Annotated in this window: 65 protein-coding genes and 3 pseudogenes; 51 read left to right on the top strand and 17 right to left on the bottom strand. The window is 32.9% G+C overall.

What is annotated here, in order from left to right; translation table 11 throughout:
- The first annotated feature begins 122 nt into the window (after window positions 1-122).
- From ABH960_RS26895 to ABH960_RS26860, 8 genes are all read left to right on the top strand, one after another.
- On the top strand, window positions 123-827 hold the full coding sequence (locus tag ABH960_RS26895) for an alpha/beta hydrolase (protein ID WP_404449472.1): 705 nt from the start codon (window positions 123-125) through the stop codon (window positions 825-827).
- A 434-nt stretch (window positions 828-1,261) separates the two neighbouring features.
- Window positions 1,262-1,462, top strand: a complete 201-nt coding sequence (locus ABH960_RS26890) for a helix-turn-helix transcriptional regulator (RefSeq protein ID WP_404449470.1) — start codon at window positions 1,262-1,264, stop codon at window positions 1,460-1,462.
- A gap of 5 nt (window positions 1,463-1,467) precedes the next feature.
- Window positions 1,468-1,761 carry a hypothetical protein gene (locus tag ABH960_RS26885; RefSeq protein WP_404449468.1) on the top strand — a complete coding sequence of 98 codons (294 nt, stop codon included), beginning with the start codon at window positions 1,468-1,470 and terminating at the stop codon, window positions 1,759-1,761.
- A gap of 749 nt (window positions 1,762-2,510) precedes the next feature.
- Window positions 2,511-3,380, top strand: coding sequence for an RNA-binding protein (locus tag ABH960_RS26880; protein ID WP_404449466.1), 870 nt, complete (start codon window positions 2,511-2,513; stop codon window positions 3,378-3,380).
- Entirely contained in the window at window positions 3,380-4,351 is a 972-nt protein-coding gene (locus ABH960_RS26875) for a hypothetical protein (protein ID WP_404449464.1), read from the top strand. Before ABH960_RS26880 ends, ABH960_RS26875 begins: the two co-directional genes overlap by 1 nt.
- Window positions 4,352-4,595: 244 nt before the next feature.
- Window positions 4,596-5,249, top strand: coding sequence for a DUF2306 domain-containing protein (locus tag ABH960_RS26870; RefSeq protein WP_404449462.1), 654 nt, complete (start codon window positions 4,596-4,598; stop codon window positions 5,247-5,249).
- A gap of 543 nt (window positions 5,250-5,792) precedes the next feature.
- Window positions 5,793-6,233 (top strand): hypothetical protein, encoded by a 441-nt coding sequence (locus tag ABH960_RS26865; RefSeq protein WP_404449460.1) that lies wholly within the window; start codon window positions 5,793-5,795, stop codon window positions 6,231-6,233.
- Window positions 6,234-6,388: 155 nt separating this feature from the next.
- Entirely contained in the window at window positions 6,389-7,099 is a 711-nt protein-coding gene (locus ABH960_RS26860) for an exonuclease/endonuclease/phosphatase family protein (RefSeq protein ID WP_404449458.1), read from the top strand.
- Window positions 7,100-7,219: 120 nt separating this feature from the next.
- Here ABH960_RS26860 and ABH960_RS26855 read toward each other — a convergent pair whose 3' ends face one another.
- Window positions 7,220-8,119, bottom strand: a complete 900-nt coding sequence (locus ABH960_RS26855) for a GIY-YIG nuclease family protein (RefSeq protein WP_404449456.1) — start codon at window positions 8,117-8,119, stop codon at window positions 7,220-7,222.
- A gap of 481 nt (window positions 8,120-8,600) precedes the next feature.
- Between ABH960_RS26855 and ABH960_RS26850 the strand changes: the two genes are divergently transcribed.
- From ABH960_RS26850 to ABH960_RS26835, 4 genes are all read left to right on the top strand, one after another.
- Window positions 8,601-8,765, top strand: a complete 165-nt coding sequence (locus ABH960_RS26850) for a DUF6094 domain-containing protein (protein WP_404449478.1) — start codon at window positions 8,601-8,603, stop codon at window positions 8,763-8,765.
- Window positions 8,755-8,964 carry a hypothetical protein gene (locus ABH960_RS26845; RefSeq protein WP_341093791.1) on the top strand — a complete coding sequence of 70 codons (210 nt, stop codon included), beginning with the start codon at window positions 8,755-8,757 and terminating at the stop codon, window positions 8,962-8,964. Before ABH960_RS26850 ends, ABH960_RS26845 begins: the two co-directional genes overlap by 11 nt.
- 116 nt (window positions 8,965-9,080) lie before the next feature.
- Window positions 9,081-9,800: a hypothetical protein gene (locus ABH960_RS26840; RefSeq protein ID WP_404449454.1), complete on the top strand. Its 720-nt coding sequence runs from the start codon at window positions 9,081-9,083 to the stop codon at window positions 9,798-9,800.
- A gap of 302 nt (window positions 9,801-10,102) precedes the next feature.
- A complete protein-coding gene (locus ABH960_RS26835; RefSeq protein ID WP_341093795.1) occupies window positions 10,103-10,987 on the top strand; it encodes an Rpn family recombination-promoting nuclease/putative transposase in 885 nt (294 codons plus the stop codon).
- A gap of 160 nt (window positions 10,988-11,147) precedes the next feature.
- Here ABH960_RS26835 and ABH960_RS26830 read toward each other — a convergent pair whose 3' ends face one another.
- On the bottom strand, window positions 11,148-11,276 hold the full coding sequence (locus ABH960_RS26830; protein ID WP_255262163.1) for a hypothetical protein: 129 nt from the start codon (window positions 11,274-11,276) through the stop codon (window positions 11,148-11,150).
- A gap of 457 nt (window positions 11,277-11,733) precedes the next feature.
- Between ABH960_RS26830 and ABH960_RS26825 the strand changes: the two genes are divergently transcribed.
- Complete coding sequence (locus tag ABH960_RS26825; protein WP_003193333.1) at window positions 11,734-12,531, top strand: cell wall hydrolase; 798 nt, start codon at window positions 11,734-11,736, stop codon at window positions 12,529-12,531.
- Between the two features lie 800 nt (window positions 12,532-13,331).
- Here the strand turns inward: ABH960_RS26825 and ABH960_RS26820 are convergent.
- The 3 genes from ABH960_RS26820 to ABH960_RS26810 form a co-directional block, all read right to left on the bottom strand.
- Window positions 13,332-13,673: a YolD-like family protein gene (locus ABH960_RS26820; protein WP_064472538.1), complete on the bottom strand. Its 342-nt coding sequence runs from the start codon at window positions 13,671-13,673 to the stop codon at window positions 13,332-13,334.
- Window positions 13,670-14,935, bottom strand: a complete 1,266-nt coding sequence (locus tag ABH960_RS26815) for a Y-family DNA polymerase (RefSeq protein ID WP_404449451.1) — start codon at window positions 14,933-14,935, stop codon at window positions 13,670-13,672. Before ABH960_RS26815 ends, ABH960_RS26820 begins: the two co-directional genes overlap by 4 nt.
- A 110-nt stretch (window positions 14,936-15,045) precedes the next feature.
- The gene (locus ABH960_RS26810) at window positions 15,046-15,276 is read right to left on the bottom strand and encodes a helix-turn-helix domain-containing protein (RefSeq protein WP_000498616.1); all 231 of its coding nucleotides are present in this window, start codon (window positions 15,274-15,276) and stop codon (window positions 15,046-15,048) included.
- 291 nt (window positions 15,277-15,567) lie between these two features.
- Between ABH960_RS26810 and ABH960_RS26805 the strand changes: the two genes are divergently transcribed.
- From ABH960_RS26805 to ABH960_RS26790, 4 genes are all read left to right on the top strand, one after another.
- A complete protein-coding gene (locus tag ABH960_RS26805) occupies window positions 15,568-15,888 on the top strand; it encodes a hypothetical protein (RefSeq protein WP_404449449.1) in 321 nt (106 codons plus the stop codon).
- A 15-nt stretch (window positions 15,889-15,903) separates the two neighbouring features.
- Complete coding sequence (locus tag ABH960_RS26800) at window positions 15,904-17,070, top strand: FtsK/SpoIIIE domain-containing protein (protein WP_404449447.1); 1,167 nt, start codon at window positions 15,904-15,906, stop codon at window positions 17,068-17,070.
- A gap of 22 nt (window positions 17,071-17,092) precedes the next feature.
- The gene (locus tag ABH960_RS26795; protein ID WP_098079891.1) at window positions 17,093-17,668 is read left to right on the top strand and encodes a replication-relaxation family protein; all 576 of its coding nucleotides are present in this window, start codon (window positions 17,093-17,095) and stop codon (window positions 17,666-17,668) included.
- A gap of 304 nt (window positions 17,669-17,972) precedes the next feature.
- The gene (locus tag ABH960_RS26790) at window positions 17,973-18,329 is read left to right on the top strand and encodes a YxeA family protein (protein ID WP_098500730.1); all 357 of its coding nucleotides are present in this window, start codon (window positions 17,973-17,975) and stop codon (window positions 18,327-18,329) included.
- A 78-nt stretch (window positions 18,330-18,407) separates the two neighbouring features.
- Here ABH960_RS26790 and ABH960_RS26785 read toward each other — a convergent pair.
- Window positions 18,408-18,527 (bottom strand): annotated as a pseudogene (locus ABH960_RS26785) (vancomycin resistance histidine kinase VanS); the annotation flags it as partial.
- 217 nt (window positions 18,528-18,744) lie between these two features.
- Between ABH960_RS26785 and ABH960_RS26780 the strand changes: the two are divergent.
- From ABH960_RS26780 to ABH960_RS26770, 3 genes are all read left to right on the top strand, one after another.
- Window positions 18,745-19,368 (top strand): lysozyme family protein, encoded by a 624-nt coding sequence (locus ABH960_RS26780; protein WP_404449445.1) that lies wholly within the window; start codon window positions 18,745-18,747, stop codon window positions 19,366-19,368.
- A gap of 323 nt (window positions 19,369-19,691) precedes the next feature.
- The gene (locus tag ABH960_RS26775; protein WP_404449443.1) at window positions 19,692-20,198 is read left to right on the top strand and encodes a GNAT family N-acetyltransferase; all 507 of its coding nucleotides are present in this window, start codon (window positions 19,692-19,694) and stop codon (window positions 20,196-20,198) included.
- Window positions 20,199-20,418: 220 nt separating this feature from the next.
- Window positions 20,419-20,766 carry a DUF4260 domain-containing protein gene (locus ABH960_RS26770; protein ID WP_404449441.1) on the top strand — a complete coding sequence of 116 codons (348 nt, stop codon included), beginning with the start codon at window positions 20,419-20,421 and terminating at the stop codon, window positions 20,764-20,766.
- Window positions 20,767-20,884: 118 nt separating this feature from the next.
- Here ABH960_RS26770 and ABH960_RS26765 read toward each other — a convergent pair whose 3' ends face one another.
- The 3 genes from ABH960_RS26765 to ABH960_RS26755 form a co-directional block, all read right to left on the bottom strand.
- Window positions 20,885-21,799, bottom strand: a complete 915-nt coding sequence (locus tag ABH960_RS26765; protein ID WP_404449439.1) for an RNA-guided endonuclease TnpB family protein — start codon at window positions 21,797-21,799, stop codon at window positions 20,885-20,887.
- A gap of 313 nt (window positions 21,800-22,112) precedes the next feature.
- Complete coding sequence (locus tag ABH960_RS26760) at window positions 22,113-22,955, bottom strand: hypothetical protein (RefSeq protein ID WP_404449437.1); 843 nt, start codon at window positions 22,953-22,955, stop codon at window positions 22,113-22,115.
- A 236-nt stretch (window positions 22,956-23,191) separates the two neighbouring features.
- Window positions 23,192-24,460: a helix-turn-helix domain-containing protein gene (locus ABH960_RS26755; RefSeq protein WP_404449435.1), complete on the bottom strand. Its 1,269-nt coding sequence runs from the start codon at window positions 24,458-24,460 to the stop codon at window positions 23,192-23,194.
- A 1,103-nt stretch (window positions 24,461-25,563) separates the two neighbouring features.
- Between ABH960_RS26755 and ABH960_RS26750 the strand changes: the two genes are divergently transcribed.
- The 20 genes from ABH960_RS26750 to accA all read left to right on the top strand — a co-directional run bounded on the left by ABH960_RS26750 (window position 25,564) and on the right by accA (window position 44,351).
- The gene (locus tag ABH960_RS26750) at window positions 25,564-26,280 is read left to right on the top strand and encodes a thioesterase II family protein (RefSeq protein ID WP_404449433.1); all 717 of its coding nucleotides are present in this window, start codon (window positions 25,564-25,566) and stop codon (window positions 26,278-26,280) included.
- A gap of 19 nt (window positions 26,281-26,299) precedes the next feature.
- Window positions 26,300-27,346 (top strand): alpha/beta fold hydrolase, encoded by a 1,047-nt coding sequence (locus ABH960_RS26745; RefSeq protein ID WP_404449431.1) that lies wholly within the window; start codon window positions 26,300-26,302, stop codon window positions 27,344-27,346.
- Between the two features lie 13 nt (window positions 27,347-27,359).
- Window positions 27,360-29,654 carry a beta-ketoacyl synthase N-terminal-like domain-containing protein gene (locus ABH960_RS26740; RefSeq protein WP_404449429.1) on the top strand — a complete coding sequence of 765 codons (2,295 nt, stop codon included), beginning with the start codon at window positions 27,360-27,362 and terminating at the stop codon, window positions 29,652-29,654.
- Window positions 29,655-29,736: 82 nt separating this feature from the next.
- On the top strand, window positions 29,737-30,018 hold the full coding sequence (locus tag ABH960_RS26735; protein WP_083432634.1) for a phosphopantetheine-binding protein: 282 nt from the start codon (window positions 29,737-29,739) through the stop codon (window positions 30,016-30,018).
- A gap of 75 nt (window positions 30,019-30,093) precedes the next feature.
- Entirely contained in the window at window positions 30,094-30,837 is a 744-nt protein-coding gene (locus ABH960_RS26730; RefSeq protein WP_404449426.1) for an SDR family NAD(P)-dependent oxidoreductase, read from the top strand.
- Window positions 30,838-30,849: 12 nt separating this feature from the next.
- Window positions 30,850-31,593 carry an SDR family oxidoreductase gene (locus tag ABH960_RS26725; protein ID WP_404449424.1) on the top strand — a complete coding sequence of 248 codons (744 nt, stop codon included), beginning with the start codon at window positions 30,850-30,852 and terminating at the stop codon, window positions 31,591-31,593.
- 14 nt (window positions 31,594-31,607) lie between these two features.
- Window positions 31,608-32,657: a 3-oxoacyl-[acyl-carrier-protein] synthase III C-terminal domain-containing protein gene (locus ABH960_RS26720; protein ID WP_404449420.1), complete on the top strand. Its 1,050-nt coding sequence runs from the start codon at window positions 31,608-31,610 to the stop codon at window positions 32,655-32,657.
- Window positions 32,658-32,669: 12 nt separating this feature from the next.
- Complete coding sequence (locus tag ABH960_RS26715; RefSeq protein ID WP_404449418.1) at window positions 32,670-34,559, top strand: HAD-IIIC family phosphatase; 1,890 nt, start codon at window positions 32,670-32,672, stop codon at window positions 34,557-34,559.
- The gene (locus ABH960_RS26710) at window positions 34,556-34,795 is read left to right on the top strand and encodes an acyl carrier protein (protein ID WP_404449416.1); all 240 of its coding nucleotides are present in this window, start codon (window positions 34,556-34,558) and stop codon (window positions 34,793-34,795) included. Before ABH960_RS26715 ends, ABH960_RS26710 begins: the two co-directional genes overlap by 4 nt.
- Window positions 34,785-35,549 carry a 2-oxo acid dehydrogenase subunit E2 gene (locus ABH960_RS26705; protein ID WP_404449414.1) on the top strand — a complete coding sequence of 255 codons (765 nt, stop codon included), beginning with the start codon at window positions 34,785-34,787 and terminating at the stop codon, window positions 35,547-35,549. The genes ABH960_RS26710 and ABH960_RS26705 overlap by 11 nt, the downstream gene beginning before the upstream one ends.
- Window position 35,550: 1 nt before the next feature.
- Window positions 35,551-37,047, top strand: a complete 1,497-nt coding sequence (locus tag ABH960_RS26700) for a phytoene desaturase family protein (RefSeq protein ID WP_404449412.1) — start codon at window positions 35,551-35,553, stop codon at window positions 37,045-37,047.
- 10 nt (window positions 37,048-37,057) lie between these two features.
- The gene (locus ABH960_RS26695; protein ID WP_404449410.1) at window positions 37,058-37,840 is read left to right on the top strand and encodes an enoyl-CoA hydratase/isomerase family protein; all 783 of its coding nucleotides are present in this window, start codon (window positions 37,058-37,060) and stop codon (window positions 37,838-37,840) included.
- Between the two features lie 15 nt (window positions 37,841-37,855).
- Window positions 37,856-38,368 carry a 3-hydroxyacyl-ACP dehydratase FabZ family protein gene (locus tag ABH960_RS26690; RefSeq protein WP_404449408.1) on the top strand — a complete coding sequence of 171 codons (513 nt, stop codon included), beginning with the start codon at window positions 37,856-37,858 and terminating at the stop codon, window positions 38,366-38,368.
- The gene (locus ABH960_RS26685; protein ID WP_404449406.1) at window positions 38,358-39,563 is read left to right on the top strand and encodes an FAD-dependent monooxygenase; all 1,206 of its coding nucleotides are present in this window, start codon (window positions 38,358-38,360) and stop codon (window positions 39,561-39,563) included. The genes ABH960_RS26690 and ABH960_RS26685 overlap by 11 nt, the downstream gene beginning before the upstream one ends.
- A 17-nt stretch (window positions 39,564-39,580) precedes the next feature.
- Complete coding sequence (gene acpS / locus ABH960_RS26680; RefSeq protein ID WP_404449404.1) at window positions 39,581-39,964, top strand: holo-ACP synthase; 384 nt, start codon at window positions 39,581-39,583, stop codon at window positions 39,962-39,964.
- A 193-nt stretch (window positions 39,965-40,157) separates the two neighbouring features.
- Window positions 40,158-40,643 (top strand): acetyl-CoA carboxylase biotin carboxyl carrier protein, encoded by a 486-nt coding sequence (gene accB, locus ABH960_RS26675; protein ID WP_404449402.1) that lies wholly within the window; start codon window positions 40,158-40,160, stop codon window positions 40,641-40,643.
- A gap of 12 nt (window positions 40,644-40,655) precedes the next feature.
- Window positions 40,656-42,023 (top strand): acetyl-CoA carboxylase biotin carboxylase subunit, encoded by a 1,368-nt coding sequence (accC, locus tag ABH960_RS26670; RefSeq protein WP_404449400.1) that lies wholly within the window; start codon window positions 40,656-40,658, stop codon window positions 42,021-42,023.
- Between the two features lie 57 nt (window positions 42,024-42,080).
- Window positions 42,081-42,431: a DUF4260 domain-containing protein gene (locus ABH960_RS26665; protein WP_404449398.1), complete on the top strand. Its 351-nt coding sequence runs from the start codon at window positions 42,081-42,083 to the stop codon at window positions 42,429-42,431.
- A gap of 70 nt (window positions 42,432-42,501) precedes the next feature.
- On the top strand, window positions 42,502-43,359 hold the full coding sequence (gene accD / locus ABH960_RS26660) for an acetyl-CoA carboxylase, carboxyltransferase subunit beta (RefSeq protein ID WP_404449396.1): 858 nt from the start codon (window positions 42,502-42,504) through the stop codon (window positions 43,357-43,359).
- Window positions 43,356-44,351, top strand: a complete 996-nt coding sequence (gene accA, locus ABH960_RS26655; RefSeq protein WP_404449393.1) for an acetyl-CoA carboxylase carboxyl transferase subunit alpha — start codon at window positions 43,356-43,358, stop codon at window positions 44,349-44,351. Before accD ends, accA begins: the two co-directional genes overlap by 4 nt.
- A gap of 271 nt (window positions 44,352-44,622) precedes the next feature.
- Here the strand turns inward: accA and ABH960_RS26650 are convergent.
- Window positions 44,623-45,162 (bottom strand): annotated as a pseudogene (locus tag ABH960_RS26650) (immunoglobulin-like domain-containing protein); the annotation flags it as partial.
- Window positions 45,163-45,571: 409 nt separating this feature from the next.
- Here ABH960_RS26650 and mntA point away from each other — a divergent pair.
- The 3 genes from mntA (at window position 45,572) to ABH960_RS26635 (ending at window position 46,835) form a co-directional block, all read left to right on the top strand.
- A complete protein-coding gene (gene mntA, locus ABH960_RS26645) occupies window positions 45,572-45,979 on the top strand; it encodes a type VII toxin-antitoxin system MntA family adenylyltransferase antitoxin (protein ID WP_404449391.1) in 408 nt (135 codons plus the stop codon).
- Window positions 45,969-46,382 (top strand): type VII toxin-antitoxin system HepT family RNase toxin, encoded by a 414-nt coding sequence (gene hepT, locus ABH960_RS26640; RefSeq protein WP_404449389.1) that lies wholly within the window; start codon window positions 45,969-45,971, stop codon window positions 46,380-46,382. Before mntA ends, hepT begins: the two co-directional genes overlap by 11 nt.
- Before the next feature lie 237 nt (window positions 46,383-46,619).
- Window positions 46,620-46,835 (top strand): alpha/beta-type small acid-soluble spore protein, encoded by a 216-nt coding sequence (locus ABH960_RS26635; RefSeq protein WP_400496996.1) that lies wholly within the window; start codon window positions 46,620-46,622, stop codon window positions 46,833-46,835.
- A gap of 72 nt (window positions 46,836-46,907) precedes the next feature.
- Here the strand turns inward: ABH960_RS26635 and ABH960_RS26630 are convergent, their stop codons facing one another.
- Both ABH960_RS26630 and ABH960_RS26625 read right to left on the bottom strand, forming a co-directional pair.
- Window positions 46,908-47,321, bottom strand: a complete 414-nt coding sequence (locus ABH960_RS26630) for a hypothetical protein (RefSeq protein ID WP_328024918.1) — start codon at window positions 47,319-47,321, stop codon at window positions 46,908-46,910.
- Window positions 47,322-48,064: 743 nt separating this feature from the next.
- A complete protein-coding gene (locus ABH960_RS26625) occupies window positions 48,065-48,526 on the bottom strand; it encodes a hypothetical protein (RefSeq protein WP_219303816.1) in 462 nt (153 codons plus the stop codon).
- Window positions 48,527-48,932: 406 nt separating this feature from the next.
- On the opposite strand from ABH960_RS26625, the gene ABH960_RS26620 reads away from it, so the two are divergent.
- The 3 genes from ABH960_RS26620 to ABH960_RS26610 all read left to right on the top strand — a co-directional run bounded on the left by ABH960_RS26620 (window position 48,933) and on the right by ABH960_RS26610 (window position 51,316).
- Window positions 48,933-49,127, top strand: a complete 195-nt coding sequence (locus ABH960_RS26620; protein ID WP_404449480.1) for a hypothetical protein — start codon at window positions 48,933-48,935, stop codon at window positions 49,125-49,127.
- Window positions 49,128-49,536: 409 nt separating this feature from the next.
- The gene (locus ABH960_RS26615) at window positions 49,537-49,863 is read left to right on the top strand and encodes an ArsR/SmtB family transcription factor (protein ID WP_219303817.1); all 327 of its coding nucleotides are present in this window, start codon (window positions 49,537-49,539) and stop codon (window positions 49,861-49,863) included.
- 1,027 nt (window positions 49,864-50,890) lie between these two features.
- The gene (locus ABH960_RS26610) at window positions 50,891-51,316 is read left to right on the top strand and encodes a DUF4879 domain-containing protein (protein WP_002017095.1); all 426 of its coding nucleotides are present in this window, start codon (window positions 50,891-50,893) and stop codon (window positions 51,314-51,316) included.
- Window positions 51,317-51,416: 100 nt separating this feature from the next.
- Here ABH960_RS26610 and ABH960_RS26605 read toward each other — a convergent pair whose 3' ends face one another.
- Window positions 51,417-51,530: a YjcZ family sporulation protein gene (locus tag ABH960_RS26605; RefSeq protein ID WP_113937363.1), complete on the bottom strand. Its 114-nt coding sequence runs from the start codon at window positions 51,528-51,530 to the stop codon at window positions 51,417-51,419.
- Window positions 51,531-52,079: 549 nt separating this feature from the next.
- The gene (locus ABH960_RS26600; protein WP_002069374.1) at window positions 52,080-52,193 is read right to left on the bottom strand and encodes a YjcZ family sporulation protein; all 114 of its coding nucleotides are present in this window, start codon (window positions 52,191-52,193) and stop codon (window positions 52,080-52,082) included.
- 247 nt (window positions 52,194-52,440) lie between these two features.
- Here ABH960_RS26600 and ABH960_RS26595 point away from each other — a divergent pair, with 247 nt between their 5' ends.
- Window positions 52,441-52,575: a hypothetical protein gene (locus ABH960_RS26595; protein ID WP_002016520.1), complete on the top strand. Its 135-nt coding sequence runs from the start codon at window positions 52,441-52,443 to the stop codon at window positions 52,573-52,575.
- Window positions 52,576-52,792: 217 nt separating this feature from the next.
- On the opposite strand, the gene ABH960_RS26590 is transcribed toward ABH960_RS26595, so the two are convergent.
- Together ABH960_RS26590 and ABH960_RS26585 are read right to left on the bottom strand one after the other, a co-directional pair.
- Complete coding sequence (locus ABH960_RS26590) at window positions 52,793-53,257, bottom strand: hypothetical protein (protein WP_016093847.1); 465 nt, start codon at window positions 53,255-53,257, stop codon at window positions 52,793-52,795.
- A gap of 143 nt (window positions 53,258-53,400) precedes the next feature.
- Window positions 53,401-53,964 carry an excalibur calcium-binding domain-containing protein gene (locus ABH960_RS26585; protein WP_078205658.1) on the bottom strand — a complete coding sequence of 188 codons (564 nt, stop codon included), beginning with the start codon at window positions 53,962-53,964 and terminating at the stop codon, window positions 53,401-53,403.
- A gap of 800 nt (window positions 53,965-54,764) precedes the next feature.
- Here ABH960_RS26585 and ABH960_RS26580 point away from each other — a divergent pair.
- From ABH960_RS26580 to ABH960_RS26565, 4 genes and pseudogenes are all read left to right on the top strand, one after another.
- Window positions 54,765-54,923, top strand: a complete 159-nt coding sequence (locus ABH960_RS26580; protein ID WP_181777931.1) for a hypothetical protein — start codon at window positions 54,765-54,767, stop codon at window positions 54,921-54,923.
- Window positions 54,914-55,108: a hypothetical protein gene (locus tag ABH960_RS26575; protein WP_113937361.1), complete on the top strand. Its 195-nt coding sequence runs from the start codon at window positions 54,914-54,916 to the stop codon at window positions 55,106-55,108. Before ABH960_RS26580 ends, ABH960_RS26575 begins: the two co-directional genes overlap by 10 nt.
- Window positions 55,105-55,318, top strand: a pseudogene (locus ABH960_RS26570) (hypothetical protein). Before ABH960_RS26575 ends, ABH960_RS26570 begins: the two are co-directional and overlap by 4 nt.
- Before the next feature lie 308 nt (window positions 55,319-55,626).
- Window positions 55,627-55,962, top strand: a complete 336-nt coding sequence (locus ABH960_RS26565) for a hypothetical protein (protein ID WP_016093844.1) — start codon at window positions 55,627-55,629, stop codon at window positions 55,960-55,962.
- 152 nt (window positions 55,963-56,114) lie between these two features.
- On the opposite strand, the gene ABH960_RS26560 is transcribed toward ABH960_RS26565, so the two are convergent.
- Window positions 56,115-56,330 (bottom strand): spore germination protein, encoded by a 216-nt coding sequence (locus tag ABH960_RS26560; protein WP_078205660.1) that lies wholly within the window; start codon window positions 56,328-56,330, stop codon window positions 56,115-56,117.
- Window positions 56,331-56,999: the final 669 nt, after the last annotated feature.

The following is a 56,999-nucleotide window of genomic DNA, read 5'->3' as shown; positions in this document are numbered from 1 at the left end:
GGAGAGTGAAATTCATTTGTGATAAATTAGTAATAGTTTGATTTGTTTAAAACTGAGTAGAGGATTATAAAGTGTGTGCAGTTTTTGGCCAATTCTTATATGTCTTATTCGACGGAGGAAATATGCTTAAAGATAATTTTAAAATTAGTAATATTCCCACGGTTTTATGGGGAGATAAGAGTGAAAAAATTTTTATTGCAGTACATGGAAATATGTCAAATAAGGAAGATGCAGTTATTCAAATGTTAGCTGAAGAAGCCAATCAAAAAGGTTATCAAGTATTAAGCTTTGATTTACCTGAGCATGGAGAAAGAAAAAATGATAATACTCCTTGCAAAGTACAGTTTTGTATTAGTGAATTATCTATAATTATGAATTACGCAAAAGAACATTGGAAAGAAGTAAGCGTGTTTGCATGTAGTATGGGAGCTTATTTTAGCCTTTTAGCTTATCAAAATGATGTGTTAAAAAAGGCATTATTATTATCACCAGTAGTTAATATGGAACGAATTATCGAAAATATGATGAAATGGTTTAATATAACACCAGAGCTTTTGCAAAAAGAAATGACTATAGAGACACCTATTGGTCAAAAGTTATATTGGGATTATTTATGCTATGTAAAAGAACATCCTATTAATACATGGAATACAGATACATATATTATGTATGGAGCCAAGGATGAACTGTGCGAATTTGAAACTATTAACTATTTTACAAAAAAACATCGTTGTGAATTAGAAGTCATGGAGACAGGTGAACATTACTTTCATACTGAAGAACAGTTAAAGATATTTAAACAGTGGTTAAACAAACATATCGATTAACAAATTACAATTTATCTTGAACTTGTTAGAGAAGAATGGTGAATATATAAACTGATATTATATTTGAGAGATATTATAAATGTGAATGTAATCACTTAAACAAACAGGTGCTTTAGTTCAATTAGAATTAAACAACTTTAAGGATCCTTACCACACACTAGATTGTAGCAAGGCTCTTATATTTTCATAAGAAAATTAAATAACTATATTATCGATTTACAATAGAAAAACCCCTCTTAGCGTAGTTAATAAGAGGGGTTTTTAAGTGTTTACTGTAACTTTGAAATAAAGTCGTACTGTTTTAAAGAAAGTGTGGATTTGCAATAAAGTTTAACCATTTTGAAAGAAGATTAACTGTTTATAAAAAACATTTTGTCAAAAATACTTTACGAATTGTAAGAAATAAATTACAATTATCTTAAGAGGTGTTGCTTTTGTTACATAATAGAATTGTAGTTTGCCGAGCAGAAAAAGGTTGGACGCAAGAAGAACTGGCAAAAAGGGTGGGTGTTAGTCGACAAACTATCGCTACTCTTGAAAAAAACAAATATAACCCTTCTCTAATTCTTGCCTTTAAAATCGCAAATGAATTTGAAAATCCAATAACTGACGTGTTCGATTATCAGGAGGAGTGAGTCATATGTTGTGGTTAAAAATTTTATTTTTAGTTATAATATTCATCAGTCAGATGTACGTAATACAATTTCAGTCCAGTGATGAAGCAAAAGACGAAAGAGGGAGAGAAATTCAATATAAAACAAATAATGTGTTGTACAATATCTTATCTGTAGGTATCATTGCCATATATATTTTTCAATCAATAGATATAGTTTCTTCAGAATTTCTACCTGATTTATTGTTATATTTCGTGCTTTCATTAAGTGTACTAGGCAGTATTTTTATATTTATCAACAGAAACAGGAAAAATTACTAACATGAGTTAGGATTTTTAACTTTTTCTGTTAGGCAAATGAACAAAATGTATCTTTAAAAAGTGAAATTTATATGCTGATTATGAAGGAATATTATTAAACTGAAAACTGCATTCATTTAAGTAGATTACATAAAATAAACAATCTTTTTTATAAAAGCTTAAGGAATCCAAAATTAAAATCTATACATTTTGATTAAACCTTTTCAAAGTGTGTGGATTTTTTCTATAATTTCATCTCAAAGCAGTATATATCCCGAAAGGGAGTTTAAACAATTATTTTGTAAGCACAAAATTCACTTTTATAAAAAATAATAGTACTTCATATCAATATAATGAATTAACACGGCATCAAAAGAATATGCTGCATATTGTACAATATAAAACCTCTTTTCTGTCTATAAGAATGCAGAAAGAGGTTTTTTTAATAATGTATTCACTAATAGCGGTTGTAAAAGGCTCATCTTCTAATCCTTCAAATAAGCTTTTTTCTCAAGTTTATCTATATCTACTTTTTTAGCTCTTTAAAGCTAATTTTTTTGTATACTGTCCATCCATATAATCATATACGAAAAGTTGTCCATTCTTTAATCTTTATGAATAAGGTAAGGTGCAGATCTAGTGAAAAACAATTAAAAATTTTAGAGAATATTTCTAAAAAACTTAGTTTCTCAGTTAAAAGTAACAATAATTCTAGTAGAAGTATTATTTTTGGATTTTTAAATATTGAATGAGGGAGAGGAGATATTTTTATGGAGTCAAAAACTTATGAAAAGTTACAAGCATTACGTAGATATAAGGAGCCAATTCAGGCAGTATTGAGAACGGTTAAAAGACAAGATAAAGACGATTCAGATACTGAATATGCTGAGTTTGCCCTTGAAAACGGAAAGATTATAGGTATTTGTAAAAAAGAGGACTTCTCTGAGTATTCTTTTAGAAGTATTACTCAATTCACAGGTAATATTTTTAATGTAGTAATTACCCAAATGTCTGATGAATTGGATGTAAATAAAGTTCAGGTTTCAGTAAAAGAAGCAAGTAGGAGATCTGCAGATGCTTTAATTCGTGAGTTAATAGAATTGGAGCAAGATGAAAGATTGCAAGAGCCAACCTACGAAGCAGAAGTAACTGGGTACAACATGAATGCTCAGGTTCCAACTATATTCTTACGTATTAATGGTGCGGAATGCTTCATGAAATTACATGAACTAAACTATGGAAGAGTGTATAAAAACGCTGTGGATCGCTATGCACCAATTGGTGAACATATCCCAGTTAAGGTTCTACAATTTAATCCAGAACAGCGACTAATCCACGTTTCTAGAAAAGCAGCCGTGGAAAATCCTTATCAGTTATTATCTGAATTAGCTGAAGGGGATACAATTGTAGGAAGGGTTGTAAATGTTGACCCGCGTTTTGGAGTTTTTGTTGAATTGGATCAAGGCTGCACAATTAAAGGAATTGTCCCTAAAACAATCGAACAGCCAGTATTGGATGACGTAGTAAGTATGAGAATTGTAAGTGTGGATGTGGAGAAAGAGAGAGGGTCGGGGGTTATCTTTAAGTTTCCATTTGGACGCAAAAAAGTTAACGATCCAACGGCGTTTTTATATAACTAATGAGTGCGCCGCAGGTTTCCGTACAAGAGAATGGAAAGGCGGTTCAATATTGGCTTAATAGGGACAAATCGTTATCACTTTGGGATGACCCCTCTTTACAGGGGGGACCAATTCTTCCAGATAAATTTAAACCACTCACAGATTTACGTAGTATATATGACAGAATTAATTCAGGTTTTATAAATGAAAAAGACAATTTAATACTAAAGCTTATTTGGGATTCATTAGCGATTACTGAAGCTCAAATTAAAAATTTTGTGGAATTTAAAATTAGTAGGTCAAAGGTTTCAGAATCGCTGAAAAAACTGGTACTGTATGGATTTGTTAGTCGATGGGAGATAAAATCGGGGCTATTTCCGGATCAGCCCAAAACCTCTGCTCCAATCAATTTAAATACTGCCGGTCATTTGATGATGTGGGCTTATCATAACCGTAATACAAGCTATTCTTTAAAGCCAGAACAGTGGTTAAAACTTGGAGTAGCAGGGGTACAAAGATTTGTCACTATGAATCAAATAAAATATGAGTTTGCAGTAGGCCAACAAATATTAAAAAACTGGTGCTGGTATCCGAAGCTACAAGGTACTGGTACTGGGTATAATCCAATTGCTGTTGGAGAAATTAAAACTCCAATCGGAAATCAAAACTTTATATTTGAAAGAGTACAACAAGGCCAACGATATGCACAGCATTTAAAATCACGATTGAAAATTTGGGAAGATCAAATTCAAAATGGACCAAATAATTTATTAAACTTCGAAAACACGAAGAGTTTACCAGGAATTTTTATATTATCTATATCTAATCTTGCTTTAGCAGAACATGTTAGAAAGGAGCTCATGTTAGATCTACGTAAGATTCCTATAATGCTTGTAATAGATGAATGTATTTACAATGAGGGATTTGCAAAATCATTTTATGTCTCAACTCAAAGCGGCATTCAGCAAGCATCATTACCATTTTTGAGATAACAAGAGCTGCTTCAGGTAAATATGCTGAAGCGGCTCTTTGTTGCTTTAACGATGAATCGATATTCATAACTCAACTTTTGTTTGCGGTATATCTAGTTTCATTTTTTATAGATTTCAATTAGAGTTGTTTTGATGAAAAACAATGTGTTGAATAAATAATTAAAGAAGGCTTTTCTATTTTTCCCTAGAATGAACAGTAATGTATAATCTAACTTCCCTAAATGTAGCAAGGAGGCAGTAAAATTTGAATAGGAAGATTTGGTTTATATTCACTTTTTTAGCTATTTTAATAGCAAGTTATGTTGTTGTCCAATATTTTATTATGGATGGATTTCAAACAGGGCTTGTCAAAACGAAGCTTATGTTTGTATCTAAATTAAGTAGTTTTTGGTACATTATGCTATTTATACATATTACAACTAGTATAGTAGCATTAGTAATCGGTCCGTTTACATTATCCACAAAATTTAGAGGAAGAAATATCAACCGTCATCGAATAGTTGGGAGAATCTATATGGTTGGTATATTATTAGGCGGTGTTTCAGGACTGTACTTATCCTTTTATGCTATGGGTGGATTGGTAGCAAAGCTTGGTTTCGGTTTGTTATCCGTATTTTGGCTAACATCAGCATATCAAGCATTAAATAGAGTTAAGAATAAAAAAATTCAAGATCATCGGAATTGGATGATCAGAAATTATTCCTTAACCTTTGCGGCAGTTACATTAAGAATTTGGCTACCTTTGTTTGTATTGCTGTTTGGATTAGAGCAGTTTGAGCTTAGTTACGCTGTTATTGCTTGGTTAGCGTGGGTACCAAATTTAATTATTGCAGAATTATTTATAAGACATAGATTTAATAAAGGACAATACCAGGGAAATGAGGATTTACATTTTTGATGCAAATCTAAATTAATGTTGAGGACAGAATTCCTCAGCAATTCAATGTTTTTTTATGATTTTTCCCGTTGAGATTATGCAGTAAGCTATCGTGACGTTAGCGGAAAAATAAAGGGATTATTGGAGCTGTGAACTACCCGCCACTTAGCAAAGCATGATGTGGGAGCTTCTCAGTTCCACGACGAATGTAACCTTTCGTCTCCCTAAGCGTTACTTCAGGGTGTTTCACCCCTAGATGTCCAACGCTTGGACGCTCTCTTGGTACAGTTGATATTTTACGCAGGAACCAAATGGCTTGGTTTTCGCACTCTATTTTCTTCCGGCCATCTCATATATCAAGTTATCAAAGAACTTCAAATAGCTAGTTTATCAAAAGTTTTTGGCTATGCCAAACCGAAATTCATCTCTCACCTACTCAATTCACGTTCCTTGAGGAAGGAGTTTTCTTGGCTAAAATGATAACAACATGTTTGGTAGTAATGCCAAACATGCTTATATATCCGGTGTTTATTTTGTGAAATATTTTAGAAGGGGGATATAATTATGAGAGTGTTTTTATCCAGGGATGCAGCCGTGAACATGGATTTAAGACAACTTGAAATGAATATTACGTATGTACTTGTAAATTATGGTGAACCAAAAACTGCTCTTATGAAGAAGGTTCAAATAAATATTACTAAAATTGAAGATATGAAACTTAAAGTAGAAGTGATTGAAGAGAGAGAAGGACCAAAGGTGTATGGTTTCTCAATTAAAGACTTTTTTGATGAACTAGTCAAAGGAGTAGAAAATCATCCGAAATTTAATTTAACATACTATGATATTGATGATGCTAAAGGTATTGTATCCTATGGTTTTAATTTGAATTCAAAGACACCTAATATAGGGATTAATGAATTTGTAGATTTTATAGAGAGGCAAATTACTGAAGTACATTTAGAAGTTTTTAAAGCTTTTAATTTACCAAAAAACAAACCGGAATAGTTAGTTCATGTCGTAATACATGAAAGGAAACAGTTATTAATTGCAATGACCTTTTTACTTGAATATGTATGAATTAATTACCTCGGATGTACACAAACATTAGAGTTGTTGATGGGTTGTATAATATTATGTAATCACATATAGGAGCTGGGTAAATGAAAATAGTTGCATGGAATGCAGGTATGGCATTTAGGAAGAAAATCGACAAAATATTACCGCTTAAGGCAAACATATTAGTAATTTCAGAGTGTGAAAAACCGGAAAAATGGGAGCGGAGTGTTGTTCAAAATAGTACCGATAACTTTTTATGGGAAGGGGATAATCCAAATAAGGGTATTGGAATAATTACTTTAGATAAAAGGTATAAAATTGAAATTCATCCCGATTATGATAAAAAATTCCGCTATATCATTCCATTAAAAGTCAATGGTGAACAGGAGTTTATTATGTTTGCAGTTTGGTCACAAAAGGGTGAAAAACGTTATAGTAGTTACATAGGCCAAATATATTTAGCGTTAGAGAAATATGCTTCTTTGCTAAAGGAGCCATGTATTATTGTAGGTGACTGGAACAGTAGTAAGGTATTTGATCATATCAAAAGAGTTAAGACACATTCTGAGGTTGTTAAATTTCTTGAAGGGTTTGGGATTAAGAGTGCCTATCATCATTTTTCTAAGGAAGAACATGGTGAAGAGTCGAAAGCGACCCATTATTTTAGAAAAGAAAAAGCGAGACCATTTCATATTGATTTTCTGTTCGCTTCAGAAATATTACTGGATCAACTAAAATCTTTTCATATAGGATCTCGTGAAGATTGGATTGAGTTCAGTGATCATATGCCAATAAGTGCTGAATTTAATAGGTGAAAAATAATTTTATAGTATCTTAAATTAAATTGGAAAAACCACCTATTAAAAAAACAGGTGGTTTTTCTGCCAATTTTAAATACAAATAATTTTCTATTATCTTTTTTATATTAAAAGTTACTAATTCGCATTATACCCGTATTCACGTGTACCCAACTTTTCCTTATAAATATTTTCAATATCGAGTATTTCATCATTAGTAATTGTTTTGGGTAAAGTACGTAATATCGAAAAAAGAAAATCTTGTTTACGTTCTGGATTATTTTCTAATAGCTCAATTAATTGCTTATTACCTCCATGTCCAGTTTTAGCGTAAAATTCCCATCTTCCCCATATCCCGCCTTTTCCTATTCCACCATATGCATTTGCTTTACCTACATATAATTTCCCTGTTTCTCTATCTAAAATTGCATAGATTCCTGCTACTGAGGAAAGCATTTTACACCAAGTGGAGTTAACATCAGGGTTATCGTATAATTTTTTTAAATCGTTGTATGTAAGTGTAAAATCTAGAAATCCTGGAAACTTACGAATTGCTCCTTTTTGAATTATTTCTATGATATCAAATTGTTTTCTCTTTCTGGCTGCCTTTACCTTTTTTAGTGGTGCAAACCACATGTGAAATGTTCGCTCTGACCAATTAATGATTATCCGATCCTCTAGTTCCTCAAATCCTTTGACTTTTTCCATTTCATAATAGTATTCATTACCCTTTTTGTACTCAGGTTTCATCCAATCATAAAGTTTATCAGTAATGAATTTTTTGGGATTGGATTTGCTTAACACCTTGTAAACACCTATAAATACAGCTTTTTTACCTTCCTCAAAGTCTAGGAAGCTAACCACATATTCACATTCTCCAAATACATCATCTTTTTGATGTTTCTGGTATAACTCTAATTGTCCTTTTTCATATAAATCAACAACATCAATTCTATCCTCATCTTTATGCCGAACGATTTTAATGTTTTTAGATAAATCTAAGCCATAACTCTCTAACATTTTCTCTACTGTAAGCATAATTCCCCTCCTACTTATATGATAGTATTATTTGGATAAAGAAACATCATAATATTTATGGATAGAAGTCCTTATACAGGCGCAGTAGGCGGCTATGATAGCACAACGATTGCCGCTTCATTTGCAGCGCAGCATCTTCTGTTAGTAGTAGTTCGTAATATACCAAATCACACTTGAATCAAGGGTTGATTTATACTTAATTAAATTGAATCTTTTTAGATTTATAGTTAAAATAAAAGTATACTTTTTAATTTTATTTTTATATCCACAATTATCAGCGGTCTTTCGGACTGAGAATTAAGCTTAATGTGCTTAATATCTTTATCCGAAGACCGCTTTTTTGTGGTATTAAAAAGTAAAAATATTAAAGGGAGATGTGAGTATGAGTAATATAGGTAACAAGTTAAGAAGTGGCTTTTTCGCGACGCCGGAGCAATAAGGAAAATATCTAGTTGAACTATTTAATAAACCAAAAGGCTAAATAAACATATTTGATCCAACTTGCGGCGAAGGGCGAATATTAAAGCAAATAGCAGAGCATCTAGATAGTAAAAAAAATCTAATAAAAACATACGGAGTTGAGGTAGATAAGGCTCGAAGCAAAGTTGCTATGGAATTTTTAGATTACTGCTGTAATGCAAATTAAGAAGAAAGTAGAACGAATACTAAAAGATAAAGTAAAAGGGTTTGAATATGAAGAAACAGAATTTGTGATTGATGAAATAATCGTATTTGGTACAACTATTTTATCAGATTCAGATGTTTACGAGCATTTGTATCATGTGGCAGCCTATATACAATTCGAAGATATCGAAATTGTAACTGAGACGAAAAAAAACAATTAAGAAGAAACGGAAAATGGCAGAAGGTTAATTAGTGATTAATTCATTTGTTTTTTGAAAAATGCGAAAGTAAAGGAGGTTTTAATAAAAAAATTAAAAAATTAAGGGAGGAAATTGTAATGATAGGTGAGACTTTTAAAAATTTATTATTAAGTTTGGCTGGTTTAATAGTGGGGTTAAGTGCCATATACTTAATAATTAAATATAGCTTCAAATTAACAGTAGAAAAAGCTATACCTAATTTAATAGCCTATGCTAGCTTATATTTACCAGGAGTTATAACATTTGGTTTAGTTGGATACTTTTCTAATTCATGGTTTTTTGGAATTGTAATGGGTGTTATAGTTGAGGCAATTCGTTTCTATGGGTTAGGAAGAAAACTAAATCAAATATCCTCTTCTTTAAGAGCGATAAAAGTGAAGATTGCTATAGGAAAAGCAAATAAAATAGCAAATGCTAAAAATAAGCCTTTAGAGGTAATTGAAGCTGCTGAAGTTAATATTGAAAAAGAGAACATAGTACAAGAGCGACTAGTAATTGAACTGAAAAAAGAACAGAAGGAAATTAGAAAAACAGAAGAGCTAGAAATAATTGATGATGCAGATGATGTTGAAGAGTTAGAGGGAATGGAAGGATTAGAACGTATTATGGTACTTGAACAAATAGAAATGGTCGAAGAAACTAAAGGTGATGTATTAGTGGAAAATGGTACTACGGTAAAACGTGAGCGCAAACAGGCTGAAAGTACACCAGATACACAGAAAATTTATGAACAACTACAACTGGTTATATTTAATGGGAAATTAGAAAAGAAAGATGATGAAATTAGTTTTGATTAATAAAAATGCTATTATCATTGCTAAAGGAACCCTATGAATGGGGCATAAAAAAACACTCTCCGAGTTTACCTCGAATCCGTATAGATTCATGGCAGGTTTTTAGTTTGATAATAATGTGATCAAGGAATAGACGAATAATAAAGGTTGTGGCGTAAAACGATGTTATTTGCAATCGCTTTTTGTCGGAATTACAAGTTTTTATAGGTTTAGGCAAGCTGATAACATAAGAGCCTGTTTGCATGTGCTACCTTTTTTTATGTACAATAGTAATAAGAGATGATATAGACAGGGAGAGGAAATCCATGTCCACTAAATTAGTAAACTTACGCATTGATTTTGCTTTTAAACAGTTATTTGGAACAAAAGGAAATGAGGAAATTTTAACGGGTTTCCTAAATGCAATTTTAGAGGAATCTTTAGATGCACCTATTACTTCGCTACAATTAGATGATCCACATCTCCATAAATCTTATGAAGATGATAAGTTATCGATTTTAGACCTATTAGCAACGCTAGATAATGGAACGCAAGTAAATATTGAAATTCAGCTTCGAAATACACATGATATGGTAAAGCGATCTTTATATTACTGGAGTAAACTTTATACATCCCAAATGCAAGAAGGAATGCCATATCGTTCACTTCGGAAAACTATTACCATTAACTTACTAGATTTTATTTTATTTTCTCAGGATGATGCATTTCATACCATCGGACAATTATGGAATATTAAAATGCAGCAACTCTTAAGTGACGACATTGAAATCCATTTTGTAGAGATACCGAAATTGGTAAAACAATGGCGTGAAGAAAAAGTGAATCCATGGGAAAATACATTTGTTCGTTGGATGTTATTATTACCAGCACATGAAGATGAACATTTAACTCAAACATTGGAGGAGATTGCGATGAATCAAGATCCAATTTTACAAAAGGCAATAAATAAATGGGAAAATATGAGCCATGATTCTTCTTTCCGAACAGCATATGAAGCTCGAGAGAAATTACTTCTAGATGAACAAGCTAAGTTAGCGCATGCAGAACAAGAGGGCATGGAAAAAGGAATTGAGCAAGGTAAGATGCAGATGATTCGAGGGATGTATGAAATTGGTGTACCGCTTGAAACTATTGCAAAAGCAAGTAAGTTGAGTGTGAAGGAAATAGAACGTATCTTAAATCTAAAATAAATATATGTGAGTATACAGAACTCATGAGTAGAAAAAATTAGACGTTCATTATCATAGTACGGTTAATGGGAAAGCATTGCTGAAGGTTTCAGCAGTGCTTTTTCTATATCATTTAAGGCAATTGATCTTTTGTTAAAAAAGTCAATTGCCTTTTTACGATTTAAAAATATTTTAACTTTGTAATAAAGGAACCTAAATCATAACCTGTTTTTATTATAGCTATAGCTGAAATCACAATTAATGGATATTTAATATATGGATTGTTGAGGAGTTCCATTATGTTTTTCATGTTGTAAACCTCCATGGCATTATTTATATCATTATATTTATTATCTCAAATATAATGATTGACAGTCAATATAATGTAAAGAAAGATACTTAATTGAAGGAGAACTAAACAAAATAATGGATAACAAAACCTTTATTTTTATCATTCCTTCTACAAGTAATTAGGAGTCAGTATAGCATATAGAAACAGTTCTTAGGAAAGAAACTATTAAGCAATTGAAGTAAGCCTCTACTTTCACCATATTTAGTTTGAAAATTAGATTGTCCGATTCTTTTGAAACATAACTATAATAATTCAATTTCAATTTCAATTTCAATATCATAGGCAACTCAATTATTATATAGAAATACAAATTCAATGACTTGAATTCAATGTTTTGTTACGCTATAAATAGCTTGATTTGTTTTTAACTTAAACATATTAAGAGTACTTAATAATTTTTAGGAGGCTTTTTTGAATGAAGTTATGTAAGGTGAAAACCTGGCTACCATTATCTGCTGCAATGATTACAATAGTATCAAATCCAGTAGGAGCTGCGGCTTCAACAGATTATACGGTTCAAAAGAATGATACTCTAGAAGCAATAAGTAAACAATATGGAGTGTCCGTACAATTAATTAAACAAGCTAATAGCAAAGCTAATGATCAAATTAATATTGGAGAAAACGTAACCATTCCAAGTTCATCAACTACAAACGAATATGTTCAAAAAAATAATTCAACAGATTCAACTAATACATATCAAGCAATTTACCAAGTGAAAAGCGGGGATACATTAAGTTCTATTTCACAACAATATAAGGTTTCAATACAGTCTATTAAACAAACCAATAATGTGGACGGAAGTCAAATTTTTGTCGGTCAACACTTAAAGATTGATACTGGTATTTCATTACAAGAAGTGGACTTAATGGCACGATTAGTAAATGCAGAAGCAGGAGGGGAACCGTATGCAGGCAAGGTTGCAGTGGCAAAGGTAGTATTAAATCGGGCTAATGCAAATGGTTTTCCAAATACAATTACAGACGTAATTTATGAACCCATTAAAAATGGTTATGCATTTACTCCTGTTACAGACGGTAGAATTAATCAGCCTGCTACACAGGAAGCAAGAATGGCAGTAGAAGAGGCTCTCACTTCAAAAGGAACAAATTCTGAATGGCTTTATTTCTATAATCCTCAAACATCGACTGACAAATGGATTACAACACGTCAAACCGTTGCACAAATTGGAAACCATCTGTTTGCTAAATAAAATAATATTACATTAATAGGTTTCCAATGAGATAAGGAGAGGTTATTTTTGCGTGTAGTTCATTCACTATTAGCAATATTAGCAGTTATATTTTTAATTTGTGGTGTTATTATTCACGAGTATGTATTGGTGTTTTTGGTAGGGATTTGTTGCATGGTGATAGTAAGTTTTATGATTTCTAGTATACGTAATTGGAAAGTAAATAGAAAGCGTATTTCTATCGTATATTTTACTTGTGTATTAATATTATTGCTATTAACACTATATCTTTTGTTTGTCACAGTTTATACACGTTCTTTGGAAATATAGTAGTTTTACATCTATATCAAAATCTCTCTGATAATGTTCTTTCTGTGGGTTTGAAATAAATCCACGATGTTTGTAAGAAAGACGTGAAGCTTTGAACAAAGTTGCGATGTTTATAAAAATGATGCGATGCTTTATCTCATTGACCAAAGAATTTTAAATGCGTTTGGATTGGATTCTTTTGCTTATTGTACAGTTAGTTTTCTATAAAACTTAGATTTTCAACGACTTTATTGTTATTTTTTCGTTTGGTGAAATATTTTTTATCAAAAATTAAACAACTTTATTTTCATTCTACAGTAGATACTTCCATATGAGTATACTAGCAAAAGAGACTCTATAATGGAGTCTCTTTTACTATAAGATATTTTTGACTCAAGTTTCATTTATTATATCTTTAAAATATAGTTTCATATCCTTAGCTTCGAATTCATTTATTTCAAGGGGGGAGCGCAATCATCACATTTAACATTTATACTTAGCATGGAATTCTTTTATTTTACATCAATAATATCCATGAATTTAAGATTAATTCTGTTATAAAAAGCATCTGTACATAGTATAGAACAATTCAATGGATCAATATCAGTTACGGTCATATAGTTAGTAAGCAAATAGCCATCTTCGTAATATGTAATCAACACCTCTTCTTCAGATAGTAATGAGCATAATAACATGTTCTCGATAAGTTCTTTTTCTTCAGAAGTTAAGATTGGACGTGCTACTTTATTCTTTTCCTTAATAATCTCACGTATACCATCAAATTGTTCTGTCATTGCAGCAAACGGCGTCCATTTCACCATTCCTCTTCCCTTTGGCATATTAGCGTTGTTCATGATTTGTGTCCTCCTAACAATGTGTTTCTGTATCTTGCTGTAGCACTATTTGTATAAGAAATTCCTCTTAATATGCTGTTCTTACCAAACTTAGTGCGTATTTCATCCATTACCTTCGTTAATTTCATTTCTTTTTCTCGTTGTATTACATTGTCAAAAAGAGATATTTGTTCTTCACCTTCATTGATTAAGTTGGTTAAAGAAACATTGATAGATCTAATTGGTTCCCCGGTATAAAACTTATGTAAAAAATATGTACAAATATGATAGATATCCATTGTTAAATTAGTTGGTCGGTTCATAGTGTGAGTTTTTCTGAAACCACCAGCGTAATTTTTACTGTAACCAATGGAAAAATGGATTGTTTGAGCTAGTTTGTTTTGTCTTCTCATCCGATAACAAACTTCCTCGATATGTTCCAGAAGGATAATCAGAAATTCTTCTATTGTGTAATCACGCATGAGTATTTGGCTTTTACCAATTGAAGTTGTTGCTGGTATGTATTTTTCTGCAATGCGGCTAAAATCAATGCCGTTGCTATGTAAGTGTAATTCTTCGCCAATAACCCCAAAACTTTGTTTTAAGTATTTGAGCGGGTATTGCGCTAAATCTCCGATTGAATATATTCCTTTTCGATTTAACTTTGCTTCTGTTTTACCCGAAATCCCCCAAAACTTACTAAGTGGTCGTATCGGCCATAATTTTATGGGTACATCTTCGTACTTCCAATATGCGATGCAGTCTTTTGCTTTCTTCGCTTCCACATCTAAAGCGATCTTACTCATTAAAGGATTAGGCCCAATCCCAATCGTGCATTCAATTCTTGTTTTCTCATATATTTCACGTTTGAATTTCAACGCGAATTCATATGGCTCATTCGCAAACAGATGGATACTATTTGTAATATCCATAAAGAATTCATCGATGCTGTATTGGTGGAAATCTTCAATCGGAACGTATTGTAAAGCTAATTTTGTTATGTAATTTGAGCATTTGATATAAGTTCCCATAATTGGGTTTACCACAAGAATGTCTTTACGTCGTGGTATTTCGTATAATCTTGCCATTTTCTTAACACCTAATGCCTTTAGTGGTGGTGTTGCAGCTAAAACAATGGAGCCACTCCTGTTTACATCTCCTACTACAGCTAATTTGGTATGAAGTGGGTTTAAGCCCATCTTGATACAGGACACACTTGCATAAAAGCTACGAAGATCTACACATAAAACAATTCGATTTGGCAATATTGAGTAGTCATACACCTTTATTCCCCCTCAAACAACAGAACGTCCGTTCTTATTATATGCGAATATACGTTCTTTTATAAAGGGTTTTTTATAAAAAAATAAAACTGACTCTAGTTAGCCAGTTTTTACATATCCCAAAAGTCGGTGGATTTAACGTTGGGTTTTATTTGCCTAATAACTTTTAAAATCTTTTTCATTACAGTTGGACTAGGTATGTATTCTTTATCATTGCACGCCTTTGAAACTGTAGGACGACTTAATTTCGCGGTCTTTTCTAAATCATTTTGGGTGAAGCCATTCCGATCTAAAAAATTACCTAATTTCGTTCGGTTTTTACCTCCGAATTTCCAAAACACTTAAATCCCTCCTGAACCTATTTTCAACATTGTGGACATAAATGTAAAAAACTATTCGCATAGACGGAAAAAGTTTTTTACATAATGTACAAGCTGTCCACAATATGATGTATCAAAGCAGCTACCACGTTATTTATTAAGGTAGAAGAATACGAGGTTACCAAAGTAAGTTGCGAATGATTACCACAGTATTTATCAAGATATCTACCAAGGTAAAACTACCACGGTATTAAGTAGATGAAGCTATGTAATATCTACATTCTAAATTCTGTTTATAAAGGGGGCATTTAAATGCGTGCTAGTAAAGAAGCAATTCCTTTTCGCGAGTTTATGGATCGGTCATACAAAGATAAAGAAAAAAAAATACGTAAATACAATTCATTAAGTCCTTTCGCATTCCTTCATATGTCGGATCAGGTATTACATACTTACATTGCATTAGGAGTTATGGGAACGATTTTAATCGGAGTAGTCATGTTAGAAAAATACTTGGTGCGACATGACTATATATCAGCAGCTAAATTTGTAAGTGAAGGTATTTATCACGGAACGCGAATTGGTGGAGTTTGCTTGATTGGATATGTATTTGTTCGTATCGTAATCATGTTTTAAGGAAGGAAGGGAGTAATGGGGATTATAAAGGAGTGGCTTCGTACGCAAAGGTTAAGGAATCAGCTTATGGAGGTGTTCGGAAAAGCAGGTTTATATACGGAACATCAAACACGCGGGGGGAAAGTATCTATTTATCCAAAGGTACATACGGTTTCTTCCTCAGCAGAAAGTGTGAGATATGTGTTTACCATACCAAACGGTTTAGATCCACAGAAGATTGAAAAGAAGTGGTTTTGTTTCCAGCAAATATTAGGACGAAATATTACGATTGAAGGTGATGTAAAAAAATTTGTCCTACATGTATTTCGTTCAAATGCTGGACTAAAATCGTACAATTATTGTTATAAAGAATGGAAGCCACTATTAAAAGATTACCGTTTACCTGTTGTGGTCGGCAGGGACCAATTCGGAAAAATGATAGCGTACGATATGATTGATTCCAATTCACCGCACTTATTAATTGCAGGAGAAACGGGAAGCGGGAAAAGTAGTATGGTACGTGTTGTATTATCCACACTTATTCAATATATGTCTCCTGAAAAGTTACATTTGTACCTTGGTGACTTAAAAAACTCTGAATTTCATTTTTTGCGTAGAGTGAAGCATGTAAAAGAAGTTTGTATGGAAGAAATCGAAATGAAAATAATGCTTCAAAAGTTATGGAAGGAAATCAGAGAACGAAGAAAACTTATGGAAGAATATGAAGTTGATCATATTGATGCGTACAACAAAATAAATCCTAATTATCAAAAACCATATATTCTACTTGCTATTGATGAAGTGGCTATGCTTAAAGATGAAAAAGAGTGTATGTCTACGATTGAAAAGATTTCGGCAGTCGGGCGATCACTCGGAGTTTTTCTTTTGCTTAGTATGCAGAGGCCAGATGCCAAGGTGTTAGATGGTAAGTTAAAACTTAATATGACTGTAAGAATGGGCTTTAAATGTGATAGTGTAATTAATAGTAATATTATGGGTACTCCTGGTTCAGAGTATTTAGAGCAATCTGGCCAAATGATTTTTAAACGAAATGGATTAAAGAAAGTGCAAGCTCCTTATTTAGAATTAAGTAAGGCGAAAAAAATTGTTGAACCATATCGCATGTCTAAAGAGGAGAAGATACTCAAGAATTCATCGCAAGAAGAAATTCCGTTATTTGGGGTGTTAGATGATGAAGAGTAGAGATAAAGGAATTCTGAATGATTTGAAGCAATTTAGATGCATGTCCCGAGACGATATTATTGACTTGCATTTTCAAGGCTTAAAGAATGCGATAACCTGCTGTAATACGGTTATGAAACGATTAAGAAGAGACGGTCATGTTGATGCTAACGTATTGCAACACCCATACATTTATTTTCCGCAACCTAGTTCTATCAGAAAGACGAGTCAAAAAATTCCTCATTTCCTTGGTATTGTGGACGTATACAAACAACTTGTTCATTATGAAAATCCTAAGTTATTCAAAGTGGAACCAAAGTATGGGAAGGAATATATGGAGCCGGATGCTTTTACTATATGGCGTAGGTCGCCATTCTTTATTGAAGTTCAAAAGTCAGTGTACAGTAAAAAGATAATGCAAGATAAGATAAACAGATATGAGTTATACTTCCATAGTCAAGAATGGCATAATGAATATTGGCAACCGAAAACTTCTAAATTCTTTCCTTCAATTCTTATCATTACCGACAAATATTACGACGTTCAATCTCCTTATTTCCGTATATTCCAGGCGAATTCTATAGAGAGTTTTATGAATAATTTAGTAGTGAAATCATAAAGAAAGCCTGCATAGTGCAGAGCTTTTTTTCTTTCAATAATGTATTAAGTCATGTGTGATAATCGTTAAAAGGCAATAAATGTGAAGAGTGAATTTGAAGCAAGTTATGAAATAGTAAAAAAATGAAGAAAGTAATTGTTTAAATAATTTTTAATGGTTAAGCGAATATCTCATTTATAAACATTGATATAGGTAATTTTGTTATCTTTCGAAAATGTAATGTTGACGTAATGTTTTTGAATTTCTCTTCAAACCAGAACAGATTAAGATTACAGTATCATAGAAAATCAATGAGGTGAACAATATGAAAAAATATATGGCACTTTTTAGTCTTTTAGTTGTATTTGCAAGTCTACTAGTTGGATGTGATATCAATCGTATGGGTAAAGATGAATATTACGTTCAAATTACAATGGATGGAAAAGAGGGAGTTTCAAAATCTATGGATGGTAAAGTGATGGGAAAGGAGTATGAATATACATTATCGGGTTTTGATAAGGAAGGTAAAGAAAAAGAGTTAGAATTTATGGCACAAAAGAATCTTCGTAAAGAAGCATTCCTACGTGTATATCACTCAGAGAAAAAAGGTGTAACAGCTTGGGAGGAAGTGCAGGAAGACGAGCTCCCTAAGAAAGTAAAAGAAAAACTAGGTGTGAAATAATCAGTTATTTGTGATGGTGGATTCTCCTACATAGAGGGTTCGCCGTTTTTTATTATATGTTATTTTTTAGTTTTTTATATAAAGCATATTGAAAAGATAGGGTAAATCTTCTGAAATGATATCTCCAAAATTAATAACTTGTACGATAACCTCTCAATTATCACTAAATCCATTCATATCAACAAGTTGTCCCACATATCACTTTGTACCAATATCTTTTAAAGTACGCTAAAAAATGCCCTTTATCTTATCTTTATCTTATCTTTACCTTATCTTTAAATTTTTATATTAAACTTAAAACCTTAAAGTATTGATGTTTGAGTCTAAAAAAGTGCGGGAGATAGATGTTCATTACATAGTTTGTAAATAACCAATTATCTTTGGAAAATTGAATTTCTTATACGAGGAGTAATATATGAAGGATATAAGTAAAAACCAAATTATAAAAGTGTTCCTTATTAGTATTTTAGGTTTAGGAACAATACTTGGAATGCTATATTTTAATCATAAAACCAATATTCAACAAAATAAAGCGCTAGCCACAGAAAAACGTGTATTGCAATATGAGTCTACCTTGAAAAAAGAATTAGAAAAATATAATTTAGGAGAAAAAACAGTAGTTTTATTAGGAATTATGTATCAAGAGAGTAGAGGTGAGGGAAACGATCCTATGCAGTCATCCGAATCACTTGGATTAAAGCCAAATGAAATTCAAGAGACAAGCTTGAGCATTGAACAAGGGGTAAAGCACTTTGCTAAAATGTACAAATATGGAACGGACAAGGATGTTAGCATGGATACAATTATTCAAAGCTATAATATGGGGCCAGGGTATATTGATTTTATTGCTAGTCAAGAAGTTAAACAACACTCGGAAGATTCGGCTAAAAAGTTTTCTAAGATGAAAGTTGATCAAAATCCAGCGATGTACACTTGTGGTGGAAATCAAAATAATTTTAGGTATCCATATTGTTATGGTGATTTCACATATGCATCAAAGGTGAATGAAAAAACAAAACTTATTGAAGAACGTCTTTGAAATGTACATGACTCTTCTAAATAAGCTGTGGAATTAAATATAATGATACCGTCAGCTAATAATATCTAAGAAAAAAACTAGTTTTTTCTTAATTCACATAATTTTCGAAATTAAAATCTATGGATGTTAATATTTGTTATATAATGTATTTGTCAAAGCATTACCCCTGTAGTTTCTATGATGAATCTGTAAGATAGTTTGTTTGCCCCGTATATTCATCTTAAACTAAAAAGAACTTGTAGAGATTCCTACAGGTTCTTTTTGATTTAAGGGTTATATGTGGATTTAAAATATAGTTACAATTTTTTGAGGGGGGAAAGTAAATGTTTGTAAGAACAGAAAGATTATTAATACGAAAATTTGAGTTCAAAGATTGGCAAGCTGTCCATGAGTATACATCAGATATCAATGTTATGGAATACATACCTGAAGGGGTTTTTACTGAAGAAGATACAAGGAACTTTGTGAATGAAAACATTGGTAAGAACGCTAAGAACTTTCCTGTGGTATTAATAGATGAAGATATCCTAATTGGTCATATAGTTTTTCATAAATATTTTGGTGAGCATACTTATGAGATTGGTTGGGTGTTCAATTCAAAATACTTCAATAAAGGATATGCTTCTGAAGCAGCACAAGCTACATTAAAATATGGCTTTAAGGAAATGAAATTACATAGGATAATAGCTACATGTCAGCCACAAAATATCCCATCATACCGAGTGATGGAGAAGATTGGAATGAGAAGAGAAGGCTATTTCAGGAAGTGTATACCACATGGGAATGAATGGTGGGATGAATATTATTACGCTATTTTAGAAGAAGAGTAGTGTCTCAGAACGCATCATTTAAATTGTGACAAAAAGAATTATAAGTTATTCCTAGGAATATTTGGATAAATTTTGTTTAAATTGTTAAAATGAAAATATATAGTATATTCTATTATATAGGATATTAATGTATGCTTTATTATTAAATTTTAATGGAGCTTTTGCAAAGTTCATCCATGGACGTAATACAGTAACTAATAAGTAAAGAGGAGGGGAAACTATGGGAAAAAGAATTATACATTTGGAAGGGGTTATTGTTTTAATAGCGGCTATCTATATTTACGCATTAAATGAGTTTAGCTGGTTAATATTCTTATTGCTACTTTTGGTACCTGATGTTTCAATGCTAGCATATCTGATCAATAACCAGATTGGTGCACAGGTTTATAACTTATTTCATACTTACATAGTATCAATATCACTTATTTTAATAGGAGTTTTTCTAAAATCAGATGTTCTTCTTATGATAGGTTTAATTTGGACGTCTCATATTGGAATGGATCGTATGCTAGGGTATGGTCTAAAATATAAAACAAGTTTTAAAGATACTCATATTCAAAAACTGTAGGATTTTGTAAGAGTAAATATTCATATAGATAATGGTACATTGATTGAACTACCCCCACTTTCACTTCGTTTAGAAGAGGGGGATTCCTAAGTAAAGAGTTCTATCGAACTCTAATTTATTAGGCTAACCCCGCAGTCCTTGCGGTTAGAAGCCTTATCGCTTCATTCTTTAGATTGATACTTGCGTTAATATCCCTATCATGGTGTGTACGACAAGAAGGACAGTCCCATTTACGTAGGTTTAGATTTTTAACGTCTTTGTTTTGATATCCACAACAAGAACATAATTGGCTTGAAGCAAATGTTTTCGATACGACAATGACTTGTTTGCCGTACCATTTTGCCTTATATTCCAACATAGTTCGAAACTGTGACCATGATACCTCACTAATTGCTTTTGCCAACTTCTCTTCTAATGATCGAAAAAACTTCGGATTTTTATAGGTTGTTCCATCTGACAAAATGGCGAAATCTTTTAGTCCCACATCCATTCCAATGTAAGAATTTGTTTTCGGAAGTTCTTGCACTTCTGTTTCAACTAACAATGACACAAAGTATCTGCCAGAAGGGTTCCGTCTAACTGTAGCATTTAAAATACGTCCCTTTACTTCATGACTTTTGGCAAATCGAACAAGACCTAGTTTTGGCAACTTCATTTTGTTCCCTACAACGGCAATATTTTCATTTGTTTGTTTTGTGGTATAAGATTGCACGTTGTTTTTCTTGGATTTGAAACGCGGGGCACTGTTTTGTTTTTTGAAAAAGCGTGTATAAGCATCCGCAAGGTTGCGAACAGACGACTGAATCGCAATACTATCCACTTCTTTTAGCCAAACAAACTCTTTCTTCATGGCAGGAAGTTTGGCAGAGCATGTACCATATGTCAAACCTTTTCCTGTTTCTTTATATGCATTATCCCATAGAGATAGGAAGTGATTGAATACAAAACGAGAACAGCCAATCGTTTTATTGATTAGAATCGCTTGTTCTTTATTTGGATAGATACGAAATTTATATGCTTTATTGATCATCATTCGTTTCACCTCCATTTCGATATGTGTCTATTGTACAACAAACATACATTCGATAGGTAGTGAAGTAACAGTTTATGTATTTCGAACAATTAAGATGGCTTCCTGCCATCCCTTGTCCGAAGCCAATTCATCTCCCACCTACTCACTTCGCGTTCCTTGAGGAAGGAGTCTTCTTGGCTAAAATGATAAAATAAATGGTATATATCAGAAAATGAGGTGTATTAAAAATACACCTCATTTTCTGATATATATTATATTAATTTTTAATTTAGTCATGGATGTTTTTATAACCTTTGGAGAAGAGCTCTTAATCCTATTTATTTAATCCCATAAAGGCTGAGACGTCTTTTTTAAATTTTTTCTTATTTAGCCCCTTAATTTTAGAGATGTAGATATCAATAGAATCTAAATTTAGCTGTAGATGCTGTTGAAAACCTTGATTAATCTGGTCTTGAACAGTTTCCGCAATGGATTTAATACTATGTTGATTAGGATAAGACAGGTCAATAGTAACTTTTACAGTAGGGAGAGTGAACATATTAATGGTAATCTTTTTACATCTAAGTACTTCTGCTACAGATTCACATTGCCTTTTTATGATTTGTTCTAAAGTTTTATTGGAGACGTGAATAGAGTCTTTATGGAAGTTGGGTGTGACAACTGTTGTTTCTCCCATTAATTCCTTGTTTGGTGATAAAATTTTGATTCCTTGTTTAATTATCTTTCGAAAGAAGTTTTGATCAATTTGATTATGTGGTACAGGAATGACATGCTTTCCTTCTGTTTTACGTACATATTGTGCCATTTTCATTTGCGTTAGAGATCTAATTTCTCCGATATTGATGTGGTGATTAATTGATGGAATCCCTAGTCTTAATGCAATTAAATCTACCATTTCTTTTGAAGTACCGATAATTAAAATTTTGTTAATTTTCAATTTACTTAAGGTGGTCTTTACTTCTTTTGCATGATCATTAAAATGAAAAATTGCTCTTTTTACAGCAGTAAAAGAATTTTTTTCATATTTGGCAGAAAAACCAGCTGCTTTTTTCCCATTTACAATTAATAGGCCATCATCGATAATAGCTGGAATATTATTTTGATATGAAAAGGTGAGTGCGACTGTGCTTTTGCCAGTACCACTGGGCCCACTCAAAGCGTAGACTTCTATAATAATCCCTCCTTAATATTTTTTAGGTATTATCTTGTTGAATGATTTTTGATATAAAAAATGCTTCTCTATGTTGAAAGAGAAGCATTTTTGTTTGAAGTATCTAAGCTGTAGCGAGCTTCCTGTGTTTTTGAATAGTTCTCTGAATTTTTATAGGTTGATTCGAGATTATAAGTTATCGAAATAAATTAGAGAATATTGTTAATGAGGCAGGTTACAGATTAATAAAACTCTATCTTTTGATAGTTTTGTACGGCTAACTTAGGTTCATTCATATAGAAGTAAGTGTCCCCTATTTTTTTAAGAACTGTATTTACTTTCTTTTTTTTATTTTTCTTCTTATAGCTTGATAATGCTTCACCATAACTATTAATTGCTTTCGAATATTCTTGTTTATGACAACACATGTCTCCTAATAATTCATAGATTTGATCCATGAATACAAAGCGATCTTCAGAATATAAAACATCATTACAGTATTTTTCGGTTTCTTCTAATTGCTTTTCATTGAAAAATGCTTTAGCTAATTCTAATTTAATGTTACTAATACTTATTGATGGCAGATTTAAGTTAATAGAGGAGTCCAAAGCCTGTAATAAATATTTAATTCCTTTTTTTGTCTCGTTATTTCTTACGTATAGTATCCCTAAGTTTGTATGAACACCGGATTCGTCAGCTTTCTCATTTGATAATTTACAGAAATGTAAGGAGTTTAAAAATTCACTTTCAGATTTTTTGTAATCCTTTAATTCCATATAACATACACCTAATGCCATATGAATTTTTCCTTGCATGTAGAAAGTATTCATTAGCTGATTTAATTCAATTGCTTCATCTAAAAAATGAATAGCGGAATGATATTCCTCCATTTGTCCATGAACTATGGAAAGGCTTAGAAGCAATGAAATTTTGTTTGTGTCTTGAATTTGTTCATATATAGAAATCTTATATGCTCTTCTTAATGTTTGCAGGGCAAGTTGTAAATTTCCTAACCGTATAAAGGTATATCCAAGTCTATCTAAACTCTTTAGAAGCCAGATATCATTATTTTCGCCTTCAAGGTGTTGAATACTCGCCTCGTAGAAGAATCTTGCTTTTTCATAATCCTTATCATATTCGCAATACTTGCCCCTAATCCAATTGAAAATACCGTGTTCTAAATTTGAAACATCCATATTTTCAATGGTTCTCTCTAACTTATCGATAATTTTCTTTGCTTGTTCAAATTGAGAAGTTGTTACATAGTTTTCAGAAAGTTTCAATTGTCTACCTAATTCTAGCGTACCCATCTTTTTATCTATAGGCTTTAGAAGGATATCATCTAGTGTACAATTGAGTTTTTTTGCGAACTTTTCTAAGACTTCATATGTTGGCTGTACAGATCCTTGTTCAATTTGACTTAAATAGCTTCTTGTAATAATGCCTTCTGCTAAATCTTGTTGTGTTAATTTAGCTTTCTTCCTTAGAGATTTAATCTGCTCACCTATCATAGTTACATTACCTCGTTTCTTCTAACTATAAAATATGAATTTAATATTAAAGATAAAAGAGTACATATATGAGTTTTCTGGATACTTCAGTAAGTGGAAAAACAAGGTTTAAAAACAATTTAAAACATAGATTCAATTATAAGTACGCTTTTCTTAATACAATATTAACATTTGTTTAACAAAAACACAAAAAAAATTTTTTGTTTAAAAATGTTTACTTATAAATATAGGAAGTTTTAGTGATTTTATATAATTTAACATTAATTAAACAAAAATAATAAAAACAAATTTTGTTAAAAGATGTTGACTGGAAGTTTTGGGAAGGGTATGATGAACTCACACGAGTTAACAAAAACTAAACAAAAAACAAAACAAACAAATTTTGTTAAAAGATGTTGACTGAAAGTTCTAGAAAAGATATGATGAACTCACGGAAGTTAACAAAAACTAAACAAAAAACAAAACAAACAAATTTTGTTAAAAGATGTTGACTGAAAGTTCTAGAAAAGGTATGATGAACTCACGGAAGTTAACAAAAACTAAACAAAAACAAAACAAACAAATTTTGTTAAAAAAATGTTGACTGCAGGATTTTCTTACCATATTATGAAAGTGTACAAGGCATTAAAAAATATAATTAAAAATTAAAGGGAGAGATTAAAATGACATTTAAAACAATTGGAAAGTTACAATCTATTTTGGCAGTGGTAGCTATTATCGTGACGGTTACAGATCCTGTTTGGCCATTAGTATAAAAACTAATATGCTAACAAAAATTAAAAAAGAATATCAGTAGGATTATCAAAATCTTTAAGATTTCGAAGAGCTAATAAACTCTCTCTAAATCAAATGTCATAACTTTTTTGCTACTCGAACTTAAAGAGGAAAATTACCGTAGAGAAAGAAAGGGGAAAAGTACAAATATTGAGATAAGTCATTTTCATATGTTGACTAATAGAATCGAATTAAATCTTAATAGGAGTATCTTAAAATACGAAATAATAGGAATTGCATAAGTGATAAATGATATAACTCCTTACTTTTCATATATCAGAATACTTGTCGAAATACTTATGCAAAATGAAATTGAGGGAAGGAAATATATGAAATTATTTTGTATCCATTATGCTGGTGGATCAGCTAAGGTATTTCAGTCATTGGTAAAACTGTTAAACAATAAATTAGAAGTTATTCCATTGGAACTTCCAGGTCGTGGAAAACGCTTCTTAAAAGAATTGATATACGACTTTGAGAAAGGTTGCCAAGACTTAATTGCTATGATTAAGCAACACTTGAGTTACAAAAACGAGGAGTTTTCCTTGTTTGGCCATAGTATGGGAAGTTTATTGAGTTTTGAACTTGCGCATCTACTGGAAAGTCAAGGGTTTTCAGTAAAACATGTATTCTTAACAGGAACTCGACTTCCTTATCAGTATGAAAATGATTCACTAGTAGATGTAAGTAAGAGTAATGAGGAAGTTATAAAAAAGATTAAAGCATTAGGGGGAACCCCCAATGAAGTAATAGAAAATCCATACTTTTCTAAAATCTATCTTCCTATTATTAAAGCAGACTTACATATGATAGGATCCTATAGGTACCGAAAGATTGGAGAAAGGTTAAATACTCCAATTACAATAATTAATGGCACAGAGGATCCTCTTACTAACAATGAATGGGACAAGTGGTCAGAATTAACGAGTAAGGAAGTGCAGGTTATGACAGTAGAAGGAGGGCACTTCTTTATAAATGAGCAACAGGAATTTTTGGCTAAACAAATTAGTTTACAACTTAAACAAGATCAATTAATGCACATTTAGATGAAAAGTAGGAGGTAAAATGAATAAACAATATCTTGGGGAATTAAAACAATTTGTAGAGTTGCATATTAAATCTCAGAATTTAGAGCATACGTTTCCATCGGAAGTACTCAATCGAATTTCTTCATATGATACAGAAACAGAAGGTTCATGGGAATATGAATGGTTACAAGAAGGGAATAGAGTGTTAAACCAAGATAAGTTAGAAGCCATACAGTGTTTCAACTTCGCACGATTTCCCTATGTTGGTAATGAGACACAACAGAAAGTATATGATAGTTTACTAGAGAATTTTAACACTTATGTATCTCATACAGATATTAAACAGGAATGGTTACAACTTAAAAGTGGAAAAATTAAAGTATATACTTCAAATCTTGATAAAAAGAAGCCTTTATTAATTGTAATGGGCGGTATCGTTTCCATTAAAGAACAATGGTATAAGTTTTTAGAGGTAGGACCAAAGTTAGGGTTTTCAGTTATTGTTACGGAATTTCCTAAAGTAGGAGAAAATACAATCCCTTTTAGAGTGGACTCGTATAGGATGATTCAAGAAATATTAGACCATTTTCAAAATGAGGCGGATGTTAATCATACATATTATGTCGGTATGAGCTTTGGTGGACAATTAGGAATACAATGTGCTTTGCAAGATAGTAGAATAAAAGGAATTGTAACAGTAGGTGCTCCTTTATATGAATTCTACCATCTGAAGGATCAAGATTGGCGTAATATTCCTTCTGTTACTAGAAAGACATTAAGTTATGTATGTGGATTGACAGAAGATGAGTTAAGAAAAGAACTTGTAAATTTTCGTATAGATGTAAATGGCCTAAAAAGATTGAAAATTCCTATAACTTATGTGTTTAGTTTACAGGATGAAATCATTCCAATTACAGAATTGACATTTATTAAGCAGTATATTAATAATTTGGATCTTATTACATTTGATGATGTTCATGGTTCACCAAATTACATGGGACAAATTCAACAATTAATCCCAGCGAAAGTAATACAGCAATATCAAAATAATCAACATGCCATACAAGTGGAGAATCATATTTAGGGAGGGAAAAAGCTTGGCACGGAATAGAGTTGTAGTGACAGGTATCGGAATACTTTCATCAGTAGGACATAATAAACAAGAAGTAATTGACCAAATGAAAAAAGGAAAAACAGGGGTTGATACCCTCAAAAAGTTTGACACAGAGAAGTTTATTAGTCAAATAGGTGCTGAAGTAAAAGATTATAATGCAGCAGATTATTTTAATACAGAGGAAATCGAAAAGTATGATCCCTGTGCGCAGTATGCGGTCATTTCGATAAAAGAAGCTTTACATGAAAGTATGGTGATGAATCAAACTTCTTCTAATAGGATTGGTCTAGCTCTAGGAACTTGTAACGGAGGAGTGAACTCATTAGAAGAACAAGGGACAATTGAATCATTGGATTTAGAACAAACAAAAAAATATCCGTTTTTTAATCAAGCAGACCATGTTGCTCAATATTTCGATTTAGGTGGACCTGTAGTAACTATCAATACAGCTTGTGCGGCTAGTGGAAATGCGATTGGTTTTGGTTTTGAAATGGTCCAAAAAGGGTATGCAGATGTAATGATTGCAGGGGGATCAGATTCTATGTCCTCATCAGTTTATGCTGGTTTTAATGCGCTACGTGCATTAAATTCGGTTCCGTGTTCTCCATACAATACTTCATATGGACTTAGTCTAGGAGAAGGCGCAGCTTTTGTAGTATTAGAAACATTAGATCATGCATTAGCGAGAAACGCAAAGATTTATGCAGAAGTATGTGGGTATGGACTTAGTAGTGATGCATATCATGAAACAGCTCCGCATCCAGAAGGCGAAGGGATTAAAAATGCTGTTACCCGTGCATTAAAACAGGCTTCTTTGCAACCTGATCAAATTGAGTATATTAATACGCATGGAACAGGAACAAAAGCCAATGATACTGCGGAATTATCTGGATTGGAAAGAGTTTTTGGAGTTGAGAAATTTAAAGAAATTCCAATTAGTTCAAGTAAGGCTTATTTTGGACATAATTTAGGAGCTGCAGCATCTATAGAATATACTACATCTATACTCTTAATGCAGGAAGATCTATTGCCAGCTACAATTAACTTCCAAGAAAAGCGAGAAGGTTGTGAAAATGCGAATCTAATCACTAATGAGATGAAAAAGCAAAAGACGACTTATTTCTTGTGTAACAACTCCGCTTTTGGTGGGCATAATGCATCCATTGTATCAAAAAATTGGAAACACTATACCGAGAGTGGACAAGCGATATCATCAGCTGATACAGATAATAGAGTCTTTGTTACTGGCTTAGGGAATTGTAATACAATATATGCCCAAAAACAAACTAGTCTGATAGAACAGTTGATTTCAGAAGATGATATTCCGACTAAATTAGATTTTAGTCTTAAAGAATATAATAAAGATTTATATGAAAGAAGGATGAATTCATTGGCGCAATATAGCATTGCTGCTACTGATCAAGCCTTTAAAGATGCAGAGGTACAAATTCCTCTAGAAAATGAAGATATTGCTTTTATTTATGGAACAGCTAGGGGTAGTTTGCAAAGTTCCGAAAAATATTTTCAATCTATTCTGAAAAAAGGACCTGAATATGCTAGTAGCATTTATTTTCCTGACATGGTGTTAAATTCAGTTGCAGGAAAAGTTGCGAAGAAATTTAATATTCGCGGGTTCAGTAGTTCCATTAGTACAGGTGGGAATGATGGTCTTTTTGGGGCAGTATATGGTTATGAATTCATAAAGGATAATGATCATGCAAAATGTCTTATTGGATCAGGTGATGAGTTGTCTGATTTATCTGCTGAAATAGATAAGTCACTTGGATTGAATGAAAGTGTGTATCCAATTGTTGAGGGAAGCAGTTGTCTTGTGCTATCTAATGATTTAGATGAAAAAGCAGCTTATGCAGAAATTCTAGGGGCAGGCTTAACTTTTGGAAGTGATGCGACTAGTTTGAAAAAGGCAATTGATGGCGCCTTAGAAAAAGCAGCTACTCCTATTGGAGAAATTGATTTTATTTTCTACAATTCAAATGGTTTATCTAAGGACATAGATATATATGAAAATTTATTTAATGAATTGAACGTTGCGGATCATGTATTCAAGCACTGCTTTAATTCAAAAGGATATTTAGAGTCTACTAGCTCATTAAATCATTTATATATCGCGGCTGAACTATTTGGTGGGAAAATCAAGGATGTAGAAGCTGTGAGTCAATATTTTAATCGAGACGTTACAAAGTTATCGAAAGGTCTAATTGTGAGTACCTCTTTAAATGGTAATAATGCTGCTGTTGTAGTAAGCAAAGTTAAATAAGCATGTTTTACCCTTGATAGAGTGATATAAATTTAATAAAAAATTAAAAAATAAACTTAAAAAAACTTAGGAGGAAATTCAAATGAAAAAAATCGAGGAAATCAAAAACATTATTAAGGAAAAAATCTTAGTAGAGAGATTAGAGCTTGAGGATATTACGGCAGAAGAAATTGATGATAATGAAGCATTATTTGGAGATGGATTAGGATTAGATTCTGTAGAAGCATTAGATGTGATTTCAGGAGTTGAGGAAGAGTTCCAAATTAAAATGCAAGGTCTTCCTGAAGATAAAATACGCGAGACATTTAGTTCTGTAGAAACATTAGCAGCTTATATTAGTGAGCGTTTATTGCAGACGGTATAAATTTTCAACCGGTGAAGTCTGCAACAATAGAAGTAGACTTCACCGGTTATTTTTTAACATGGGAGAGGAAGAAAAATGACTCTAAAAGATAAGGTTGTTATTGTAACAGGAGCGACCAGAGGGATAGGTAAAGAGATTGCAGTACAATTAGCGAAAAATGGTGCGAAAGTAATTGGAATTTATGCACGAAGTGAAAAGGCCGCTAATGAGATCCAAGAGGAGTTAAATAAGTATGGGCACGAAATTTACTTCTATAAAGGAGAAGTAAATGATAGAAGTTTTGTACAACAAACGATCCAAGATATTATGAATAGCCATGGAAAGATTGATGTGCTAGTCAATAATGCAGGGATTAATCGAGATAATTTTATATTTAAAACTGAGGAAGCTGATTGGAATGATGTTTTCCAAACAAATTTCGGCGGTACATATTATTTCTGCAATGAAGTTATTCCATATATGGTGAAACAAAAAAGCGGAAACATCATTAATATGGTTTCAGTAAGTGCTGTAAATGGAAGAGAAGCACAAACAAATTATGGATGTTCAAAAGGAGCTATTATAGGATTCACACGTATGTTGTCTCGAATGTATAGTACACAAGGAATAAGGGTTAATGCTGTAGCTCCTGGAATGATTGAAACAGAGATGATCCAGCATGTACCAGATAATAAGCTAAGTAACTTTTTATACCATACGAATACAAAAGCATTAGGTCAAACTGAACAAATTGCAAATATTGTTATGTTTTTGGCGGATGATGAGAATTCATATTTTACTAGTACAGTATTTAAAATAGACGGCGGATTTTTAAGATAGGAGGGTAGTAATTTGGAAAAAAATCTACTTATTACAAACTGTGAACAATCTTTTAATCAATTCATCGGGGAGTTTTATTTACAACGTGGTTATAATGTAATCTTTTACTTTCAAAATGAAGGAGAAAAAAATAAGTATGAAAAGCACTTGGAGGAAATGAAAGTGAACTTTGAAAAGTGCATGCTTATCTGTAATCCACATATTTGTATTGAATCTTTAGAGAAAGAGGTAGAAGAAATTTCTGGTCGCTTTGGCAAAATTGATACTTTAATTCATGGAAATGAAATGCTTGATGAAACAAGTTACTTTAGAGAAGATCCTATTGGTTTAGAAAAAACGATTGAGGAAATGTTTGAAAAAGTCTACTTATTTAGCCGAGTTGTCACATCCCAAATGATTAAAACAAAGGAAGGAAAGGTAATTTTCCCGCTTATCTTTGATGTATTATATCCAGAATATTACCCAAGTTCGCCAATGTTAAATCACGGGAAGATTTCTCTTATGAAATGTATGTCACATGAGTTAGCAGCATTCAAATTGAATGTAAATGCTATGACATTTGGATATTATGATAATGACTTTGATTCTGCAACGAAAAAGGAATTAAAGAAGAAGTTAGAGATATTTGCATTACGTCCAAGGTTATTAAAGTTAAAAGAATTAGTTCCTGCCTTGAATATGCTTGTTGAGCCAGCTGTTCCAACAATTGGTGGAGAAAACATTCATATTGGTGCAGGTATAGAAACAGTCATTTAAGGAGGAAATATAAGTTGGATGAAATTAAAATTGTTAGTTTAGGAACATTTTTACCTGGTACACCAATTACAAATAAAGATATGGAAGATACGTTGAGTATAAGAGCTGATTGGATAGAAAATGTTATTGGAAATGAATCTAGATATTATGCAATTAACTTTCAAGAGAAAAAGATAGATTATGACTTAATTGATCTATGTGAAAAAGCTGCGTTGGATGCTTTTCAGAAATCCCCATTACAATCCTTAGAAGAAATTGACCTTATTATATTATCCACAGCTACTCCAGATCATTTAATGCCTGCAACAGTAAATCTTTTAGCTGATAGACTTGGTATGCAAGGCATCCCAACATATCAAATCCAAGCGGGTTGTTCGGGAGCATTACAAGGACTAGATGTTGCACAACAGTTTTTAAAAGCGAATGATTATAAGCATGCATTAGTGGTTGGCGGAGATGTATGCAATAAATATATGGATTTAAATAGAGATTTTAAAAAGCTTCGTTCTTCAGAACTAATCAATTATGTATTATTTGGAGACGGTGCAGGTGCAGCGATCCTAAGTAAAAATACAAAATCGCCTGGTTTTAAATTCGTACAAATTTCAAATAAATTTGAAGGACTAAATCGTAAACCTGCACAAGTGATGAATTGGATTGGGAATATCCCTTCTGATGTACAGGGAATGACTTCAAGACAAATAGCTAAGAAATATCCATCAGCTCAAGAAGATTACAAAGCTATTGAAGAACACGTTCCTACCTTGACGAAGGAAATGTTTAGCACATTATTGGAAGAAAATAATTTGGAAAAAGATGAAGTGGATCACTTCCTCCCCCCACAATTAGGCTGGAATATGACTAAGAGAATTATAGAGCATGCAGAATTGGATTTTGATAAAACCACTAATTGTGTAAAAGAAACTGGAAATAACGGAAATGCCTTACCTTATGTTCAATTAGCAAAGTTAAGTGAGCAAATAAAATTGAATGAAAAAGTAGTGGGAGTAGCAATAGAATCATCGAAATGGATAAAAACAGGATTTGTTTTACAATACGTATAAAAGGTGGTTCCTATGAATGATAAAGAGTTAATTAAATTAGTAAAAGACTTTATAAAAAAACCTGGTAGTCAAGAAATACTTTCAAACATATTGAATGGATCTTTGGGGATAAAATCTGTATTAACAAAGGAAAAAATCGGATTCTTACTAAGAAAGTTGGATTTGGAACAGGTTCCAGACTTTCATAAGTTAAAGGTAGGGCTGGTAAGTAACTTCACTGCTGATGACCTGATTAGTTATTTAAGGTTCGCTTCCTTTAAAGATTCCATCTTTTTAGACAACTATGTAAGTCCGTATAATCAATATGTATATGAACTGATGAATAAAGATAGTGAACTTTATAAATCAGAACCTAATGTGACAGTATGTTTACTTGATGAAGGATTTATCTTTAACGAGATCAGTTTAAGTTCCACAATTGAACAAATTGAAGCGACTGTAATGCTTAAATTAAATGAATTAGAGAATTTAATTAAAAACTTTACAAAGCTAAATGGTGGATTATTTATATTAAATACAATTCCATTATTAAGCCTTTCCCACCATAATGTTATTGACTATAAAACAAAAGCGAAGCTAAGTAAATTATGGAGAAATCTGAATAGTCATTTATTATCATTAATGGATAACTACGAACAATTGATTGTCCTGGATATCGACCTTTTCTACCAAGATTTTGGAGTAGCTGTAACAGATAATAAAATGCGTTATTATGGATCAATGAGTTTTTCTCAAGAATTGTTACATGCTATCGCGGAAGAAATCCATAAGATTCATCGTTCGATTTTGGGACTGCAGAAAAAATGCCTAGTTTTAGATTTAGATAATACCCTTTGGGGCGGAATTATTGGGGATGCTGGCGTACATGGAATCGACTTAGGTCCAGATGAAAAGCCAGGAAATATCTATTACGAATTTCAAAAAGCGATACAGACCTTAGGAAACCAAGGAGTACTATTAACTATCAATAGTAAGAATGAGTGGTCTAATGCAAAAGAGGTGTTCCACACTCATCCACATACCGTTTTAAAAGAGGAAGACTTTGTAAAAGTGTGCTCTAACTGGGAACCTAAACATGAAAATATTAAAGAAACTGTTAATGATTTAAATATTGGTATGAATAGTTTGGTGTTCATTGATGACAATCCATTTGAGAGAGAAATGGTAAAAACATATCTTCCTGATGTAGAAGTACCTAATATGCCTAATGATCCATCTTATTACATTTCAGAGCTATTAAATAAGGGGTGGTTTAATACAATTTCTCTTACAAAAGAAGACTATTCTCGAAAAGAAAAGTATCAGCAAATTGTACAAAGAGAAACATTAAAGAAAACATCTCACTCAATAGAAGAATATTTAGAGGCTCTAGACATTAAAGTTGAAATTATTGAGCCGAACAACTTTACTATTCCACGTTTAGCTCAGCTAACACAAAGAACAAACCAATTTAATATGACTACTGAGCGACTACAGGAAAAAGAAGTTAAATCTATGAGTGACAATCTGGGGCATCATGTTTTTGGCTTTAAATCATCTGATAAATTTGGTGATAATGGTATTGTTGGTGTGGTATTTGTAAATGAGATCATTAAAAACGAGAATAAAATCTGGAATATTTCGAATTTTATTATGAGTTGTCGTGTCTTCTCAAGAGGCATCGAAACAGTAGTATTAAGCCACGTGTTAAAACAAGCAAAAAATGAAGGCGTAAATGTAGTAATTGGAAATTACATACCTTCTAAAAAGAATCATATTGTAAAGGATTTTTATATTAATCACGGATTCAATATATTAAGTGAAGAAAATGGGACAGTAGTATTTGATTATAACTTGAGTGAAATGCAGTTAAAAGAAGTGCCATGGATTCAGTTATCAACAAATGGGGAGGTAGTACAATGACTTTAACAAGTATTCTAACGGAATTACTTGCAGATATTCTGGAAGTTGAAGAAGAAGAAATTAGTTTTAATAAAGAGTTATCTGATTATGAAGGATGGGACTCTGTAAACAGTTTACGTATACTAACGCATGTTGAAGACGAATTTAATATTCGTTTAAGTATGGATCAATATTCTAAAGTACAAACAATTGAGCAGTTGCAAACATTAATTGAGGAGACAAAAAATGGGCAGTGAGATTCTGAATTATCCCAATCAAAGGAAACACACTTATCATTTTTTAGATCATGCAAAAGAATTTAGTCCTGTTTACCTCAGTGTAGAGGTAGATGTACGTAACCTTCAAAAGTCTAGAGACAATATCTATACGAAAACTCAAAATAAAATTAGTTACATTGCTTTTATTATAAAGGGCATTTCAGAGGTATTAAAGAAATACCCCCAAGCAAATGTATCAGTCAAAGAAGCATTTTCGCCCAAAATGGCCGTTTACAATGAAATTATTGCAAAGTTTACTTTGGATAAAACAATTAATAAGGAAAGAGTGGTTCTAACCGGGAAAGTTTTTAACAGTGATTCAAAATCTCTAGAAGAGATTCAAAATGATATAGAGTACTACAAAAAAACTGAATTTCAAGAAATAGAAGATTTTAAGCCTATAAAAATGCTTCATTCTTTACCTACTTGGTTAGGAAATATCCTATATAAAATGAACGTTGGTAATTTAAAGAAACGACATAATATTCAAGGGACCTTTACTGTTACTTCTCTTGGACATAGACCAATCAAACACTTTTATCCAATCACTTCAGCTACCCTATGTTTTGGGGTTGGGGCGATTGAAGAAAAAGCGAAAGTAATAGACAGTAGCATTGAAATCCGTCCTATTCTACCAGTATGTTTGACATTTGATCATAGGGCTATAGACGGAGCATTAGCAGCCGATATTTTGGCAGAAATAAAAGAACAATTGGAGAAATGGGGGGATTAATATGGCTAGGCGTCCTAAAAAGGATAAATATGATGTAATTGTAGTAGGCGCTGGAATGGGGGGGTTAGGTGCAGCGGTCTATTTGGCTCAAGAAGGATATTCCGTATTAGTTGTGGAGCGTCATTATAGAGCAGGTGGATATGCTCACTCATTCAGTAGAAAGAAATATACATTCGATTCAGCTGTACGAATTGTCGCTGGAGCGAAAGATGATGGCCTGTTGTATGAATTATTGAAAAAGGCAGGGCTGAACGATCAATTGGAATTTGAACGACTGGATGAAGTGTATTCTGTTTTCTATCCTGATCAGAACTTTACAGTTCCTCGTCAAACGATGGGGTTAATAGAAACATATAGCAATATTTTCCCTCACGAAAAAAAGAATATTGAAAACTTAGTTAAGGAAATGGAAAAGTTGTATGTGGCAACGATGGAACTTTTAAAATCGAGAGATCCAATGAAAATGTTAGCTAACGAAACAATTATGAAGTATAGAACGATGACTTTTCATGATATGGTAGCTTCATTTTTAAAAGATCCAAAAGCTATTTATGCTTTCTCGGCCTTATGGGTTTATTATGGAACTCCTCCTACAAAAGGAAGTGCAATGTTTTTTGCTTACGCCATTATGAGTTATTTCCAAGAAGATATTTATTACCTAAAGGGAAGTTTTCAAAAGCTAGCGGATGCTTTTGTGGGGCGTGTTCAAGAATTAGGTGGGGAAGTTTGTTTGAACAATGAAGTGAAAAAGATTGAGGTAGAAAATAAGAAAGTAAAAGGGATTCATTTATCTACTGGAGAGTATGTAGAAGCACCAATTGTAGTATGTAATGGTGATCTTACCAAAATGATGCATGAGTTAGTTGGAGAAGAATTTTTCACAGCTCGATACAAAAAACGAATCTCTCGCCTTACGCACTCCATTTCGGCTTTCGAAGTATTTATGGGAGTAGATTATCCACTAGAAGATTTAAACTTAGCGCATGAAACATTCTTATTTACTGGTTATGATTATGATGAATTCTTTAATAAACATAAAAACTTGAAAGAATTGGGAGTAGATGGTTTAAGTGGTCTTGCCATTACTACCCCAACTTTAGTGGATCGTTCACTGGCTCCTGATGGAAAGCATGCGTCTGTTATTACTACATTAGTTCCTTACGATATAGGAAGAGATTGGAAAGATGTGAAGGAGCAATATCAGGAAAAATTGATTAGTATGGCTGAAACCGTTATCCCTAATTTATCGGGACATATAGATTTTGTAGAATCTGGGACTCCAAAAACAATGGAGAGATATACGAATAATACAGGTGGGGCTATATATGGATGGGAACAGAATATGAATCAACTAACCTCGAGGCCGCAACATGAAACACCAATTGAGGGGCTGTACCTATCTGGTCAGTGGACAGATGCAGGTGGTGGAGTGGTTTCGGTATTACTATCAAGTTATAAATTACTTGAAAAGCTAACAAAAACAAAAGTCGGTGTTTAGGAGAAAGAAGATGAAATGTGTAAAAACGATATGTAATGACCATACAGCAACAGCTTATATCTATTTGGATTCTAAAGAAACAAAAAATAGTTTAGACTTTGCATTTGCTACAGAGTTATTAGAGGAAATTAGATATGCAAATCATAATCCAGATATTAAGACTATTGTATTTTTGAGTCAGCATCGTAGTTTCTTTTCTAGCGGACCATCACTACCCGGACTATTAGAAATAGGGGAAACAAAGAATCATTCTGAATTGCAAAAAATGCTAGATCTTTTGAATGAAGTAATAAAAGAAATATATTACTCTCCAAAGGTTACAATTGTAGGATTTAATGGATATGCCTACGGAGGAGGACTAAATATATTCCTAGGGTGTGATTATCGCCTTGCGGTAGAACGAGCTAAATTTATTGAAAATTTTCATAATATGGGAGTGACAGCAGATTTAAGTAGCAGTTATTTTCTTCCTCGTTTGATCGGGATGACAAAAACATATTCCATTATCCTATCTGGTGATTTATTTACAGCAGCAGAGGTAAAAGATTGGGGATTGTTTAACCAAGTATTTCCTTCTACAAAAGAAATGAAAAGTCATATAGAAGAATTTTGTGAAAAAATACATTCACAAGACTTTTCGGCAATACAACGTACAAAGACGTTACTCAAACATTCACTGCAAAATACTTTGGAAGATCAACTTTGTATGGAAAATGAAGCTTTACAGAATAGCTTTAAAAGTGATGAAGTTATAAATCGTTTAAAAACTATATTAAATCATTCTATGATCTAAGGAGGGTGACTGCATATGTCATCTGTAAAAGTAAGGGTAAAAGTTGATGTAGAAGAGTGGATGGTTAATCCTAATGAAGTATTACTTCAAGAAGCACCGTTCATATTCGTAGACAAGATTGTAACCGTGAGTGATGAGGAAATTATTTGTTTAAAACATTTGGCACATAATGAACCATATTTTAAAGGACATTTTCCAAAGAATCCTATACTCCCTGGGGTATTGATGGTAGAGATGGCAGCACAAGCAAGCCTAATTCTTACTACGTATAAACAAAATAAATTTAAGTTTAATGAAGACTCCGATTCTAAACAAGAGGGCTACTTGGTAAAGACGAATAATTTTACTTTCTATAACAAAGCGAAGCCAGGTGATTCTCTTAAAATTCGAGTGAGACTTACACAAAATACAGGTAATTACTATACAGCGAGTGCACTTATCAGTTTTGCTGACACTAATGGAAGAGTTGCAAAGGGTGAATTAGTATTTTATCTACCAAGTAAGGAGGGGACAAAAAATGTTAACTAAAGATGTCGTGATTGTGGGAAGTGGACCTGGTGGAGCATTATTAGGCTACTTACTGGCGAAGTCTGGAATTGACGTACTTGTTATAGAAAAAAGTGCTAGTTTGAAAAGAGATTTTAGAGGAGAAACAATTGCACCTGGATCTGTATCGATTTTAAAACAGCTGGGTCTGTTGGATAAAATTCCTGATGACCAATATTTGAAGGTACAGGAACTTTTGATGTATGACAAAGATGAAAAACTTTTAAGTATCGATTTTAAAAATTTTGACCATGAACAAAAGTATGGAATTGATATTCCGCAACCCACAATATTAAATAATATTTTGAAGGAAGCAAATCAATTTAAAAACTTTTCATATCTGAATGATACAAGTTGCATAGAGTTAATTGAAAATGAACTTGGAGAAGTTAATGGGGTTATTTGTAAAAAAGAATCTGAAATTCTAAAAATTAAAAGTAAATTAGTCGTTGGAGCGGATGGGAGATTTAGCACAATTCGAAAGTTATCTAAACTTCAGTTTGAAAAACAGGAATATCAACGTGATCTTGTCTGGTTTAAGGTTCCGAAGCCAAAGGGATGGAAAGAAGCAAATATTATTAAAGTTGATCGAAATGATCATTTAATTATCTTGCCTACTTATCCTAACCTTTTAAGAATCGGTACGTATATAGAACTTAATGGGATTTCTGAGACACATACGCAAGGATTAGAAATGTTTAAAAAGAAAGTTATTTCGTTAGAACCAAAACTGGAAAGTGCAATTCAGGAACACATTAACAGTTGGAAAGATACTACTTTGCTGAAAATCTTCTCTACATTTGTACCTAAGTGGTCTAGAGATGGATTGATTTTAATTGGGGATGCAGCACATACCTTGTCTCCGGTTTTAGGGCAAGGTGTGAATGTTGCGATGCAAGATGCAGTGGAGTTAGCACCATTCATTATACAGGGATTACAAGCTCCAGGTGTGCAGGCAGAGCCTTTAAAGTGCAGCATATTTGCAGAATTTGAAGAAAAAAGAAAGAAAAATGTAGCGTTTGTGTCAAAATTTCAGGAAGAACAAGAAAATAGTTTAGCAGCAAAAACTGATCAAGAGTGTAAAGACAGAATAATAAAAATGAAAATGCTTGACAACCATCCATTGAAATATCAAATGATGAGTCCCGTACAGTATGGAATTGCATTAGAGAACTAATTGAGGAGGGGGCATGTATGTTCTATGGCATTGGAATAGATTCAGTTGAAATAAATAGAATTGAATCAATGTATGATAAACGACCTGAATCACTTGTGAATCAAATCCTTACTGAAGCTGAAAAGAAACAGTTTTATTCCATAAAACAAAAAAAGAGAAAGATGGAATGGCTATCCGGAAGGTTTAGTGCGAAGGAAGCCATGTCTAAAGCAATTGGCACAGGTATTTGTGGAACATTTGGCTTTCATGATGGGGAGATATTAAGTGATAAAAGTGCGAAACCAGTTTTCTATTTATCTGAGAAGACAAAAGGGATTTTGCCTAGCGGAATAAATATATTTGTAAGTATTACGCATACGCAAACTACGGCTTCATCTGTTGTAGTATTAACAGAAGCATAAATATAAGTAGGGTAGTTCCATTTTTTTGAGAAAGAATGATCTATCGATTCAGGAAGTGGAAATACCTTATTTATAGCTATATATACTTAATTTTATATAAGTAATTTCTGACATAAATACAACAGAGAAAATGAAAATCCGGATTTTCTCATTTGAATACATATTATCAAATGATCAAGAGGGAGAAAAAAGAATGGAGATTATTGAAATTCAAAAGTTAATAGACGCACTTCATCAATCTTCTATTGATGAGTTGGAGTATCAGACAGAAGACATAAAGTTACGTCTCAAAAGAAATGGGAAAAAAAATGTGCAGTACATTGAAACGGAAAAGAAGAACGTTGAATCTTTTCCGTTAGAAAATCTGGTAACAGAAGTTGCTTGCACAAATCAAGTGGAAGAATTGAAACAAGTAGAAGGAAATAATGTGAAAGAAGATTTGTATGAAATTACTTCTCCAATGGTTGGTACTTTTTACAGTTCCTCTTCTCCAGGAGCAGATTCATATGTAAAAGTGGGACAAAAAGTAGATAAAGGAACGATTGTTTGTGTTGTAGAGGCTATGAAACTATTTAATGAAATTGAATCAGAGGTACAAGGGGAAATTGTAGAGGTATTGGTTGGCAATGGAGATCTTGTAGAATATGATCAGCCAATGTTTCTGGTAAGGGAAAAGTAGGGGTGATTGTAATTGATTAAGAAGCTATTAATTGCGAATCGTGGTGAAATAGCAGTTCGGATTATTCGTTCTGCAAGAGAATTGGGAATTAAAACAGTAGCAGTGTACTCTAAGGCTGATAGAGATGCCCTTCATGTCCACCTAGCAGATGAAGCTCATTGTATTGGTCCAGCTTCTGCAAAAGAAAGTTACCTGAACACAGTTAATATTATTTCTGTAGCAAAACTAACACAATGTGATGCGATTCATCCAGGGTACGGATTTTTAGCGGAGAATGCTGATTTCGCTGAAATTTGTAAAGAATGTAACCTTATATTTGTGGGTCCAACTCCTGAGACTATTAGAAAAATGGGTACAAAAGATGTTGCAAGAAAAACCATGATTGAAGCTGGTGTACCTGTTACCAAAGGGTCAGATGGAATTATTAAAAGCGTAGAAGATGGAATTAAGATAGCAGAAGAAATTGGATACCCAGTTATTATTAAAGCCACTGCTGGTGGTGGAGGGAAAGGAATCCGAGTTGCTCAAAATAGTAAAGAATTAGTTGATGGCATTCGTCTTACTCAGCAAGAAGCGAAAGCGGCGTTTGGAGATCCAAATGTATATCTAGAAAAGTATATTACAGATTTTCGTCATATTGAAATTCAGATTCTAGCAGATGGTTATGGTAATGTAATTCACTTAGGCGAAAGGGACTGTACGATCCAGAGAAGACTTCAAAAATTGGTAGAGGAAACACCATCACCCGGTATCAAGATGGAAGCGAGAGAAGAGATGGCCAATCTAGCGGTAAAAGCAGCTCAAGTTGTTAATTATTCAGGCGCTGGTACCATCGAATTTATCTATGATTTAAAAGAGAATAAATTTTATTTTATGGAGATGAATACAAGAATTCAAGTTGAACATCCAGTTACTGAAATGGTAACGGGTATCGACATAATTAAAGAACAAATTCGAATTGCTTCTGGAGGGAAATTAAGATATAAGCAAGATGATGTGAAGTTTAATGGTTGGGCCATAGAGTGTCGCATCAATGCAGAAAATCCAGAAAAGAATTTTATGCCGTCACCTGGAACTGTTAAAGAATATCTTCCACCAGGCGGATATGGGGTACGAATAGATTCAGCTGTGTATGCTGGCTATAGTATTCCCCCTTATTACGATTCTATGGTAGCTAAAGTTATTACGCATGGAGAAACGAGAGAAGAAGCAATTCAACGTATGGAAAGAGCACTGAAAGAATTTCATGTTGTTGGTATTAAAACTACTATTCCTTTTCATTTAAATCTTTTAAGTAATAAAACATTCATTTCGGGTGATTTTAATACTAAATTTTTAGAGTTACATGATTTGAAAACGAAAGAGCTACAAAGTGTTTAAAAAATAGACTTACAGTAAATATTTTATAAATCATTTTCATTATGGAGGAGATTAAAAGTGAATAAAGTACTGCTACAAACAGAAGGGTTGATCGTTTTAGTTACAACTATTTATTTATACAGTTATTTTGGGCTTAATTGGTGGGTGTTTTTAGCATTAATACTTGCACCTGACATTGGTATGATCGGTTATACAATAAATCAAAAGATAGGGGCAAGTGTTTATAACTTCTTTCACACGTACGTAGTATCTATTGCTGTACTTGCAATTGGATTGTATACAAATCAAGATTGGATTTTAACATTGGGAATTATCTGGACAGCTCATATAGCAATGGATCGAACTATAGGATATGGATTGAAGTATACACAGGCTGGATTTAAAACAAACCATCTTACAAAAGTATAATGATGCGAGTTTTTCGTTTAATTAGAATGAATTCCTAAGTTTTGTTAGCTAATAAATAGGAGGAAAAGTTGTGATTAGAGAATTAATTCCAAGAAAAAAGAATGATTCGGCAGTATCAGCTGCACAATTAATGTCTGATGTTCCTGATGGAATAGTAGTCAAGTGTCCAAAGTGTAAAAAAATTATATACAGCAAAGATTTGCGTAAAAATTTAAAGGTTTGTGTAGAGTGTAATCATTATTTTCCGATGAGTGCATTAGAAAGAATTGAATCTTTATTGGATCAAGATAGTTTTGTGGAATACGATGAGCGCATGACTTCAAATAATCCTCTTGGTTTTCCTGGATATGAAAAAAAATTAGAATCTGATCAAAAGAAAACAGACCTTAAAGAAGCGATAGTAACAGGGGAGGGGACTATTCAAGGGCATAGAGTAACTGTAGCAGTTATGGATACAAGATTCCGAATGGGCAGTATGGGGTCTGTGGTAGGGGAAAAAATTACAAGAGCGATAGAATTTGCTTTAGAAAAAGGGCATCCTTTTATTATCTTTACGGCAAGTGGAGGAGCTAGGATGCAAGAAGGAATTCTAAGTTTAATGCAAATGGCAAAAACAAGTTCTGCTGCTAAAATGTTAGATTTGTCTGGGAATCTGTTCATTTCGGTTATGACATCTCCAACTACAGGGGGAGTATCAGCTAGTTTTGCTTCTTTAGGTGATTATAATTTTGCAGAACCAGGAGCATTAATTGGTTTTGCTGGAAGACGAATTATTGAGCAAACAATCCGTGAAAAATTACCAGATGAATTTCAAACCGCAGAATTTTTATTAAAACATGGTCAATTAGATAAAATTCTACCAAGAGATCAAATACGTAGTACGTTAACAACTGTTTTAAGACTGCATTCAGGGGGAAGAATACAATGAAAAATTATTTGGATTTTGAACTTCCAATAGTAGAATTAAAAGAAAAAATAGTAAGTTTGAGAACGTATATGGAAACGACAGGATTTGATTTATCTGAAGAATTAGTAAAATTAGAAAACAAGTTGTGTATACTGCAGAAGGAGGCTTATCAACAAATGAAGCCTTGGGACCGAGTGCAAGTTTCACGACATCCTAATCGACCAACTACCCTTGACTATATTCAAGAAATATGTACAGATTTCTTAGAATTACATGGGGATCGTTCATATGGAGATGATCCAGCCATGGTTGGTGGTATTGCTAGATTTGAGGGTGTACCAGTAACTGTGATTGGGCACCAACGTGGAAAAGATACAAAAGAAAACATATATCGAAACTTTGGTATGCCTCATCCTGAAGGTTATAGAAAAGCGCTTAGACTTATGAAACAAGCTGAAAAATTCCAACGTCCTATTATCACCTTCATTGATACAAAGGGAGCTTATCCAGGAAAAGCTGCTGAAGAAAGAGGGCAAAGCCAAGCTATCGCAAATAACCTTTTTGAGATGGCAGCTTTAACTGTACCCGTAATTAGTGTAGTAATCGGAGAAGGAGGTAGTGGGGGGGCTTTGGGAATTGGAGTATGTAACCATCTCCATATGCTTGAGAACTCAACTTATTCGGTAATTTCTCCTGAAGGTGCGGCAGCGCTCCTCTGGAAAGATGCTTCAAAAGCAAAGCAAGCAGCTGAAACAATGAAAGTTACGGCGTATGATTTAAAGGAATTAGGTGTTGTTGACAAGCTGATTCCTGAGGTAGATGGTGGCGCTCATAATAATGTTAAAAAGCAGGCAGGTGAAATCAAAAAGGTCTTAAAGGAATCTTTAAATGAATTAATGTGGTTAGGAAAAAAAGAGTTGCAAAAACAACGTTATCAAAAATATAAACAAATTGGAGAATATTCTACTCCAGAATCTATTGGTGATGAAGTACGTGTATTAAACGCATTGTAGGGATCTGATTGTAGGGGAGAGTAACTTAGCATAAGTAGTTCAATATCATATTGGTAGAGATTCGAATGAAACATCTCCCTTTATCTTTTTTCTAATAGAAGACGAATGACGGTAGGCGTAAGCCTACATTTTTTGTGTTATAAAGAGATCATGCAAGAAAATAAGGTACATTATCTTTTTTAAGGGATTTACTAAGGATTTTGAAAAATTTAAGAACATGAAGAAAGTATTTAATAGAATAAAATCTTTTTATTGGAGACAATGGGTACCCTTATTTTATTACCTTTTTAAATTTGCGACCAAAAGTAATTAACATACCAGCAAGGATTACTAATATGCCTGCTGCTGTAGCATTATTTGAACTTGCACCTGTTTTTGGAAGCTCTTTAATGGTATCTTTTTTGTTATCCAAAGTACTAGTAATGTTGTTGTTGCTATTATCAGAGACGTTTCCAGAATTAGTGTCGTTATTGTTATTATCAGAACCGTTTTCAGTGTCTTTATCTTTCACAATTCCTTTTTGTGTTGCCGTTATTTCATGTCCACTTGCATCACGAACTAGGAACTTTACCTCGAAATTTCCCGCTTTAGATGTATCAACTTCGCCCATATGAATTACTTTAGAAGTAATATCGCCATCTTCTTTATCGATAGCTTTAACGCCAGCAAGTGGGTTGTAATTATCACCCATATTGATAATTACTTCAGCAGGTACCGTTAAAACTGTTACTTCATCTTTAGGCTCAACTTTCTGTTTCACAGTTACAGTTTGTTTAGTGGTAATATATTTCGTATCAATTACAGTATAGGAATGAATCATAGGCAGTGTTGCTCGACAAATAATATAAAGTTAAATAAAAAAGTACCGGTCCTTAATTGAGACAGCTTTTTTTATTTCTATTTAAATAACTTTACTTTTAGATAATGCCTGTAATATAGGACTCATAATTTTACCAATTAAACGAAACACGTTAAAAATAGATTTTATCATTTTAGCCAAGAAGACTCCTTCCTCAAGGAACGCGAAGTGAGTAGGTGGGAGATGAATTGGCTGCGGAAAAGAGATAGTAGGAAGCTGTCTTAATTGTTAGACAGATAGGGAAATGTTAACTCATGAGGAGGGCTTTTTAATTTTCTTAAAGTTTTATACTATGTAGCTGAAAAGGTTATATAATGGTTATGATATAATAAAATTCAAGTATAATAAGGGGATGAATTAAATGATTTTTCAAAGCATGATAACAGCTATTATAGAAAAATTACAAGAGACGGTAAATCCCTATTGGATAATTGTGTTTGGATCAACGGCAGAGAACAGAGAACGGGAAGATAGTGATATTGATATAGCTTATTTAAGTGACACAACTGTAGGGAACTATGAACGTTTTTTATTAGCACAGGAGTTAGCTAACATTGTTCATAGAGATGTTGATTTAGTTGATTTATCTGAAGCTTCTACAGTTTTTCAAGCTCAGATTATACATACAGGTAAGACAATATTTTGTTCTGATGAAGAACGAAGAATTATTTTTGAAATGAAAACTTTAAAAATGTATTCAAAATTGAATGAGGAACGCAAGATAGTATTCGATGAAATAAAGAAAAGAGGTTCTATATATGAAGAATGAGGTTATTTTAAATAAAATCTCAACAATAGAGCGTTGTATAAAAAGAATCCAAGATGTGTATGGAAATGCCCCTGAAAATCTGGAAGATTACACAAAGCAAGATTCAATAATATTGAATATACAAAGGGCTTGTGAAGCGAGTATTGATTTAGCAATGCATATTGTTGCAGGAAAAAAATTAGGACTACCCCAATCTAGTCGAGAGGCTTTTGATTTGTTGGTTACAGCAGGATTACTTAGCGCAGAGCTAGCAAATAAGTTAAAGGCGATGGTTGGATTTCGTAATATTGCTGTTCATGATTATCAAAGTGTAAACTTAGATATTGTTCGTCAAATTATTGAAAAACATCTAAAAGACTTTAAGCTATTTACGAAAGAAGTTATGGGAATTCTAGACTTATAAAAGCACAGATCTTTGAACTATGATTACATTGGAGAACATTGTAGTAACTTTATATCATGAGGAGAAAAGTACTTCAGTGGACCCTTTACTTGCTTTAACAATTAAAAACAAATTAAGCGTTACATGAACATATTGAAAAAAGGCATCTTAAGGTGTCTTTTTTGTTTTGGAGATTATTTACATGTTTTGCTGTGAATGAAACATACTATTACTAAAATCAGTGGAGGAGTGTAAGGAATGCAAATTCGCGAAAATAATAATTCAAACGAGATTTTGGTAGGAGCTGCAGCAAGTACAATTGAACAAATGAAGTATGAAATTGCTCAGGAGTTTGGTGTTACACTTGGACCGGATTCAACAGCACGAGCTAATGGTTCAGTAGGTGGAGAAATTACCAAACGTTTAGTGCGTATGGCGCAAGAGCAATTATCTGGTCAATATAAAATTCACTAAAGTTAAAGGTATATCCTGTTGAAGGGATATACCTTTTTAATTTTTTGAAAGAGGATAATGAAATTTTGATTGTTAGTTAAGCTTAGAAACTGCAAATTTAGCTGTGAAATTCATCTTCTTCATGTACGAAGAATTTGCACCTGCTTGAAATTGTACAGAAATATTACCGTCTTTTTGTGCTTTGAATACGCGGCCATATGGTGAATTAGCATTGTAGGTGCCAATTACTTGGTTATCTGCATCAAAGACCGTATAAGAAATTGGGAACCCAGAATTTTGTACAAAGACTGTAAGTTCTTCTCCTTTATTGAGATTAAATGTTTCCTTTTGGGACACTTCATAAGAACTCATAGAGTAATATTTTGTAACTTCTTGAATTTCTAAATTCGTAGTTGCTGCACTCGCTTTTGGTGCCTCTGCTCCTGGTAAGTTCATACCTGATAGTACTGCAATTCCTAGTGCCCCTGCTAAAATAACTTTTTTCATAATGCTAGTTCCTCCTTTAATATATTGTGAGATTTGAAAACGAAGTGAAAATATCACCTCTTGAAACCATTATAGTTACAACGAGAATGATTTTCAATGAGATTTAATATGTAATTTTGCATACATAAGATGTCGATATAAGGTAATCTATCCGAAGTTTAAAGTATTCTAAAGAAGTAGAGAACAACTTTTCAAAACTATGAATGTGATGGTAGCTGGTTTTTACATACATTGGTTCTATAAGTGAATATTTTGTTGTTTTTTTATTGTGCATTCATTGTATGTAAATAAACAATCAATTGTTTATAAAGTTTTATAATTCGGAATTATTAAACGAAATAAGAGGTTATATGTTATAATAAAGCTGCAATAAGGTTTAGCATCCTAATCTTATTGTGTATATTTAGCCTAAGTATGTCGTTTGTATTAAAAATAAGAAGTCTCTCAAAAAGAGGCTTCTTATTTTTGGTATGGAGGGAGATTACAGATGATTGATTATTATCAAATTTTTTTATTTACTATGGCAGGTATTGCCTTGTTTTTTTATATACAACATGCTAGAAAACCAACGAAAAGAAACAAGTGGAAATTCTTTGTTGTAGTATTTTTATTTTTCCTTTTGAATTATTTGTTTCTTAGATTTATATAGGTAAATGTAAGAGGGGATACGTTTTTAATTTTAAAATATAAAAAAAGGAAGGTGTAATCCTTCCTTTCATAATCTAGTTTGTCAATGCAAATATTTAATTAACTAATGTCATTGGCGCTGTGTAAATTGTGTCAACAGATCCGTCAGCATTCGTAATTTCAACTTTATAACGGAATGTGCCTGCATCCCCAATATCTTCGCCATTGCCTGAGAAAGTAACTATTTCTTCATTTGAACCAGCTGGTAACATAGAGTTCCAATTGAACCAAGTTTCATAATAGCCCCAGCCAGTTTCATATTGTTTTTCGATAGCAACTTTGTAATTCACACTTTCAGCTCTATTATTTGTAACTTTTGCAATGACATTTTGTCCAAATCCGTATTCCGTAGCGTGTAATTGAATCGTGAAATTGTTCACTGTTTCGCTAGGGCCACAAATGTAACGACAATATTCGCTCGCTCCATCGGCATGAGCTTTAGGTGTTTCTATATTCATTGCTGTTAAACTACCAAGAGCCAATGTTCCCATTAATAATACTTTACCAAATTTTTTCATATAAAATCCCCCTTGAGTATCTTTTCAATTTGTTTAATAGTTGTCACATCAAGTAGTTATATGACATTAAGCAAATTGAATGTTCTTTTTCCCTGAGTACATTTGCTACCATTCTTCCATCTTGTAGTAATTTAATCTGTACATAAGATTCCATGGTTTTAAATCCTAAATATGTATCTGAATGTACATTGAATAGATCCTTTAATATATCGATGATACATTTGGTTTATTTACTTGTATCATCTCTTCATTACCGTTTATTGGTAAAAAGGTAATGTTATTATACATAATATTGGAATCTACTGACAAGAGCTAATAATTTTGATTTAGTCATTAACAGGAAAGAAAAGTATTAAATTAGGACGGTGTTCAAAAAGAAGATAAAAACATTTGAAATGTGTGAGAAATGATTTGCAGAACAATTAGAGCACAAGTACTGTGGGAGTTTGTAAGTACTGTAACAGAAGAGAATATGAAGCAGAAGCAGAAGCAGGAGTTAGAGTCTACACCAGGTTTATTAGTAAATCTATTTAAAACTTGTAAAAGAAACCATTCAAAATCAAAAAAAAGCGAAATAGAAAGGATATTTAAGGAAATTTAAAAGGCCTTGTCATTTTAGACAGGGCCTTTCAAAAAGGGACACAATTGACAACTGAAGGTGACTTCATATTACCATTTTTGGTATTTTAATTCCAGGGATTCATATTGAGAAATAAAATGATTATTTTGTAGAGTGTGAGATGGGGAATACTGCCTATCAATTTTTCAGGACGGGAAGGCATAAGCAGAATTTTTTATTTGCTTTAAACAAGGGATAGAAGAAATACTTTTGCTTAGGAAAGTGAGTTAATCATAGTTCAAAGTTATGTGAAAAACTGTTTTCAGGATAGGTAACCTTTTTGTTTTAAAAAGAGAATATATTTTCTCAACAGGACAAATGGTAATCATCTATAAGTACTACTTATAAGGATAATAGGAAAATAGAAATTAATAATAAAGGAGAATGCGAAATGAAAACAGTAGTATCTGATAGAGATCTATCTGAAATCCGCGAAGAAGACGTAGATGTTTTAAAGGTAATGGCACATCCGGTTCGATTACAAATTGTAAATGAATTAATGCACCATAAAATGTGTAATGTTACGCAGTTAACGGAAATATTAAGACTCCCACAATCTACTGTTTCACAGCATCTATCAAAATTAAGGAGAACCGTACTCCGTGCAGAAAGAAGAGGGTTAGAGGTGCATTATTATATAGATAATGCTAAGGCTCGTCAGATTGTAGGAATTTTAGGTTTGTGGGGAAATAATAAGCAAAAAAGTTCTCTTCTTTAACGAATTCCCCTTCCTCAAGCGTGTGAAGGGCGTAGCCCAACGGTAGGTGGGAGATGAATTTCGGTTTGGCATAGCCAAAAACTTTTGATAAACTAGCTATATGAAGTTCTTTGATAACTTGATATATGAGGTTGCAGGAAGAAAATAGAGTGCGAAAACCAAGCCATTCGGTTCCTGCGTAAAATATCAACCGTGCCAAAAGAGCGTCCAAGCGTTGGACATCTAGGGGTGGAACACCCCGAAGTAACGCTCAGGGAGACGAAAGGGTACTTTCGTCGTGGAACTGAGAAGCTCCCACTTTAAGCTTTGCTAAGTGGCGAGTAGTTCACAAGGAACTGTTATAAACGGTGGACAGTTATACGAGTTATATGAACCTGAATATTGTTAAAGAAAGGACACTCATTTGAGTGTCCTTTCTCCGACTTGAACCATCTTAATTTTATTGTGTTGTTATCATATAAGAAAAGAAGACATCGATTAAGATGTCTTCTTTTCCTTGTACAATTGGTGTTAAGAAGGTATTGTATTACTTAAAAATATAACAATCATCGAGTAAGCTTATTATAGCATCAATAAATAGGATTTTTATATGTAATATTGCATATATATAGATTTATTGAAGTTTTATCTATATAGTTTAATTGTCTGTTATTTGTTTTAATTCATTTACTTATATTATTTTTTGAGCGCTCCAGCAATGGAGCCTTTTTTTTATGCAATAAAACATTTTCTTTACATTATTTAGTCGATGTATATTAGCTTTTCCTTCTTAAAAGTTCCCTATATTTTACCAAAACATTGTATAGACGACCAGTCTTTTTATGAGAATTTAGTGAGTTAATAGTATTAAATTTGAAAATAGTTTTTATATCAAAAGTAGTAGATGGATTATTCTGTATGTCAATCGATATGCTAAATTGCATATCGAAAAAAGTAGAATTTGTTAACGTTTTCAAAATAAGGGATATTTTTATAAATTTCTGCTAATATCAAACTTGTACTTATTATAAAACAAGGGGATGTTTATATGTTTAAAAAAGTTACATTAGGGATATCATCATTAGCGGTGGCGGCGGTAGTTGGGTTAGGAATGGCATCGGAGGCATCAGCAGGACCAGCAGCACCTCTAACTTCTTTAAGTGTAGTAAAAGTAGAATCACAATTGGGTGGAGTTGAATACATTAATCCTAATAGTTTTAGTACAACTAAAGATCATGGGGGAAGTTACTTATATGTTTACACAAAAGAAATAGGATATGGCCAGTTTCCTTTTGCCAAAATGAATGGATTTGATGTGAAAAGTATTGGTTCACAAATAATTGGTGGTAATCCTATTGTAGGTTGGGAATATAAATGGGACGCATCAAATCATCAAGAAGGGACTTTTGAATATCAAAAGACTTCAATAAATTATCCAAGAGATACGTGGCGCACTTCATTATATATTAAATAATTAGTTTTATATATTCGTAGCATGAAAATTCCTGCACCTTGTGTGGAGATTTTCATAAAGAAAAGGCACCCTTATGTAGGTGCCTTTTCCAATAGTTTGTTTAGCAGAAGCAGCTAGCTCCAACTATGATTAATAAAATAAATAGTACAACTAATAAAGCAAAGCCTCCAGCAAAGCCGCCGCCACAACTACCGCAACTACCACCAAATCCCATTTTAATCTCTCCTTTGAGTAGGAGGGGAAAATTAAGGTCATTCATGTATTTTAACGGGTTCACTTTACCCTATGTTTTTACGGATTAATTGAGCAGGTCCTTTTGAAAATAAAAAAAGACACCCTAAGGTGCCTTCCTCCGACTTGAACCACTTTACTTTTAATAATATGTATTGGACATTAAGTAAACACATCCTATAAAACAGAATCATTTATTTTTACCAGATTGTTAGTGTACAAATACAAGAGAATCGAGATCGTTTGTTTGGCTAGATTAAAGCAACGCCACATCTATATGGTTGAGATGTGTTACGCCTTCTAATCGGAGAATCTGCTTTATAGAACGTGTCCACAATTTATATTTTACTACATGTAATATTTATTTAGTGTAATTTTTTACAAATATGTATAATTGCATAAAGTTTACGAAAAAATGAGAGTATAATTTGGTATTGTGTAATAAAGATAAAGTCCACCTACGGAAATAGGTGGGCTTTTTAATGCATAAAGAAAAGACACCCATATAAGAGTGTCTTTTCCGATAGTTTGTTTAGCAGAAGCAGCTAGCTCCAACTATTATTAATAGAATAAATAATACAACTAGTAAAGCAACTCCTCCAGCGAAGCCGCCACCACCACCACCACAACTTCCACCAAAGCCCATAATAGTTCCTCCTTTAGATAAGAGGATAAAACAAGAGGTCACTCATGTATTTTAACGGATTCAATTTACTTTATGTTTTTATGCATTAATGGAGCAAGTTCTTTTGAAAAAAAGAGAAAGCCAATCTAAGGCACTTCTCCTGAATATTAATAAATCGCATATATTAATAAAAACAGACTATTTAATTATATCAATAATAAGATTATTTAATATAATGTATTAATCCTAACAGAAGGGAGGAATAACCATGCAATTAGTTTGTTTCCAAGTAGTAAGTGGACAATACTTCTTAGTTGTAGAAGGTATCCAGATTCCTGTACCAATTCCAGCGTTTGCTGCAGCTCTATTAATTGGTTTAGGAGTAATCCCACTTTGTTCTTAATTTAAGGAATTGTAAGCAGTTTTACCTTTCAATCGATAAGCCCCTAAGTATATAAATGCTTGGGGGTTTTCTTATAAAAAAAAGACACCCTAAGGTGCCTTCCTGCGATTTGAACCAACGTAATATGGTATTGGATGCCAATCCAATTATTATTTTACCACGTTAGATAATTTCGAGTATTGAGAAATAGTAAAAGCACTCTTTCGAGTGCCGCTATTTACTTCACTACTTTATCCATAACTTCTTTATACTTATTAAACTCTTCATCTTTCATATCGCCATTCATCTGTAAAAGGAAATTCCCCTTAGCATATGTATGTGAGAAAAGCATTGGAGCTGAGTTTCCTAGCTCATCATAGTACTTCTTAGCTTTTTCTAAATCTTCTTTCTTACTAAATTCAAACACACGGCCACCTTTATCCTCACCTAATTTAGGAATTAGGATTCGTTTACCATCTTTACGCATGTTACCGAACTCTTTTTGTGGTAGATCCGTAGCATTTTCAGCTTCTATACCAGCTTTCTTGAACTCGCTAATAAGTGAAGTTGTAGTAACCGGTTCAGGCTTTTTAGCTTCTTGTTTAGGTTTAGATTCAGTTGCAGTCTTCTCATTTGAACCACAAGCGGATAATCCCATAAGTAAGGCGCTACATGCTAATGCTGTAAGTAATCTGCGTTTCATTGTGTTACCCCCAGTATGTATTAGTTATATAAGCTGAAATGTAAGATTTCTTATCTCATGGTAGCAAACAAGTTATTTGTATTTTGTTATATTTTGTCGAATGAGAATAAAAAAAGCACTCACAAGAGTGCTTAACCATAAATCTAATGTTTTTTACTAGATTTTTTATGTCCTTTATTTCGTTCACAAGCCACGCCATCGCCATCGCGATCTAAATGTGAAGCATAAGCTGGGCTATCTGGAGTTATATCATAGTAACCGGCATTATTTGCATCTGTACAGTTTGCAAAGTGTACTTTCTCTTGTTTAGGTACAGCTTGTTGCTGAGGTGCTGTATTAGCAGTAGTTTTTTGTTGCTCCTGTTCTTTTGCCCGAGCTGCTTCTTGTTGTTTCTTTTGTTCTTCCTGTTGTCTTTGAGCCTCTTCTTGTTTTCGTTGTTCTTCTAATTTCTTTTGCTCTTCAGCCTTTTTCTGTTCTTCTAATCGTTTCTGCTCTTCAACTTCTTTTTGTTCTTCGGCTTTTTTCTGTTCTTCTATTTTCTTTTGTTCGTCTTCCTGTTTTTGCTCATCTAGTTTCTTTTGTTCATCTTCTTTTTTAGTTTCTTGTTTTGGTTCTTCTGATGTACTTGCTTTATCACTTGAACCACAAGCAGCCAATCCCATAAGTAACACGCTGCATGCTAAAGCCATTAATAATTTCTTGCTCATAATTTAATTCCTCCAAGATATATAAAATGTAATATTTCTGGACAATCTTATCAAAATAATTATCCGTATATTGTCATATTTTGTCGATTAGAAATAAAAAAAGAGAGCCGTAGCCCTCATTGGTTAATTTGGTACAATCTTCACATAATTTTATCCCTAGAAAATGGAAGGAAGTACATTCTCGTATTTTATGATACTGGTACTAGTTATCGGAATTGCAGGATTCATTTACCTGATGGATCGGATAGACAAACGGATTATGAAGGATGAAAAGTGATGGATAAATAGCAGCCTGACAAAGAAGAAATAGCAAACCTAATCAAAATGATACGAGATTTAAGAGCTAAAGGGTTACATAACAGCGCAGATAAGGTAGAGGAAGCACATAAACATATTACTTTAGCTAAATAAAAAAGCCTCGCAGGGGGCAAGGCTTTAAACAGGGTAAAAGAATTGTCGAGTAAATAAGAATTACTTCTTGAGAATGGCTTAATTTTAACACGATAACTCGTATGCATGTGTTACGGAATTATGAACTATTCTGATGTGCGAAGCATCATAAAGGGTGAGAAAAATGCATCCGCTAACTAAAATTAGCATAGTAAAAGGCCTGTGCAGATGCACAGGCTGGTTGATACACATATCGGTAATTAAATGTTAACAGATTTATTGAATAATCGTTATTGAGAAAATAAAAACAGTCGATTACCCCTAATTAGCTATTTCATGAAACGACACAATATTTTGTCCCTCTATTATAACATGGTCGTTTCTTCTAATTAAACAAGGAGTGAAAGCCTATGTTAGATAAAAATCAATCAAAAGTCTTCCTTCCTTCATGGGTATGGAAGGAAGGAAGAAATGAAAAAGAAGCAAAAGAAAAAGCGATTGAGTACATTACTCCCAATCGCTATCCAGGATACAAAATCATTGAAATAAGAGGCGATATATCGCTTTAGAAGGATTGGACCTAGTGTTTGATGAAAGCGAAGTGATTCAATTACGAGAAGTGTGGGATGAGGATAAAGATATTCTTGAAATAGCAAAAGGGCTAGGAAGGAATCAACTAGAAATCGCCACATTAATCATGGATCAGGCAGATAAGAACAAAATTAAATCTCGTCCAATGGGGTTAGGGGCATGAAACAACTACCACGGGAGGGATATAGTCGAAATTTTTGATTATACTGCAACAAGTACAGCGGACAAATTTTTGAAGCGTAATAGCGTTATGACGTACTCATTAGAGTTTTATGACAAAGACGAAAAGTGGAAGCGTCGTTGGCTTGAGGCGAAGTCCGAGAGAGAAGCTATAGAAATCATAGGATTACCAACGGATTACCATAATAGGTAATATATTTCCAAACGCTAGGTGTTGAGAAATCTTTTTATAAATCCTTCATTCGGCTCAACAAAGCAATCAGCTTAATTAGCTAACTGCTTGTTGTACAAAAGAAAATTAGGCCCTGCAAGTTAGGATGTGTAACGTTAAGTTACAGTTATAGTGTTAGCAGGACCGGAAATGTTATACGGGGATTAATGTAATGAAAATTTCATTTTGTCGAACTCTATTTGAATAAAGTAACTAAAATTAATTGATTGTATCCAATGCAAGGGATATTTTTGAATAAAGTAACTTTAATTAAAGGGGAGATATATATAATGACTGGACAAAACAATCGTGGTGGGAAAAGAGAAGGAGCAGGACGTAAAGCGATCGGTGTAACAAGAAAAGTATCGTTAACTTTACCAACTGAGTTATGGAGTGAGATTGAGTTTCTGTGTGAATACGATGGGGGGAGTCAATCTAAAGTAATTCGAAAAATGTTAGAGACGCAGATACCGAAAACTCAAATGGTACGGGATATAAAAGAACTTCAGAATGCCAACATTGGTGCAAATATTACAAGTGATGAGGATGCCGTAGATTTTTGCGTGAAACTGGTTCACGAGATCTTTATACAGAAGAAGCATAAATATGAACCGGATTTAAAATAAAAGAGCAGCTAGCAAAAGCTAACTGCTCAGTCTTGAAGGAGATCTCGATTAGTACGGTTACACATAAGAGATTTCCGGCTGCTTAAAAGCCTAGCTACAGTATTGACGTGATTTTTAGTTTTATTCAGGGAGGTAGAGGGAAATGAATAAATTTATGCTGTTCCAACTTGGTTTTGGTCTGCAACATCAGCATCAAATGTGTTTGTCGCACTAACACCACTAAAGGTATTAGCAACAAAAGCAACATTGGATGAGCCTGAACCATTATAAGCTTTTGTATTTTCCTTTGGAGAGACGTTATAAAAATCACCTAAGTTGAAAGAACCGTTACTATTTTGTACAACCATGTTTCCAACAATAGATGGCATCAGTTTCACCTGCTTTCTTAGGAAGCGTTTAAATTAGAATATGGTCTATGAGTCTAGATGTTCATCTGAATCTGAAAATTTTAAAATGAGGGATGTTAGAAAACCTAATAAAATAATCCTTTGTGCGACACGTTTCCTCATAAGTGTGCAAACACGAAGTAGGAGGGTTATCAATTTGATAACAACAACTGTTTGACTGAAAGTAGGAATGAAAGCCGTCAGGTTGAGCTGAAACTACTTATCTAATACTCCTACATGCAAGGCGTGATAGTAGTCACAAATTGTATGAAGCTAGGTGAAGTCGGCTGAACAAAACCTAAGTGAGAAATCATATGGTAATGGATAGGTCGGGATGCTACAAAATATCTATGGTGAGAATGTCTAAAATAACGGACTGGCGAACTTGCGAATGTACGGGTCTAAATTATTAATACAATAGAAATTTGTATGTCGTCAATGATGACGTTATCTACCGAAAAGTAAGAGTAAAGGATACGAAATTCGGAACATCTAACGATGAGGGTGTAAAGATAACAGGCTTAAAGCAAGCACCTAAGGATATATGTATAGCTAAGTCAATCGGAACGTGGTAAGCAAGAAACTGTCACCAACGCCTACTAGCGGACAGATGCATATAAGGTTCTAACGAACCGAAATTGCTTCATTCTT

This window comes from Bacillus sp. RC252 (assembly GCF_044909215.1).
GTDB classification, from domain to species: Bacteria; Bacillota; Bacilli; order Bacillales; family Bacillaceae_G; genus Bacillus_A; species Bacillus_A mycoides.
This window is presented reverse-complemented; position numbering and strand designations above follow the sequence as displayed.

Bases quoted from the DNA above. Each gene is read 5' to 3' on its own strand.
- ABH960_RS26895 (WP_404449472.1), top strand. From the start codon at position 123: ATGCTTAAAGATAATTTTAAAATTAGTAATATTCCCACGGTTTTATGG.
- ABH960_RS26885 (WP_404449468.1), top strand. From the start codon at position 1,468: ATGTTGTGGTTAAAAATTTTATTTTTAGTTATAATATTCATCAGTCAG.
- ABH960_RS26880 (WP_404449466.1), top strand. From the start codon at position 2,511: ATGGAGTCAAAAACTTATGAAAAGTTACAAGCATTACGTAGATATAAG.
- ABH960_RS26875 (WP_404449464.1), top strand. From the start codon at position 3,380: ATGAGTGCGCCGCAGGTTTCCGTACAAGAGAATGGAAAGGCGGTTCAA.
- ABH960_RS26865 (WP_404449460.1), top strand. From the start codon at position 5,793: ATGAGAGTGTTTTTATCCAGGGATGCAGCCGTGAACATGGATTTAAGA.
- ABH960_RS26860 (WP_404449458.1), top strand. From the start codon at position 6,389: ATGAAAATAGTTGCATGGAATGCAGGTATGGCATTTAGGAAGAAAATC.
- ABH960_RS26855 (WP_404449456.1), bottom strand. From the start codon at position 8,119: ATGCTTACAGTAGAGAAAATGTTAGAGAGTTATGGCTTAGATTTATCT.
- ABH960_RS26845 (WP_341093791.1), top strand. From the start codon at position 8,755: ATGCAAATTAAGAAGAAAGTAGAACGAATACTAAAAGATAAAGTAAAA.
- ABH960_RS26840 (WP_404449454.1), top strand. From the start codon at position 9,081: ATGATAGGTGAGACTTTTAAAAATTTATTATTAAGTTTGGCTGGTTTA.
- ABH960_RS26835 (WP_341093795.1), top strand. From the start codon at position 10,103: ATGTCCACTAAATTAGTAAACTTACGCATTGATTTTGCTTTTAAACAG.
- ABH960_RS26830 (WP_255262163.1), bottom strand. From the start codon at position 11,276: ATGAAAAACATAATGGAACTCCTCAACAATCCATATATTAAATATCCA.
- ABH960_RS26825 (WP_003193333.1), top strand. From the start codon at position 11,734: ATGAAGTTATGTAAGGTGAAAACCTGGCTACCATTATCTGCTGCAATG.
- ABH960_RS26820 (WP_064472538.1), bottom strand. From the start codon at position 13,673: ATGAACAACGCTAATATGCCAAAGGGAAGAGGAATGGTGAAATGGACG.
- ABH960_RS26805 (WP_404449449.1), top strand. From the start codon at position 15,568: ATGCGTGCTAGTAAAGAAGCAATTCCTTTTCGCGAGTTTATGGATCGG.
- ABH960_RS26800 (WP_404449447.1), top strand. From the start codon at position 15,904: ATGGGGATTATAAAGGAGTGGCTTCGTACGCAAAGGTTAAGGAATCAG.
- ABH960_RS26790 (WP_098500730.1), top strand. From the start codon at position 17,973: ATGAAAAAATATATGGCACTTTTTAGTCTTTTAGTTGTATTTGCAAGT.
- ABH960_RS26780 (WP_404449445.1), top strand. From the start codon at position 18,745: ATGAAGGATATAAGTAAAAACCAAATTATAAAAGTGTTCCTTATTAGT.
- ABH960_RS26775 (WP_404449443.1), top strand. From the start codon at position 19,692: ATGTTTGTAAGAACAGAAAGATTATTAATACGAAAATTTGAGTTCAAA.
- ABH960_RS26770 (WP_404449441.1), top strand. From the start codon at position 20,419: ATGGGAAAAAGAATTATACATTTGGAAGGGGTTATTGTTTTAATAGCG.
- ABH960_RS26765 (WP_404449439.1), bottom strand. From the start codon at position 21,799: ATGATGATCAATAAAGCATATAAATTTCGTATCTATCCAAATAAAGAA.
- ABH960_RS26755 (WP_404449435.1), bottom strand. From the start codon at position 24,460: ATGATAGGTGAGCAGATTAAATCTCTAAGGAAGAAAGCTAAATTAACA.
- ABH960_RS26750 (WP_404449433.1), top strand. From the start codon at position 25,564: ATGAAATTATTTTGTATCCATTATGCTGGTGGATCAGCTAAGGTATTT.
- ABH960_RS26745 (WP_404449431.1), top strand. From the start codon at position 26,300: ATGAATAAACAATATCTTGGGGAATTAAAACAATTTGTAGAGTTGCAT.
- ABH960_RS26735 (WP_083432634.1), top strand. From the start codon at position 29,737: ATGAAAAAAATCGAGGAAATCAAAAACATTATTAAGGAAAAAATCTTA.
- ABH960_RS26730 (WP_404449426.1), top strand. From the start codon at position 30,094: ATGACTCTAAAAGATAAGGTTGTTATTGTAACAGGAGCGACCAGAGGG.
- ABH960_RS26715 (WP_404449418.1), top strand. From the start codon at position 32,670: ATGAATGATAAAGAGTTAATTAAATTAGTAAAAGACTTTATAAAAAAA.
- ABH960_RS26710 (WP_404449416.1), top strand. From the start codon at position 34,556: ATGACTTTAACAAGTATTCTAACGGAATTACTTGCAGATATTCTGGAA.
- ABH960_RS26705 (WP_404449414.1), top strand. From the start codon at position 34,785: ATGGGCAGTGAGATTCTGAATTATCCCAATCAAAGGAAACACACTTAT.
- ABH960_RS26700 (WP_404449412.1), top strand. From the start codon at position 35,551: ATGGCTAGGCGTCCTAAAAAGGATAAATATGATGTAATTGTAGTAGGC.
- ABH960_RS26695 (WP_404449410.1), top strand. From the start codon at position 37,058: ATGAAATGTGTAAAAACGATATGTAATGACCATACAGCAACAGCTTAT.
- ABH960_RS26690 (WP_404449408.1), top strand. From the start codon at position 37,856: ATGTCATCTGTAAAAGTAAGGGTAAAAGTTGATGTAGAAGAGTGGATG.
- ABH960_RS26685 (WP_404449406.1), top strand. From the start codon at position 38,358: ATGTTAACTAAAGATGTCGTGATTGTGGGAAGTGGACCTGGTGGAGCA.
- acpS (WP_404449404.1), top strand. From the start codon at position 39,581: ATGTTCTATGGCATTGGAATAGATTCAGTTGAAATAAATAGAATTGAA.
- accB (WP_404449402.1), top strand. From the start codon at position 40,158: ATGGAGATTATTGAAATTCAAAAGTTAATAGACGCACTTCATCAATCT.
- accA (WP_404449393.1), top strand. From the start codon at position 43,356: ATGAAAAATTATTTGGATTTTGAACTTCCAATAGTAGAATTAAAAGAA.
- mntA (WP_404449391.1), top strand. From the start codon at position 45,572: ATGATTTTTCAAAGCATGATAACAGCTATTATAGAAAAATTACAAGAG.
- hepT (WP_404449389.1), top strand. From the start codon at position 45,969: ATGAAGAATGAGGTTATTTTAAATAAAATCTCAACAATAGAGCGTTGT.
- ABH960_RS26635 (WP_400496996.1), top strand. From the start codon at position 46,620: ATGCAAATTCGCGAAAATAATAATTCAAACGAGATTTTGGTAGGAGCT.
- ABH960_RS26630 (WP_328024918.1), bottom strand. From the start codon at position 47,321: ATGAAAAAAGTTATTTTAGCAGGGGCACTAGGAATTGCAGTACTATCA.
- ABH960_RS26625 (WP_219303816.1), bottom strand. From the start codon at position 48,526: ATGAAAAAATTTGGTAAAGTATTATTAATGGGAACATTGGCTCTTGGT.
- ABH960_RS26620 (WP_404449480.1), top strand. From the start codon at position 48,933: ATGATTTGCAGAACAATTAGAGCACAAGTACTGTGGGAGTTTGTAAGT.
- ABH960_RS26615 (WP_219303817.1), top strand. From the start codon at position 49,537: ATGAAAACAGTAGTATCTGATAGAGATCTATCTGAAATCCGCGAAGAA.
- ABH960_RS26610 (WP_002017095.1), top strand. From the start codon at position 50,891: ATGTTTAAAAAAGTTACATTAGGGATATCATCATTAGCGGTGGCGGCG.
- ABH960_RS26605 (WP_113937363.1), bottom strand. From the start codon at position 51,530: ATGGGATTTGGTGGTAGTTGCGGTAGTTGTGGCGGCGGCTTTGCTGGA.
- ABH960_RS26600 (WP_002069374.1), bottom strand. From the start codon at position 52,193: ATGGGCTTTGGTGGAAGTTGTGGTGGTGGTGGTGGCGGCTTCGCTGGA.
- ABH960_RS26595 (WP_002016520.1), top strand. From the start codon at position 52,441: ATGCAATTAGTTTGTTTCCAAGTAGTAAGTGGACAATACTTCTTAGTT.
- ABH960_RS26590 (WP_016093847.1), bottom strand. From the start codon at position 53,257: ATGAAACGCAGATTACTTACAGCATTAGCATGTAGCGCCTTACTTATG.
- ABH960_RS26585 (WP_078205658.1), bottom strand. From the start codon at position 53,964: ATGAGCAAGAAATTATTAATGGCTTTAGCATGCAGCGTGTTACTTATG.
- ABH960_RS26580 (WP_181777931.1), top strand. From the start codon at position 54,765: ATGTTAGATAAAAATCAATCAAAAGTCTTCCTTCCTTCATGGGTATGG.
- ABH960_RS26565 (WP_016093844.1), top strand. From the start codon at position 55,627: ATGACTGGACAAAACAATCGTGGTGGGAAAAGAGAAGGAGCAGGACGT.
- ABH960_RS26560 (WP_078205660.1), bottom strand. From the start codon at position 56,330: ATGCCATCTATTGTTGGAAACATGGTTGTACAAAATAGTAACGGTTCT.